The organism is Streptomyces sp. NPDC021212 (assembly GCF_044332925.1).
In the GTDB taxonomy this organism is placed as follows: domain Bacteria; phylum Actinomycetota; class Actinomycetes; order Streptomycetales; family Streptomycetaceae; genus Streptomyces.
This window is the reverse complement of record NZ_JBIRPZ010000030.1, coordinates 1-44,899: the sequence shown is the minus strand read 5'-3', so window position 1 is coordinate 44,899 and position 44,899 is coordinate 1. Positions and strand designations below refer to the sequence as shown.

39 protein-coding genes, 3 tRNA genes and 3 pseudogenes are annotated in these 44,899 nt (G+C 70.5%); 18 read left to right on the top strand and 27 right to left on the bottom strand.

Features of this window, described 5'->3' with window-relative positions:
• Window positions 1–8: 8 nt before the first annotated feature.
• The 3 genes from ACH4SI_RS41785 to ACH4SI_RS41775 all read right to left on the bottom strand — a co-directional run bounded on the left by ACH4SI_RS41785 (window position 9) and on the right by ACH4SI_RS41775 (window position 4,012).
• Window positions 9–311 carry a DUF6507 family protein gene (locus tag ACH4SI_RS41785; protein ID WP_398306225.1) on the bottom strand — a complete coding sequence of 101 codons (303 nt, stop codon included), beginning with the start codon at window positions 309–311 and terminating at the stop codon, window positions 9–11.
• Between the two features lie 170 nt (window positions 312–481).
• Window positions 482–1,903, bottom strand: a complete 1,422-nt coding sequence (locus ACH4SI_RS41780; protein ID WP_398306219.1) for a DUF6177 family protein — start codon at window positions 1,901–1,903, stop codon at window positions 482–484.
• A 906-nt stretch (window positions 1,904–2,809) separates the two neighbouring features.
• The gene (locus ACH4SI_RS41775) at window positions 2,810–4,012 is read right to left on the bottom strand and encodes a DUF418 domain-containing protein (RefSeq protein WP_398306216.1); all 1,203 of its coding nucleotides are present in this window, start codon (window positions 4,010–4,012) and stop codon (window positions 2,810–2,812) included.
• A gap of 202 nt (window positions 4,013–4,214) precedes the next feature.
• On the opposite strand from ACH4SI_RS41775, the gene ACH4SI_RS41770 reads away from it, so the two are divergent.
• The 5 genes from ACH4SI_RS41770 (at window position 4,215) to ACH4SI_RS41750 (ending at window position 8,515) form a co-directional block, all read left to right on the top strand.
• A complete protein-coding gene (locus tag ACH4SI_RS41770; protein ID WP_398306222.1) occupies window positions 4,215–4,871 on the top strand; it encodes a response regulator in 657 nt (218 codons plus the stop codon).
• On the top strand, window positions 4,868–5,986 hold the full coding sequence (locus ACH4SI_RS41765; RefSeq protein WP_398306213.1) for a sensor histidine kinase: 1,119 nt from the start codon (window positions 4,868–4,870) through the stop codon (window positions 5,984–5,986). Before ACH4SI_RS41770 ends, ACH4SI_RS41765 begins: the two co-directional genes overlap by 4 nt.
• Window positions 5,987–6,457: 471 nt before the next feature.
• Window positions 6,458–7,705, top strand: a complete 1,248-nt coding sequence (locus ACH4SI_RS41760; protein ID WP_398306210.1) for a DUF418 domain-containing protein — start codon at window positions 6,458–6,460, stop codon at window positions 7,703–7,705.
• 142 nt (window positions 7,706–7,847) lie between these two features.
• Window positions 7,848–8,105, top strand: a complete 258-nt coding sequence (locus tag ACH4SI_RS41755; RefSeq protein WP_398306207.1) for a type II toxin-antitoxin system VapB family antitoxin — start codon at window positions 7,848–7,850, stop codon at window positions 8,103–8,105.
• Window positions 8,102–8,515, top strand: coding sequence for a PIN domain nuclease (locus ACH4SI_RS41750; RefSeq protein WP_398306204.1), 414 nt, complete (start codon window positions 8,102–8,104; stop codon window positions 8,513–8,515). The genes ACH4SI_RS41755 and ACH4SI_RS41750 overlap by 4 nt, the downstream gene beginning before the upstream one ends.
• A 734-nt stretch (window positions 8,516–9,249) precedes the next feature.
• Here the strand turns inward: ACH4SI_RS41750 and ACH4SI_RS41745 are convergent.
• From ACH4SI_RS41745 to ACH4SI_RS41730, 4 genes are read right to left on the bottom strand one after another with little or no spacing between them, the layout of a single operon-like run.
• Window positions 9,250–10,113, bottom strand: a complete 864-nt coding sequence (locus ACH4SI_RS41745; RefSeq protein ID WP_398306201.1) for a hypothetical protein — start codon at window positions 10,111–10,113, stop codon at window positions 9,250–9,252.
• Window positions 10,114–10,154: 41 nt separating this feature from the next.
• Window positions 10,155–12,320 (bottom strand): hypothetical protein, encoded by a 2,166-nt coding sequence (locus tag ACH4SI_RS41740; protein ID WP_398306198.1) that lies wholly within the window; start codon window positions 12,318–12,320, stop codon window positions 10,155–10,157.
• Window positions 12,317–12,757, bottom strand: a complete 441-nt coding sequence (locus tag ACH4SI_RS41735) for a DUF6507 family protein (protein ID WP_398306195.1) — start codon at window positions 12,755–12,757, stop codon at window positions 12,317–12,319. The genes ACH4SI_RS41740 and ACH4SI_RS41735 overlap by 4 nt, the downstream gene beginning before the upstream one ends.
• Window positions 12,758–12,790: 33 nt before the next feature.
• Window positions 12,791–14,212: a DUF6177 family protein gene (locus ACH4SI_RS41730; protein WP_398306192.1), complete on the bottom strand. Its 1,422-nt coding sequence runs from the start codon at window positions 14,210–14,212 to the stop codon at window positions 12,791–12,793.
• A 196-nt stretch (window positions 14,213–14,408) separates the two neighbouring features.
• On the opposite strand from ACH4SI_RS41730, the gene ACH4SI_RS41725 reads away from it, so the two are divergent.
• Complete coding sequence (locus ACH4SI_RS41725) at window positions 14,409–14,561, top strand: hypothetical protein (protein WP_398306189.1); 153 nt, start codon at window positions 14,409–14,411, stop codon at window positions 14,559–14,561.
• A gap of 800 nt (window positions 14,562–15,361) precedes the next feature.
• Here ACH4SI_RS41725 and ACH4SI_RS41720 read toward each other — a convergent pair.
• The 3 genes from ACH4SI_RS41720 to ACH4SI_RS41710 all read right to left on the bottom strand — a co-directional run bounded on the left by ACH4SI_RS41720 (window position 15,362) and on the right by ACH4SI_RS41710 (window position 15,780).
• Window positions 15,362–15,438, bottom strand: a tRNA-Ile gene (locus tag ACH4SI_RS41720).
• Window positions 15,439–15,629: 191 nt separating this feature from the next.
• Window positions 15,630–15,702: transfer RNA gene (locus ACH4SI_RS41715), tRNA-Asn, on the bottom strand.
• A gap of 5 nt (window positions 15,703–15,707) precedes the next feature.
• Window positions 15,708–15,780, bottom strand: a tRNA-Asn gene (locus ACH4SI_RS41710).
• A 203-nt stretch (window positions 15,781–15,983) separates the two neighbouring features.
• Between ACH4SI_RS41710 and ACH4SI_RS41705 the strand changes: the two genes are divergently transcribed.
• Window positions 15,984–16,256: a YtxH domain-containing protein gene (locus ACH4SI_RS41705; protein WP_398306186.1), complete on the top strand. Its 273-nt coding sequence runs from the start codon at window positions 15,984–15,986 to the stop codon at window positions 16,254–16,256.
• A 25-nt stretch (window positions 16,257–16,281) separates the two neighbouring features.
• Window positions 16,282–17,733 (top strand): FGGY family carbohydrate kinase, encoded by a 1,452-nt coding sequence (locus tag ACH4SI_RS41700; protein WP_398306183.1) that lies wholly within the window; start codon window positions 16,282–16,284, stop codon window positions 17,731–17,733.
• A gap of 34 nt (window positions 17,734–17,767) precedes the next feature.
• Here ACH4SI_RS41700 and ACH4SI_RS41695 read toward each other — a convergent pair whose 3' ends face one another.
• From ACH4SI_RS41695 to ACH4SI_RS41665, 7 genes and pseudogenes are all read right to left on the bottom strand, one after another.
• Window positions 17,768–19,051, bottom strand: coding sequence for an RNA polymerase sigma factor (locus tag ACH4SI_RS41695; protein WP_398306180.1), 1,284 nt, complete (start codon window positions 19,049–19,051; stop codon window positions 17,768–17,770).
• 172 nt (window positions 19,052–19,223) lie between these two features.
• Window positions 19,224–21,170 (bottom strand): DNA primase, encoded by a 1,947-nt coding sequence (dnaG, locus tag ACH4SI_RS41690; protein ID WP_398306177.1) that lies wholly within the window; start codon window positions 21,168–21,170, stop codon window positions 19,224–19,226.
• A gap of 128 nt (window positions 21,171–21,298) precedes the next feature.
• Window positions 21,299–22,593: pseudogene (locus ACH4SI_RS41685) on the bottom strand (NAD(P)/FAD-dependent oxidoreductase).
• A gap of 416 nt (window positions 22,594–23,009) precedes the next feature.
• On the bottom strand, window positions 23,010–24,416 hold the full coding sequence (locus ACH4SI_RS41680; protein WP_398306174.1) for a deoxyguanosinetriphosphate triphosphohydrolase: 1,407 nt from the start codon (window positions 24,414–24,416) through the stop codon (window positions 23,010–23,012).
• Entirely contained in the window at window positions 24,413–25,216 is an 804-nt protein-coding gene (locus ACH4SI_RS41675) for a sirohydrochlorin chelatase (RefSeq protein WP_398306171.1), read from the bottom strand. The genes ACH4SI_RS41680 and ACH4SI_RS41675 overlap by 4 nt, the downstream gene beginning before the upstream one ends.
• Before the next feature lie 898 nt (window positions 25,217–26,114).
• Window positions 26,115–26,570 (bottom strand): MarR family winged helix-turn-helix transcriptional regulator, encoded by a 456-nt coding sequence (locus tag ACH4SI_RS41670; RefSeq protein ID WP_398306168.1) that lies wholly within the window; start codon window positions 26,568–26,570, stop codon window positions 26,115–26,117.
• Window positions 26,571–26,604: 34 nt separating this feature from the next.
• On the bottom strand, window positions 26,605–27,585 hold the full coding sequence (locus ACH4SI_RS41665; protein ID WP_398306165.1) for an adenosine deaminase: 981 nt from the start codon (window positions 27,583–27,585) through the stop codon (window positions 26,605–26,607).
• Window positions 27,586–27,738: 153 nt separating this feature from the next.
• Between ACH4SI_RS41665 and ACH4SI_RS41660 the strand changes: the two genes are divergently transcribed.
• Together ACH4SI_RS41660 and ACH4SI_RS41655 are read left to right on the top strand one after the other, a co-directional pair.
• Window positions 27,739–28,383: a Uma2 family endonuclease gene (locus ACH4SI_RS41660; RefSeq protein WP_398306162.1), complete on the top strand. Its 645-nt coding sequence runs from the start codon at window positions 27,739–27,741 to the stop codon at window positions 28,381–28,383.
• 75 nt (window positions 28,384–28,458) lie between these two features.
• Entirely contained in the window at window positions 28,459–29,142 is a 684-nt protein-coding gene (locus ACH4SI_RS41655; RefSeq protein ID WP_398306159.1) for a vancomycin high temperature exclusion protein, read from the top strand.
• A 23-nt stretch (window positions 29,143–29,165) separates the two neighbouring features.
• Here ACH4SI_RS41655 and cutA read toward each other — a convergent pair whose 3' ends face one another.
• A complete protein-coding gene (cutA, locus tag ACH4SI_RS41650) occupies window positions 29,166–29,489 on the bottom strand; it encodes a divalent-cation tolerance protein CutA (RefSeq protein WP_398306156.1) in 324 nt (107 codons plus the stop codon).
• Window positions 29,490–29,597: 108 nt separating this feature from the next.
• On the opposite strand from cutA, the gene ACH4SI_RS41645 reads away from it, so the two are divergent.
• Window positions 29,598–29,957, top strand: a complete 360-nt coding sequence (locus tag ACH4SI_RS41645) for a cupin (protein ID WP_398306153.1) — start codon at window positions 29,598–29,600, stop codon at window positions 29,955–29,957.
• Window positions 29,958–30,061: 104 nt separating this feature from the next.
• Here the strand turns inward: ACH4SI_RS41645 and ACH4SI_RS41640 are convergent, their stop codons facing one another.
• Window positions 30,062–32,617 (bottom strand): CBM35 domain-containing protein, encoded by a 2,556-nt coding sequence (locus ACH4SI_RS41640; RefSeq protein ID WP_398306150.1) that lies wholly within the window; start codon window positions 32,615–32,617, stop codon window positions 30,062–30,064.
• On the bottom strand, window positions 32,614–33,690 hold the full coding sequence (locus ACH4SI_RS41635; protein ID WP_398306147.1) for a LacI family DNA-binding transcriptional regulator: 1,077 nt from the start codon (window positions 33,688–33,690) through the stop codon (window positions 32,614–32,616). The genes ACH4SI_RS41640 and ACH4SI_RS41635 overlap by 4 nt, the downstream gene beginning before the upstream one ends.
• A 93-nt stretch (window positions 33,691–33,783) precedes the next feature.
• Between ACH4SI_RS41635 and ACH4SI_RS41630 the strand changes: the two genes are divergently transcribed.
• Entirely contained in the window at window positions 33,784–35,949 is a 2,166-nt protein-coding gene (locus ACH4SI_RS41630) for an alpha-galactosidase (protein ID WP_398306144.1), read from the top strand.
• A 45-nt stretch (window positions 35,950–35,994) separates the two neighbouring features.
• A complete protein-coding gene (locus ACH4SI_RS41625) occupies window positions 35,995–36,345 on the top strand; it encodes a hypothetical protein (RefSeq protein WP_398306140.1) in 351 nt (116 codons plus the stop codon).
• Window positions 36,346–36,356: 11 nt separating this feature from the next.
• On the opposite strand, the gene ACH4SI_RS41620 is transcribed toward ACH4SI_RS41625, so the two are convergent.
• Window positions 36,357–37,250, bottom strand: a complete 894-nt coding sequence (locus tag ACH4SI_RS41620; protein ID WP_398306137.1) for a hypothetical protein — start codon at window positions 37,248–37,250, stop codon at window positions 36,357–36,359.
• Window positions 37,251–37,304: 54 nt separating this feature from the next.
• On the bottom strand, window positions 37,305–37,931 hold the full coding sequence (locus ACH4SI_RS41615) for a TIGR04222 domain-containing membrane protein (RefSeq protein WP_398306134.1): 627 nt from the start codon (window positions 37,929–37,931) through the stop codon (window positions 37,305–37,307).
• A 154-nt stretch (window positions 37,932–38,085) separates the two neighbouring features.
• Between ACH4SI_RS41615 and ACH4SI_RS41610 the strand changes: the two genes are divergently transcribed.
• On the top strand, window positions 38,086–39,270 hold the full coding sequence (locus tag ACH4SI_RS41610; protein ID WP_398306131.1) for a GDSL-type esterase/lipase family protein: 1,185 nt from the start codon (window positions 38,086–38,088) through the stop codon (window positions 39,268–39,270).
• On the opposite strand, the gene ACH4SI_RS41605 is transcribed toward ACH4SI_RS41610, so the two are convergent.
• Together ACH4SI_RS41605 and ACH4SI_RS41600 are read right to left on the bottom strand one after the other, a co-directional pair.
• A complete protein-coding gene (locus ACH4SI_RS41605) occupies window positions 39,251–39,889 on the bottom strand; it encodes a 1,4-alpha-glucan branching protein (RefSeq protein ID WP_398306128.1) in 639 nt (212 codons plus the stop codon). The two genes, ACH4SI_RS41610 and ACH4SI_RS41605, sit on opposite strands and share 20 nt — an antisense overlap.
• A gap of 55 nt (window positions 39,890–39,944) precedes the next feature.
• A complete protein-coding gene (locus ACH4SI_RS41600) occupies window positions 39,945–40,607 on the bottom strand; it encodes a hypothetical protein (protein ID WP_398306125.1) in 663 nt (220 codons plus the stop codon).
• A 65-nt stretch (window positions 40,608–40,672) separates the two neighbouring features.
• Here ACH4SI_RS41600 and ACH4SI_RS41595 point away from each other — a divergent pair, with 65 nt between their 5' ends.
• A complete protein-coding gene (locus ACH4SI_RS41595) occupies window positions 40,673–40,948 on the top strand; it encodes a hypothetical protein (protein WP_398306122.1) in 276 nt (91 codons plus the stop codon).
• An 895-nt stretch (window positions 40,949–41,843) separates the two neighbouring features.
• On the opposite strand, the gene ACH4SI_RS41590 is transcribed toward ACH4SI_RS41595, so the two are convergent.
• The gene (locus ACH4SI_RS41590) at window positions 41,844–42,383 is read right to left on the bottom strand and encodes a GNAT family N-acetyltransferase (RefSeq protein ID WP_398306119.1); all 540 of its coding nucleotides are present in this window, start codon (window positions 42,381–42,383) and stop codon (window positions 41,844–41,846) included.
• Window positions 42,368–43,357, bottom strand: coding sequence for a hypothetical protein (locus ACH4SI_RS41585; protein ID WP_398306116.1), 990 nt, complete (start codon window positions 43,355–43,357; stop codon window positions 42,368–42,370). Before ACH4SI_RS41585 ends, ACH4SI_RS41590 begins: the two co-directional genes overlap by 16 nt.
• Before the next feature lie 481 nt (window positions 43,358–43,838).
• Here ACH4SI_RS41585 and ACH4SI_RS41580 point away from each other — a divergent pair, with 481 nt between their 5' ends.
• Window positions 43,839–44,207 (top strand): ATP-binding protein, encoded by a 369-nt coding sequence (locus tag ACH4SI_RS41580; protein WP_398306113.1) that lies wholly within the window; start codon window positions 43,839–43,841, stop codon window positions 44,205–44,207.
• On the top strand, window positions 44,204–44,413 hold the full coding sequence (locus tag ACH4SI_RS41575; RefSeq protein ID WP_398306110.1) for a hypothetical protein: 210 nt from the start codon (window positions 44,204–44,206) through the stop codon (window positions 44,411–44,413). Before ACH4SI_RS41580 ends, ACH4SI_RS41575 begins: the two co-directional genes overlap by 4 nt.
• Here ACH4SI_RS41575 and ACH4SI_RS41570 read toward each other — a convergent pair.
• Window positions 44,408–44,679, bottom strand: a pseudogene (locus tag ACH4SI_RS41570) (hypothetical protein); the annotation flags it as partial. The gene ACH4SI_RS41575 and the pseudogene ACH4SI_RS41570 overlap by 6 nt on opposite strands.
• Here ACH4SI_RS41570 and ACH4SI_RS41565 point away from each other — a divergent pair.
• Window positions 44,665–44,820 (top strand): annotated as a pseudogene (locus tag ACH4SI_RS41565) (transposase); the annotation flags it as partial. The pseudogenes ACH4SI_RS41570 and ACH4SI_RS41565 sit on opposite strands and share 15 nt — an antisense overlap.
• Between the last annotated feature and the right edge of the window lie 79 nt (window positions 44,821–44,899).

The following is a 44,899-nucleotide window of genomic DNA, read 5'->3' as shown; positions in this document are numbered from 1 at the left end:
GGGATCGATCACTTGGTGCCCTTCTTCCCCGGGCCGTCGAGATCGATGGAGGGCGCCTTGAGAGCCTCGCCCTGCGCGTTGGCCGCCATGTCCAAAGCCCCCTTGTTGTACTCCTCCGTCGCGTCCACCGCGCCCTGCAGCGACTTGTCCGCGCGAGCGACGATGAAGGCGAGGTCCGACTGCTGGGCCGTGGCGTACTGCCCCAGGGTCATGCCCACCAGACCGACCTCAGGCGTCTCGCTCTCGCCCCCGAAGTCCAGCGTCCCGGCCGCTTTCATCGCGCTCTCCAGATGAGAGCTGATGGACTTCAGCTCGCCTCGAAATGCCCAGCAGTGCGTCCGGCTTCCCCAACGATGCGGCCCACGCCGGCCACGTCAATGTTCCATTTCGCCATGATTCCCCCCGATTCCCCTCCGGAGCACGCCACGTCGAACGTGCTCTGCTTCATGCCCCTGATGTCTACGGTAAAAGGTCCTTCGCGCTATGTGTCCCGGCCGCGCAAGTGCTCCAGGAGCGAACGCAACCTCGCCCAGTTGGACGGGGAGTCGGCCTCCCCCAGCGAGTAGTACCTGCCCGGTCGGCGTCGCGCTCCGATGGCCTGCGGCGGCTGCGGAGTCGGCACCATGTCACTTCGGGCGCCGGCCCTTTGGGCTTCCTCCGCGCCGAGGGCCAAGGCGAGCGGGATGGGCGGCGTCTCGAAACTCGCCGGAGCGTTCACATCCCGCCGCCCGGTCCGCACATGAACGAGAGCCGAGCGAAGACCGTGATGGGAGGCCAGGTCATCGGCGAGACCGGCGAGCGCGTCAAAGGGCGGTTCCTCGTCCTTGCCGTAACCGATGCCGAGGTTGATGTCCTCTTCCACGCCATCCGCGGTGCGCAGGATGTTCAGGGCACCGATAGCCGGGCGATCGGGCGCGCCGACAACCACCAGTCTGGTCGGCCGTGGAGCGCGTTCCCGCGCGAAGTCGGTGAGGTTACGCCGGGACCACGGCAGACCGACCGGCTCGGCCGTGCCCCACGCGACCGGAGCGGCCCCCGCCAGGTGCTGCCAGCAGGCCTCCAGCGCTCCGCCGAGCACCAGGCGTTCAACGGCCCGGTGACAGGTACGGACGGACAGCAGCAGCTGACGCTCATCCGGGTTGGGCACCGGAGCGAAAGCCGCCGCCGTGCCTGTTCCACCGGTCTCGCGGGAACCGTCCGGGACGGGGACGAAGGAATCGCCCTGCCAACGCAGCACCGCTCCGGTCAGACCGTCGTAAAAGCCCCCGCTCTCCTCCCGCACCACCCAACGCCCCTCAACTTCCGCCAGCGCGAGGCGGGCGGGGAGCGTCAGCAGCGTATGGGGCGGGGTGACGACCTGCACGTGGCGCTCCTCCGCCACAGCGGAGAGCAGCGCGTTAACGAGCCACGAGGACAGCGCGAGAACCGGACGGTCCTGAAAAAGGACGGCCGCGGTATCGGTCAGGACATCCACCGCCGGCTGTTCGGGGTGCGGCGGGGGAGGGACCTGAGCGCCGCGGGTGTCGACGACACCGATCCCCTCCTCCGCGGCCTCCGGCGGCCACACCACGCCACCCGACATGGCCACCAGGCGCCCGGCCACCACCGAGGCAAGACGCTGTGCCTGGTCCGTGGCGGCCGTCGCACGGACCTCCGTCCACCACACCGACTCGCCCAGCTGATCGGCCCGCACGCCGAGAAGACGCTGCGCTTCGTGGGGCACGGCCAGCAGCATCGGGGACTCGATGGAGACCAGCGGATGCCCCTCGCCATCGGTCAGCTGCACCACAGCCCCCTCACCCAGGGTCTGCAACCGCAGATCAGGTCCACCCGAGAGCAGAGCGGCGGCAACGGTCCGCGGGTCCGGAAGCTGCTTGGTGAGGGCAATGACATCCTTCGTCATGATGCCGCCCCGTGACAGCCGGACCGTCCGGACGAAGGAACGTGGAAGCCGATGGCGCTGCGCTTCCCGCCTGCCATCCGCTGAGCCAGGCTGCCGTGCCCGATGACCAGCTCACCACAACGCACACGGCCTGCTCTCAGTGGCGTGGCCGAGTCGATACCGCTCGCGCCGACCTTCATGCGCCCGCCCCTCGGTCACGAAACCGCACCGCATGTACGCACGCTTCCTCCGGAGCGGTGCTTCCCCCGGAGCCCCGCCCCACCATAGATCACCGCCCGTCAAGGGGAGGAACCGTTAAGGCACATCCGCAGGTGAGGCCATGGATGGAGGTTTCGGCGCCCCCGATGCGGGGCCAAGATGCCACCGCACCGCCACTCGCCGCCCCCACAACCGCTGGGAGCCCAGACGACCCCGTATGACGGCTTGCCGGACGGTCTCGTCCCCAGCAGGGTCTTGATGTGACCGCACCACAAAGGGCGCTCACAAGGCGACGGTGAGGCAAAAACCCGGGCGAGACAGCGCCCGGGTTTCGTATGCGCAGGTCAGAAGGTTTCTGTTCCTATCCTTGTGTCCCCAACGCGTTCTCACCGGCCCCACCAGGACCGAGCCTGAGGCTCTGGCCGGACATCGCGGCAGCCCGGAAACGCAGCTCGAACTCGTACGCAGCGGATTTCCCTTCCCACGCGAATGCGCACGGTGCCGGAACCGGGGACGGAGGCTCTATGACCAGTGTGTTTGGCCAAGACGTTGCGAAGGCCAGGGTCCAGGCGAGCCGACCTTCAAGGATCCTGCCCTTGCGCCCGACCCACACCCCTGCCCGTGGCGGGCCAGCCGGAGTGATTCACGGTGAGGGGCGATGAGGAGACGCTGTCGGGATCTCACGGTCCGTGCCGCTTCGGATTGCTCTCATTGAATGCGCCGGGCGATCCCGGTCGCCCTGCCCATCAGCCATTCCAGTGGCCCCCGCTTGAAGAAGCGGGACCAGATGGTGGCGAGGACGGTGACGGACGCGATGAAGCCGAGCAGGATGTACAGGGGTGGGACGGTCGTTTCCTCGGTGTCCAGGAGCCAGATGGCGACGATGTGGTAGACGTACGCCGTCAATGACATCGAGCCGACCGCGATGACGGGCTTGCCGAGGCGGCGCAGCCGGGGGAGGGCGTCGATGGCGGCCAGGCACGCGGTGATCACCAGGATCGCCACGCCGGTGTTGCCGACGATGGACAGGGTCGCCTCGCTGTGCGGGGAGGCGACCAGCATCCCGGCGGGGGTGTCGCCGAAGATGCCCTCGCTGCCGGGCGGTGCGGACGACATGCCCTGTCCCCCTGCGGTTTTCCGGATGGCTTCGGCGGCACCGGGCACGAGACGCAGTGCCAGCCAGGAGCCGCCGTAGCCGGTGACGGCGAGGGCGACGCCGGTGAGGGCGAGGCGTGTCCGGATGGCCGTGGCGGCCAGGTCGAGGCGGGCGACCGCCATACCGGCGATGACGAACGGGACCCAGGTCAGGGCCGGATAGCCGCCGGTGAAGAGCAGCGAGACGATGCCGTCGGCCTGGCCGACGGTGGGGAACGCGCGGCCGCCGACCACCGGCTTCAGCAGGTACAGCAGCTGCGGGCCCACCAGGGCCCATCCTGCGGCGATCAGCGCCAGCGGTTTGGTGCCCAGCCGGTACAGCGGCAGCACGAGCAGGAAGAACAGTCCGTAGAAGGCGAGGATCGGCACGACCGGGGTGCCGGTCATGGTCAGGGCGGTGCCGAGGGCCAACAAAATCACGGCCCTGATGACGACCTTGGCGACGGCCTGACGGCCGGCCAGGCCGGTCTTCGGCGTACGGCGCCCGGTGATGAGGGCGACCGCGAAGCCGGCCAGCACGGCGAACAGGGCCGAGGAGCGGCCCTGCGCCAGCTCCATCAGGAAGCCGATGGCACCGCCCTGGCTCGGGGCCGGCCCCACGTGGACCGCGTACATGCCGAAGACGGCCAGGCCGCGGGCCAGGTCCAGCCCGATCAGCCGGCCAACGTCGGGCGCGCCGGTCGAGGGCTTGGTGCGCTCGCGTTCAGGGGACGGCGCGGCGGCCGGGAGCGGCGCGGAGTCCGGGTGATGTGTCATGCCGTCAGGCTGGAGACCTGGCCGATCATGGAGTATCCGGCAGATGGCTGTGGTGTCCCTGCCGACTGGTGGGTGCTACCCCTCCGTGTGGCTGGAGCCGCAGCCCGCCGGGCCGCCGGGGCTCTGCGTGGCTTTAGGGTCGAGGCGGCATGGGCCGGGACGGCATGGACGAGGGTGAGGCGGAGGGCACGTGATCCGGGTAGTGGTGGTGGACGACGAGGCACTGGTCCGCTCGGGCTTCGAACTCATTCTGGGCGCGTCCGTGGACATCGAGGTCGTCGCGACGGCGAGCGGCGGCGAGGCCGTGGAGACCGTCCGCCGGGAGCGGCCGGACGTGGTGCTGCTGGACATCCGGATGCCGGACGTCGACGGGCTCGCCGTCCTGGGCACACTGCGCACGATGCCGGATCCGCCGGTGGTGGCGATGCTGACCACGTTCGACACCGACGAGTACATACTGACCGCGCTGCACTCCGGCGCGGCCGGTTTCCTCCTCAAGGACACCGAGCCGGAACAGCTCGCCCACGTGGTGCGCACCCTGGCAGCGGGCGGTGTGGTGCTCTCCCCCAAGGCGTCGCGGACCCTGCTGCACAGCCACCCCGGCACCGAGGCGGCCGTCGACGAGGGTGCGGCACGGGTCCGGCTGCTCACCGCGCGGGAACGCGACGTCCTCGTCCTGGTGGCGGAGGGTCTGTCGAACGCCGACATCGGGACGCGTATCCACCTGGGTGCCGGCACGGTCAAGGACCACGTCAGCGCGATCTTCACGAAGCTACGGGTGACGAGCCGGGTGCGGGCCGCGCTGCTGGCGCAGCGGGCCGGACTGCTCGACGAGCGGTCACAGGAGGCCGGACGGTGAACCGCGCACGCCGGTTGTGGGAGCGTGTACCCGCGCCGGTCGTCGACATCGTCCTGGTGGCGGCGGCGGCCGTGGATATACGGGCGAACCTGTGGGACGACACAACGCTCGGCATCGCGCTGGCCACGCTGGGCTGCGCCGCGTTGGCCTTCCGGCGCAGGTTCCCGCTCGGCGTGTTCCTGCTCACCCTGCCCATTGCGCTGACGCAACCCGTCGCCGTCGCTCCGCTCGTGGCGCTGTTCACGCTGGCCGAACGCTCCCGCAATCGCACTCTCCTCGCGGTGTGCGTCGCCGTGACCGCCGTCGCGAACAGCATTCCGTGGCCACTGGCCGGCCTCACCGAGGTCGGCCGGACCATGACGCTGGTCGCCTTCGTGTACGGCCTGGCGACCGCCGCCGCACCGGTTCTCATTGCGCAACTTCTCCAGACGCACCGGGACTTGGCACGGCGGCTTTTCGAGATCGAGGAAGCCAGGGAGCACGAGCGGGCGCTGCACGCACAGGCCGCGCTCGCCCGCGAACGAGCCCAACTGGCCCGCGAGATGCACGACGTGGTCTCCCACCAGGTCAGCCTGATCGCCGTACGGGCCGGAGCCCTGCAGGTCGCCGCCAAGGACGCGGACGCCAAGGAGGCGGCCCACACGATCCGTTCGCTGAGCGTCACCACGCTCGACGAACTGCGCACCATGGTCACGCTGCTGCGCGCCTCCGGCGGCAACACCACCGGGCTGACCCCTCAGCCCACCCTGGCCGACCTGGCAAAACTGGTGGAATCAAGCGGCACTCACGTGGAGTTGTCGGGTGAGCTGCCGCCCGCCGTGGGCACACCCGCGCAGCGGGCCCTCTACCGTACGGTCCAGGAAGCGCTGACCAACGTCCGCAAGCACGCCCCCGGCGCCAGGGCGTGGGCCGAGCTGTGGCAGGACGGCGACGATGTCGGAGTGACCGTCACCAACACCGCGCCCACGCGTCCCTCCCTCTCCCTCCCGGGTTCGCAGCACGGCTTGGTCGGTCTGCGGGAACGGGCCGACATCCTGCACGGCACCCTGGAGGCGGGCCCGACCGAGGAGGGCGGCTACCGGGTGCGGCTGCGGATTCCCCTCAACGCGGACTGACCGACCAGGCAGCCGGGCGGTCCAGCCGCCGCGCGGCCGCCGGCCACGGCACGCCGCCTCGTGCTGTCCCGTTTCCCGTTGGGTGGTGCGGGCTCACGAGACGACGGGAGCCTGACGACGGGTCCCTCGGCGGCCATGACCACGTGCCGTGGTGGTGGCCCGGCACCTCGAAACCGACCTGCTGATGGACGTACGGCCGTGCCGGGCGGTAGCGGAAGGACACGTCCTCGTAGCGGACCGACGCCGGACCCGGGACCGGCCGCCAGTGTGTGAGCAGGAGTCGGCTCAGTGGACGAGTCCGGCTGTGCTCGTGGCGAGGGCGTGCACCAATGCCTCGCGGACCTCAGGCCGGACGACGCCCGGGGGAAGACGCGACTCCGCCGGTCGGCAGGGCGGCCCCCGCCAACCGGCGGGGGCGTTACCGAGGACTGCCGGATGGTCCGCCGCCTGCGTCCACGCGAGGTTCCCTGTATGACACGGACACAGCCGCCGCAGGAGACGTCAGCTCCGCAGGAGAACTCGCCTCCGCAGCCCCGAACCCCGCCCGAGTCCGCCGTGCCGACCTCGCCCGGTCCCTCGATGGGACGCCTTGTCGGGGTGGACCTGGCCCGCGCGCTGGCGGTGTTCGGCATGTACGTCGTGCACATCGGCCCCCCGCTGTCGGCCACGGACGGCGTCGCCAGCTGGATCCGGTATCTGGCGGACGGTCACTCGTCGGTCCTGTTCGCCACCCTCGCCGGGTTCTCACTGATGTTGCTCACCGGCCGCCGGGAACCGAAGACCGGCCTGGCCGGCCGGCAGGCGAAAGCCCGCATCGCGATCCGCGCCGTGGTCCTGCTGGCGCTGGGCACCGCGATGGCGAGGGAGTACGGGGGAGTGATCATCCTCGGCTTCTACGGAGTCTATTTCCTGCTGGCCCTGCCCCTGGTACGACTGCGCGTCAGGACACTCGCGATCATCGCGGTCGCGCTCGCGCTCGTCACACCGCAGCTGGTGTTCGTCCTGAACTCGCTGGTGACCGAGCCGATCCGTCAAAGCATCAACGCCTACGACCCGCTCTACCGGCTCAGTGACGTGGGAGTGCTCGATCTGCTGCTCAGCGGCTTCTACCCGGCGCTCACGTGGATGTCGTTCGTGATCGCGGGCATGGCACTGGGCCGCCTCGACCTGTCCTCCGGCGCTGTCCAGCGGCGCCTGGCCGCGCTCGGTGCGGCCCTCACCGTGACCGCGTACGGCATGTCCTTGCTGCTCGCCGGCAAGGACGCGTTGCGGAGCCTCGCGGAAGACGGGCCGTCGTCCAGCGGCTCCGGGTCGATGCCCCCCGATGGCGGGTCGTTCCCCGATATGCCGGCGTCGTTGCTCTTGACGGCCGGGCCGCACAGCGGCACCACGTTCGACATCATCGGCAGCGTGGGAGTCGCGATCCTCGTGATCGTCGGTGCGACGGTGGCGATGGACCGCCTGCCGCGACTGCGCCGCCTGGCGAAACCGGTCATCGCCGTGGGCACCATGTCCCTGACCGCTTACGTCGGCCACTTCATCGCACAGTCCACGCTGTCCGTGCCCGCCGGGACCGGCACCCGGCACTCATGGGTGCCGCTGCTCATGTTCGTCCTCGGGGCGATAGTGTTCGCCGCGATCTGGTCCCGCTTCTTCCGCCGCGGGCCCCTGGAGTACCTGCTCAACTACGCCACCAAGCCTGCGAAGTTCATCCGATGAGACGGGGCCGGGGGGACGTCTCCTCCCGGCCCGGACGGCTCACAGAGTCCAGTGGGCAGGACGCCTGCTACCTTCCACCCGACGATATACAAAAGATCTTATATCTTAGTATGCTCTGGTTGATACACAAAGGGGGGTGCCCGTGAGTCGTACCGTGATCGACCTCGATGACGAGGCCCTGGAAGAAGCGGCCAAGGAACTCGGCACCACCACCAAGCGCGAGACCATCAACACCGCCCTGCGGGAAGTCACGGCCCGTTACCGGCGCCCGCGTGCGCTCGACGAAGCCCGCGAGCTGGTGGCCGACGGCGCGCTGGACATGGACCTTCTCCTGGACAAGAGCAAGTACCGGCCCACGAACACAGCCGACACCGCCTCCGGCAACGGAGCGCATGAGTGACCGTCGCCGATTACCTCATCGACACCTCCGCGCTCGCCCGCGTCCTGCTCCGCCAGAACACGGCCGACTGGGATGACAGGATCAGCGCCGGCCTTGTGGCGATCTGCGACATCACCGAACTCGGGATCCTCCACTCAGCCCGTTCGGCCGCAGACCGTACGCGCTTGAAGGCGGCGCTCGATGCCCACTACGTCTGGTGCCCCATGCCGGACGGCGTCTACCGCCGTTCCCGCGTCGTCCAGGAACAGCTGACCGTCAAGGGTGAGCACCGCATCGCAGGCCCCGTCGATCTCCTAGTGGCCGCCGCTGCGGAGGAAGCGGGGCTCACACTGCTCCACTGCGACCACGACTTCGACACCATCGCCCGCACCACGGGACGGCCTGTCCGCACGATCGACCTCAGACAGTAGAGACTCCACAGCCGCACAGTCGGCGATGAGGAACGGGGTGGCCCTATGGCAACGGCCTGTCGAGGACTCAGTCAGGCACCCATGGCACTGGGCCCGCACCGTGCACCCTGCCCTGAGGTGACCTCGAAGGACAACGACCACGCCGTCCGGCAACTCGCCGCCGAACTCGCGAGCAGCGGATTCAGTCCGCTGAGCCCGAATTGGCGTTCGAACGCCTCAAGAGAGGCGTTACTGCAGGTTTCAGCCCTGCACAAGTGGGGCGGGTGGGACTCGAACCGAAACCGGTGACCCATCTCACCTGCGGTTTTGCCGGAGAACCGGATATCTCCATCCGATTCGATCCCGCTGCGTCCGCCTCGATCCCGCTCGATCCGGCTCGGTGAGGCAGTTGCCTCACCGGCCGTCGAGGCCCCGGCAAGTGGCAGCGCTCAGGTGGGGCCACGTCCCCGCGGCCTGGCAGTTGCCGATCAGTCCTGAGACACCGCACAGGCCAAAGCCGCGACAGGTAGGGAGACGCCCCCAGGAGCGCCGTCACATGCCAACCAGCGTCTCGACGTCCCTCGATATGCCACGTCGATGGATTCCCACCTCAGCCACGGCGACCAGACCCGCAGCCTGCGTACGGCTGGCTTGTTCGTTGTTCAGGCGCATCTCGAACGAGCCAGCAACGGAAGCTCGCCCGCGTCGAACTCGATCCGCTGCCCCGACAGCCCGAACTCCTCTCCACTCTTTGGTCACGATTCCCACGGCATGGGCTCGGGGCGGCGATACCACCACCAGGCCTTTTGCACCAAGCCAGCGGTGGACTCATCGCGGTCGTCAACGACAACATGTTCTTTGTCTTCGACGGTCAGCTCTTTATAGAGGCTGTCGACCTTGTCAAGGTACCGCTTATACAGCACAGCCACGCTTTCTGGGAGTTGGCGCAGGTATCCTTCGATATCATCGCGATAGCCGAGCGTTTCCCGGTAGAACTCCAAGGGAAACCAACCAGATGGTTCCCAATTGCCCTCAGCACGTCGAGCCAGTTTCTCCCATGCACCGAGGTAGGACCGAGCGACGCGCGCCATCTCGGCCACCTCAGCCGTAATAGCGGGGCACTCTGGTCCGCCACCTGAATCCGCCAGGGCCTTGAAGGCTTCCGTAAAAGAGTCAGAGAGCGGCGTTGCGATTTTCTGCTCGCGCACTACTTCTGGCAGATGCGTTACCGGAACGTCCGGCAAATTTTCGATGAATGTTTCAACTGCCACGACTGTAAACGAGGGCTCTTCATCCTCCGTCTCATCCAGTCGGGCTCGGGTCACCACCCCTTCCGGGGTGACCAGAGAGTGCGCACTGAGGGGGCTCTCCTGCGGCGGGTAAAGAACGGGCGTTCCGATCCGCCGAGCCAGGGCCGCGGAGAACTGAGCCTCCGTGGGCTGCTGTTTCACCGAGTCCTGAGCATAGATATCCAAGGAAATGGACACGTTACCGTGGACATGCGAATATTCGCAGGACACCAGTGCATCCCAGTACCGATCTTCCTGATCACCGTCGGCGTCGGCGACATCCACTTCCTTCACCGGGACCTGGAAAATTTCCGCGAGAGCTTCAGCCATGGCACCCGGGTCACAGCTATCGATGAGAAAGATATTGTATGTCATGGCGCGTAAGTCCCGTTGTAGATGGCAAGAGCCTTTTCGACGACTTCCGGGTTGTTGACGAAGCGTGGTGCTCGCGTGAGTTGCGGTGCCGCCGAGAGATCCCCCTTCGCCTTTGCGATCTCCGAGAGTGCAGCGTATTCGTTTCTGTCCATTGACACAAACCCCGGACCCGAACCAGGATATACGGTCCCGTTCTCGTGAACGCCGTACGTGCGGCCATTTATTTCGTAGCGATCAACTTCCGGGATGAAAGTGGCCCTCCCCTCCGCGATACCCGCAATGTCCTTTTCGATCTCGCCGCGGTATTCGGGGAGGATGATAGTGTTCTCTTCCTTAATGTTCTTTCCCGCTCGGCCAGCCCCGCCAATTGTATGGCGTTCATGGGGGAGCTTGAGTGTTCTGCCGGCGGCGGGGCCCTTTACATCGTCTGTCGCTTCCCAGCCGCCGGCCTTGGACGCGCCAGTGGATCCCCCACTGCTTTCCCCGGCGTGCGCAGGCGTGTCGGGACCGCTGCCAGGGTTGTCAGTTGACGGACCGTGGTGCCCATCTGCGCTGTGCCCGTCGCCGTGACCGCCGGAGGCGCCGTCACCGTGGCCACCGCTCGACGGACCGTGGTGCCCACCTGTGCTGTGCCTGTCGCCATGGCCACCGGAGGGGCCGTCACCGTGCCCCCCGGTCGACGGGCCGTCGTGCCCGCCTGCACCGGGGCCGCCACTGTGCCCGCCGGTGGAAGGCTCGTGGCGGGGGGAGGGGCCGTCGCCGGTGTGTGCGTGGGCGCGTGGTGGTTGATGGTCCGCGCCGCCCCCTACTGTGGCCTTCTCGCGCTCGGGTGCCCTTTCGTGTGCGGGGTGGTCCTCGGGCAAGGACTGCTGCGGGTGGTCGCCTTCCTTCCTGGCGTCCTCGATACGGTGGATGATCTCGCCGTTTTCCGCGTGGCGGATGTTTCCGTCGCTGTCCAGGACCGTCGGAGACTGGTCGGCCTGGTCCGGCAGGCGTACGCCCGCGTCGCGCGGATGGGCCAGGTCGTCCGCCGCGTCCACGGTGCGGTCCAGGTGAGATGCATCGCCCCAATGGGGGAGGCGTTTGACGGCCTGCAGCACGTCGGAGGCTTTCGGGAGTGCGGCGCGAGCGGCCCTGGTGCCGGCAGTGACGGAATCGACGACCTTGGTGACCTTCGTGACCTCGGCCAGGTGGGTGCCCTTGGCCATTTTTCCTAGCTTGGAGGCCAGGCCGAAGGGGGTCACGTTGTAGAGGACCTGGCCTCCCGCACGGACCGGGTCCTTGTCCCACTCATCCCACGCCACGAAGCCCTTGAGGGCCTCACGGAATGCCTTCTTCTCCTTGTTGTCGCCGTTGCCCCCACCGATGGTCTTGGACATCACCCAGTCATACGGCCAGGTCGTGTACTGCCCCAGGCCGCTGAAGGTGTCCCCCAGCGCGCTCCAAGCCTCGGAGGCTCTGTCGCCCCCGTGCCAGCCGACCAGGGTGGCGAGCCCGTCGACGTCGCCGCCGAGGCCGTCGATGCCGAACCCCTTGGCCGCGCTGGCACCCCAGTGGTCGAGCTCCCAGAAGCGGTGGGTCTCCTTCTCCGGGGTGCCCCAGGGCAGGTCCTTCGCCTTGTCCAAATCACCGGCCCGGTACCCGTACGCGCCCCGCTTACCTGAGCCGTCGTCGACGGTGTAGTGGGTGGAACCGAAGAAGCGTTCACCGATCTTGTTGGCCGCCCGACGCTCGGCCGCCTGGAACCCCGCCACCGCGACATTCACCTGGTGCAGCAGGCCGGAGTGCTCAGCTATCTTCTCCTCGTCATCCTTCCAATGCTCATCGTCCTTGACCTTCTCCACAAAGGCCGCCGCCTGGTACTTGAGCCGCCGCAACTTGTCCTTGACGGGGCGGACTTCGTCGGCATAGGCCGACAGCGCTGCCGCGATCTTCTCCAGATCGTCCGCGATGACATCGGACATGTCGCGCACAGGTGTGGTGGTGTCGAAGAGCTGCTGAGCCTCGGGGGCGTGGTAGACACCGGACAGGCTCTGGAATTTGGAGTGGACATCCGAGCCGGTCGTGCGGAACTTCCCCGCCTGCTTCTTCAGCGCAGTGGCATCCTTCTCCAACTGCTCCAAATCGCCCTTGAACTGCGGTATGGCATGAGGGTCGATCATTTGGCGCCCTTCTTCTCAGGGCTGTCCAGATCGATGGAGGGCGCTTTGAGTGCCTCACCCTGCGCGTTGGCCGCCATGTCCAAGGCCCCCTTATTGTATTCCTCCGTCGCGTCCACTGCGCCCTGCAGCGACTTGTCCGCACGGGCCACGATGAAGGCAAGGTCCGACTGCTGGGCCGTGGCGTACTGCCCCAGCGTCATGCCCACCAGACCGACCTCAGGCGTCTCACTCTCGCCCCCGAAGTCCAGCGTCCCGGCCGCCTTCATCGCGCTCTCCAGATGAGAGCTGATGGACTTGAGCTCGCCCTCGAAATGCGAGGCTGTGCGTCCGGCTTCCCCGACGATGCGACCCACGCCCGCCGGATCGATGTTCCACTTCGCCATGATCCCCGCGATTCCCCTCCCGGAGCACGCCGCGTCGAACGTGCTCTGCTTCATGCCCCTGATGTCTGCGGTAAAAGGTCCTTCCCGCTATGCGTCCCGGCCGCGCAAGTGCTCCAGGAGCGAACGCAACCTCGCCCAGTTGGACGGAGAGTCGGCCTCCCCCAGGCAGTAGTACCTGCCCGGTCGGCGTCGCGCTCCGATGGCCTGCGGCGGCTGCGGAGTCGGCACCATGTCACTTCGGGCACCGGCCCTTTGGGCTTCCTCCGCGCCGAGGGCCAAGGCGAGCGGGATGGGCGGCGTCTCGAAACTCGCCGGAACGTTCACATCCCGCCGCCCGGTCCGCACATGAACGAGAGCCGAGCGAAGACCGTGATGGGAGGCCAGGTCATCTGCGAGACCGGCGAGCGCGTCAAAGGGCGGTGCCTCGTCCTTGCCGTAACCGATGCCGAGGTTGATGTCCTCTTCCACGCCGTCCGCGGTGCGCAGGATGTTCAGGGCAGCGATGGCCGGACGGTCGGGCGCGCCGACGACCACCAGTCTGGTCGGCCGGGGGGCGCGTTCCCGCGCGAAGTCGGTGAGGTTGCGCCGGGACCACGGCAGGCCGGCCGGCTCGGCCGTGCCCCACGCGACCGGAGCGGCCCCCGCCAGGTGCTGCCAGGCAGCCTCCAGCGCCCCGCCCAGCAGCAGGTGTTCGTCAGCCCGGTGGCAGGTACGGATGGACAGCAGCAGCTGACGCTCATCCGGATTGGGCACCGGAGCGAAAGCCGCCGCCGTGCCCGTTCCACCGGTCTCGCGGGAACCGTCCGGGACGGGGACGAAGGAATCCCCCTGCCAGCCCAGCACCGCCCCGGTCAGACCGTCGTAATAGTCCCCGGACTCCTCCCGCACCACCCAGCGCCCCTCAACTTCCGCCAGGGCGAGGCGGGCGGGGAGCGTCAGCAGCGTATGAGGCGGGGTGACGACCTGCACGCGGCGCTCCTCAGCCACCGCGGAGAGCAGCGCATTACCCATCCAGGAGGACAGCGCGAGAACCGGACGGTCCTGAAAAAGGACGGCCGCGGCGTCGGTCAGGACATCCACCGCGGGCTGTTCAGGATGGGGCGAAGGAGGAACCTGGGCGCCGCGGGTGTCGACGACACCGATCCCCTCTCCCGCGGCCTCCCGCGGCCACAGCACACCGCCCAGCAGGGCGACCAGGCGCCCGGCCGCCACCGAGGCAAGGCGCCGCGCCTGGTCCGTGGCGGCCGTCGCACGGACCTCCGTCCACCACACCGACTCACCCAGCTGATCCGCCCGCACACCCAGAAGACGCTGCGCTTCGTACGGCACAGCCAGCAGCATCGGCGACTCGATGGAGACCAGCGGACGCCCCTCGTCATCAGCAAGCTGCACCACAGCCCCCTCGCCCAGGGCCTGCAACCGCAGATCAGGTCCTCCCGACAGCAGAGCAGCCGCGACTGTCCGCGGATCCGGCAACTGCTTGGTGAGGGCAATGACATCCTTGGTCATGACGCGCCCCCATGGCTGCCGGACTGTCCGGACCAAGGGACGCCGAAGCCAATACCGCTCGCGTCGAATTTCATGAGCCCGCCCCCAGGCACGAAACCGCACCGCATGCACTCAAGCATTTCCCCGGAGCGGTGCTTCCCCCGGAGCCCCACCCCACCATAGATCACAGCGCGTCAAGAAGCGGAACACTTAAGGCGTGTATGAAGGTGAGACCAAGGAGCGGACTCTCCGCGCCACCCCGCGCGGGGCCCAGTGTCCGCGCGGTGAGCCAGTCGCGGTCGACCAAGGCATCGACAAGCTCGACGGTGTCAGCCTTGAGGTGCGCACGGAGGAGCGCGTGCCCCGTTGACGTCGCGCAGCTGTCCGTAGAGGTTGGCGACGGTCTTCAACGCGTAGGCCCGTCGCACGGTACCGGGCTCGTCATGCGCTCCCGGATGCCTCTACTGTCCATGACCGTTCCCGGCAGTGACGGGCGAGGAGGGCTCTGCATCGGAGGACACGGTGGCAGGACCGCGGACAAGCTGTCGTCTGGCTTCGTTCACGTTCAGCAGCAGCGTTTGTTGATGGGTTTCGGCAGCAGTTGGCGACCCCAAGGCCGCATCCGCCACGTCGCTGGCCGCGCTGTAGGTCCATCGATGGGAGATCGAGAAACACCCTCGACGAGATCAAGACCCACCAGGGTGGGCCCCGGTCTCTGCCGCTGAGGAGATGGCGTACGACCTCCAGCAGCTCGGCCGCACCGCAGTCGCCGGCGAGCGCACCCGCGGCGGCGCACATCCGTGCAACGGCTGGACCGTGCACCCACACCTGGAAGCCACCGTCCCAGTCAGCCGCGCCATCAACCCCGTCTCCAGCACGAACTGGGAGGGCACCGGCGTACCGCCGGACATCCCCTGCGCCGCTGCCGACTCCCCCGACCACGCGCACGCTCACCGACAGCGCAAAACCGAAAGGGCTGGGTTCGCTTGCCGCGGCCGTGGGAGCATCAACCACGGCTCTCACCCAGGTATCGACCCAAAACCCCAGGTCACAAGGAGGACGGAAGATCGGCCGGGCCGCACAGGCACGCGTTTGCCTCACCGATCTGAGGCAAATACCTCACGCAATCCGCCTCTCCAATTGCGTTTGCGCAGGTCAGATCGATTTTCTTGGTGGGGCGGGTGGGACTCGAACCCACGGCCGACGGATTATGAGTCCGCTGCTCTAACCGGCTGAGCTACCGCCCCGTAACGGCGCGTCGTGCACATCTGTGCGCGCCGTCTGCCGCAGCATAGCCGCTCATACGATCTGTTGCTTCGGCGGGCCGATGTTGCGCGCCCGCATGCCGTGGATCAGCCCTGGGTCAGGGGGCGAGCACGGCGTGAACAGGGGATGAGGGCATGAAAAAGGACCCCGTGAGGGGTCCTCTTCCGTGCTGCTCCCCCGACTGGACTCGAACCAGTAACCCTCCGGTTAACAGCCGAATGCTCTGCCAATTGAGCTACAGGGGACCGAGCTCCCCCGACTGGACTCGAACCAGTAACCTGCCGGTTAACAGCCGGCTGCTCTGCCAATTGAGCTACAGGGGATTGCTCCGTGTGCCGCGACCGCGCCCCCGTCCGGGCTTGCCGGAGGGCGTGCGTTCGCTGCGACACATACATTAGCGCAAGCAGGGGGGTGCTCCGCCAATCGGTATGGCCGCGGTGATCGGAGGGTGATCTGCGGCGCGTGCGGGTAGACGTGCGGAACGACTCCGGGGTCCGATGCGAAGGACAACGAGAAGGGCAGGTCGATGCGCTACCGGCTGACGTTCATGACCGGTTTGGCTGTGGGTTACGTGTTCGGCACGCGGGCCGGCCGCGAGCGGTACGAGCAGTTGCGTGCGTGCGCGCAGCGGTTCGTACAGAACCCGGCCGTCCGCAACACCGCCGAGTCGGCCGCGCTGGGCGGCCGGGAGGCCGCCACGAAGGCGCTCGGCAAGGTGCGGCCGCTGCGGGACAAGATCGCGCAGCGGGAGTCGCGCTCCGCCGCGGAGGAGGACGACTGGGGCAGCAGCAACACCTAGCCGCCGCGGTGGCATGATCTGGTCCATGGGGATAGTCGCCGGGTTGGACAGTTCGTCCGAGAGCACACGGATCGTCGTCTGCGATACGGACACGGGTGCCGTACTCAAGCAGGGGTACGCGCCGCACCCGGCGCCGCCCTCCGAGGGATCGCCCCATGACGTGGATCCGCAGGCGTGGCTGCTCTCCCTCGGGGAGGCCGCCGAGGGCGGGCTGCTGGAGGGGGTGCAGGCCATCGGCGTGTCGGCGCAGCAGCACGGGCTGCTGGCGCTGGACGGGAGCGGGGCGCTGGTGCGGCCCGCTCAGATGGGCAACGACCGGCGGGTGCAGTCCGCGGCCGCCGATCTGATCGAGACGCTGGGCGGGCGGGCGGCGTGGTCGCAGGCCGTGGGCGCGGTGCCGACCGCCGCCCAGTCGGTGGCGAAGCTGCGCTGGATGGCGCGGTCGGAGCCGGACGCCGCGCGCCGGGTTGCCGAGGTGCTGCAGCCGCACGACTGGCTGGTGTGGCAGCTGCTCGGGCGGCCGCTGCGGCGTACGACGGACCGCGGTACGGCCTCCGGCACCGGCTACTGGTCGGCGGCGACCGGCGCCTGGCGGCCGGATCTGGTCGAGCTGGCGCTCGGGCACCAGGTGCGGCTGCCGGAGGTGATCGGACCGGCCCAGCCCGCCGGGCAGACGCCGGAAGGGCTGCTGATATCGGCCGGTACGGGCGAGACCATGGCCGCGGCCTTCGGTCTTGGCGTGGGGGTCGGCGACGCGGTGATCTCGCTGGGGGCCTCGGGTTCGGTCTTCTCCATCCATCAGGAGGCGCTGGCCGACCACACCGGCACGATCCTGTCGTACGCCGACGCCACCGGGATGCATCTGCCCGTCGTGCACACGCTCAACGCGGTGCGGGTGCTGCGCGGTACGGCGGAGCTGCTGGGCACGGACCTGGAGGGGTTGTCGGCGCTCGCGCTGAAGTCCACCCCGGGGTCGTACGGGATGGTGATGCTGCCGTACCTGGAGGGCGAGCGGACCCCGTACCTGCCGCACACCGCCGGGACACTGACCGGGCTGCGGCGCGAGTCCATGAAGCCGGAGCATCTGGCGCGGGCCGCGTTCGAGGGCATGCTGTGCGGGCTCGCCGACGCGCTCGACATCCTGCGGGGGCGCGGGGTCGGGGTGCGGCGGGTGTTTCTGCTGGGGCCGGCGGCCGATCTCCAGGCGGTACGGGCGATCGCGCCCGCGCTGCTGGGTGCGCAGATCGTGGTGCCGCAGCCGGCCGACTACGCCGCGCTGGGCGCCGCCCGGCAGGCCGCGTGGGCGCTGGGCGCCGCGCAGGGGGCGCTGTCCCCGCACGAGCCGCCGCGCTGGCCCGCGGCCGCCAGCCAGGTCTTCGAGCCGGGCGACGATCTGGCGGTGGGGCAGGCGGTGCGGCAGCAGTACGTGGCGGTACGGGAACAGACGCATCCTGGGGCGTTCGAGGCCGGGGGCTGACCGCCTCGGTTCAGTCGAGTGAGGCGAGGTCGAGTCAGTCGAGGTAGCCGCGGAGCTGGTCGGCGAAGGCGTGGTCGCGGAGCTTGTTGAGGGTCTTGGACTCGATCTGGCGGATGCGCTCCCGGGTCACGCCGAAGATCCGGCCAATCTCCTCCAGCGTCCGGGGACGTCCGTCGGCCAGTCCGTACCGCAGCTGGACGACCTTGCGCTCGCGCTCGCCGAGCGTCGACAGCACGGCCTCCAGATGCTCGCGGAGCAGCAGGAACGCCGCGGACTCGACCGGTGAGGCGGCGTCGCCGTCCTCGATGAGGTCGCCGAGCGCGACATCGTCCTCCTCCCCCACCGGCGCGTGCAGCGACACCGGTTCCTGGGCGAGGCGCAGCACTTCGCTCACCCGCTCCGGGGTGAGGTCGAGCTGGACCGCGACCTCCTCGGGGGTGGGTTCGTAGCCGCGCTCCTGGAGCATCCGGCGCTGCACCCGGACGACCCGGTTGATCAGCTCGACGACATGGACCGGGACCCGGATGGTCCGGGCCTGGTCGGCGAGGGCGCGGGACATGGCCTGGCGGATCCACCAGGTCGCGTACGTCGAGAACTTGTACCCGCGGGCGTAGTCGAACTTCTCGACCGCTCGGATCAGGCCAAGATTGCCCTCCTGGACGAGGTCGAGCATCGTCAGGCCGCGGCCCACGTAGCGCTTGGCGACGGAGACGACGAGGCGCAGGTTGGCCTCGATCAGCCGACGCTTGGCCATCCTGCCCAGGACCACCAACCGGTCCAGGTCGAGGGCGAGTTGGCTGTCGAGGTCGGGGGCGGAGGCGAGCTTCTCCTCGGCGAACAGGCCCGCCTCGACCCGGCGGGCCAGCTCGACCTCATCGGCGGCGGAGAGGAGCGGAATCCGGCCGATTTCGCGCAGATATTGGCGGAAGAGGTCGGAGGAGGGGCCGGTGGTCTCGGCGCGGGTGGGCTGCTGCTCGGCGGGGGCGTCTTCCAGTTCGGGGCCGGGGCCGGGGGCGGCTTCGGGTTCGGGGTCCGGGTCGGGGGCCTGCTCGGCCTCGGGATCGGGGGCGTGCTCGGTGTCCGGTTCGGGGGCCGGGGCGGAGTCCGGGGGCTCCGGAGCGAGGGCCGCGCCCGGCGGCGTGGGCGGTTCCGGTGGGCCCATGGCCGACGGTGCCGGGGACTGCGGCGGCACCGCGGGGGCCGCGTCGGTGAGGGTCTGGGTCTGCACGGGGGCGACCTCCAGGGTGATCGCTGCTGAGGCGGCAGAACGATCGGGTACGGATGCGCCGGCCATGCCGCCGTCCGTCCCGTACATCATGAGCGGATCTGCGGGGGATCCCGGCCTACCCGGCCAACACCGCCGCGCTCCGAGGACTCAGGCACCACAACCCAGTGTGGAGTACGACACACGCCCGCCACGAGGGGCGTGCGGGCACTTTTTACGCAGCGGCCGGTGACCGACCGGTTACGCGACGTCCGCTACAGCCTCACTAGAGCGCTGCGGCGCCCTGGGTCTGGAGGGACTGGGCGTACTGCTGGAGGACCCACAGCTCGTTCTGGACGGCGGCCAGATGGGCCGGGTCGGCGCGCTGGCCCAGGCGCTGAAGAGTGCCCTGGACCTCCCTGATGCGGTGGTTGACGGCCGCCTGGCGCACCCTCACCAGCTGCTCACCCGCGTACACCTCGTCCGCGTCGCGGCGGGTGTGGAGGGGCTCCACGGCCAGCTCGGTGACCATGGCGCGGACCGTGTCGTCGGGGGCGGCCTCGCGGACGCGGCGCAGATAGTCGGTGTCGGCGCCCTCCGCTCCGCCCGCGGCCTCGATGGCGCGGCGCACGGCGGCGTAGGGCGGGGCGGTGAACTCGTCCTCGCCGTAGGCGTCGAAGGCCGGGGAGACCAGCTCGGGGCGCTGGAGGGCCAGCTTCAGCAGCTCGCGCTCGACCCGGTGGGCCGGGCTGCGGAGGTTCAGGGCGGGGCCACGGGGCCCGGGCGGAGCCGAGCCCGCAGGACCCTGGGCCTGGCCGGGGCCATGGGGTCCGCCAGGGGCCGCGCCCCGGTGGTTCGGGCGGCCGCGCTGGTCGGGGCGCTGGTCACCGGCCCGACCGCGGTCCCGCGCCCACCGGGCGAGCTGGCTGACGCGCTGGACGACGAACTGGGTGTCGAGGATGCCCAGCAGGCCCGCGAGGTGGACGGCCGACTCGTGCTGGATGGAGCTGTTCTTGATGCCCGCGACGACCGGTGCGGCCTCGTCGAGGGCGGCGGCGCGGCCCACCGCCGTGTCGAGGTTGTGGCGGGCGACGATCTGCCGGATGGCGAACTCGAAGAGCTGGGTGCGGCTCTCGACCAGCGCCTTGACCGCGTCGTCGCCGTGCGCGAGCCGCAGGTCGCAGGGGTCCATACCGCCCGGGGTGATCGCGATGTAGGTCTCGGCGGCGAACTTCTGGTCGTCCTCGAAGGCGCGCAGGGCGGCCTTCTGGCCCGCCGCGTCGCCGTCGAAGGTGAAGACGACCTCGGCGCCGGAGTTGTCCATCAGCAGCCGCCGAAGGATCTTGATGTGGTCGCCGCCGAAGGAGGTGCCGCAGGTGGCGATGGCGGTCGTGACACCGGCCAGGTGGCAGGCCATGACGTCGGTGTATCCCTCGACGACCACGGCGCGGCTGGTCTTGGCGATGTCCTTCTTCGCGAGGTCGATCCCGTAGAGGACGTGGGACTTCTTGTAGAGCGGCGTCTCAGGGGTATTGAGGTACTTCGGGCCGTTGTCGTCGTCGCGCAGCTTGCGGGCACCGAAGCCGACGACCTCGCCTGTGATGTCGCGGATGGGCCACATCAGGCGGCCGCGGAAGCGGTCGATGGGGCCGCGGCGGCCGTCCTGGGCGATGCCGGAGAGGATCAGCTCGCGGTCGGTGAAGCCGCGGCCGCGCAGGAAGCGGACGAGGTGGTCCCACCCGGCCGGGCTGTAGCCGACGCCGAAGTGCTGGGCGGCGGCCTGGTCGAAGCCGCGCTCGGCGAGGAACTTGCGGCCGATCTCCGCCTCGGGGCTGTCCAGCTGCTCGACGTAGAACTGCGCGGCCGCCCGGTGCGCCTCGACCAGGCGGGTGCGCTCGCCCTGCTGACGGCCGGGGGTGGCGCTGCCCTGCTCGTACCGCAGGGTGATACCGGCCTGGGAGGCGAGCCGCTCGATCGTCTCGGCGAAGGAGAGGTGGTCGATCTTCATGACGAAGTCGACCGTGTCGCCGCCCTCCTGGCAGCCGAAGCAGTAGTACAGCCCCTTGCTGGGGCTGATCTGGAAGGACGGTGACTTTTCGTCGTGAAAGGGGCAGAGCCCCTTGAGATTGCCACCGCCCGCGTTCCGCAACTGGAGGTATTCGGATACGACGGCGTCGATCGGGACCGCGTCCCGCACCGCCTTTACGTCGTCATCGTTGATCCGGCCTGCCACGCGTGAATTCTACGGCCGGGGTCCGACAGCGATGTCCGGCACCGGTGGCCGGCGCGGATGTCCGGCACCGACGTCCGGCACCGACGTCCGGCATGGGCCGGGCCCCGGCGCGGCCCGCGCGGGGGCGGTTACGGCAGCAGGGAGCCGAGCGGGACGGACGGGTCGGCGAGGGCGCCCGGATCGGGTTGGGCGCCGCTGCGGATGAGCTGCTGGATGGGCCCGGTGACGTCCCACACGTTCACGTTCATGCCCGCCAGCAGCCGGCCGTCGCTCAGCCAGAAGGCGATGAACTGCCGCTTGCCGACGTCGCCGCGGATCAGGACCTGGTCGTACGGCCGGGCGGCGCGTAGCCGGAGTACTCAAGACCGACGTCGTACTGGTCGGAGAAGAAGTACGGCACCCGGTCGTACGAGACGTCCTGGCCGAGCATGCCGCGGGCGGCGGCCGGGCCGCCGTTCAGCGCGTTGGCCCAGTGCTCGACGCGCAGCCGGGCGCCGGGCGGGAGGGCGGCGCGCACCGGCGTGCCCTCGAGGAAGGCGAGCGGGGCGGAGGCGGCGTCGCCCGCCGCGAAGATGTCCGGGTCGTTGGTGCGCAGCGCGGCGTCGACGGCGATGCCGCCGCCGGACGCCCGGTCCACCACGTCCAGCCCGGCGGCCTCGGCGAGCGCGGTGCGCGGGGCGGCGCCGATGGCGGCCAGGACGCTGTGGCAGGGGTGTTCCTCGCCGTCGTCGGTGAGGGCGGCGAGCACCATGCCGTCCTGGCCTGTGATCTCGGTGAGCGTGGCACCGAAGTGGAAGCGGACGCCGTGCTCGCTGTGGAGGTCGGCGAAGAGGGCGCCCAGTTCGGGGCCGAGGACGGAGTGGAGCGGGGTCGGCTCGGGCTCGACGATCGTCACCTCGGCGCCGTAGCCGCGGGCGGCGGCCGCGACCTCCAGGCCGATCCAGCCCGCGCCCGCGATGACCAGCTGTCCGTTGTCGCGGCCGAGGGTGCTGAGGACGCCCTTCAGCCGCTCGGCGTGGGCGAGGCGGCGCAGGTGGTGGACCCCGGCCAGGCCGGTGCCCGGGATGTCGAGGCGGCGCGGCTCGGCGCCGGTGGCCAGCAGCAGCCGGTCGTAGTGGATCCGGGTGCCGTCGCCGAGGGTCACGGCCTTGGCGGCGCGGTCCAGGTGGGTGGCGGGCTGGCCGAGGTGGAGCTCGATGTCGGCCTGCGCGTACCAGGCGGGTTCGTGGACGAAGACGCTGTCCCGCTCCTGGCTGCCGGTGAGGAAGCCCTTGGACAGCGGCGGACGCTCATAGGGGTGGTCGCGCTCGTCACAGATCAGGATCACCCGGCCGGTGAAACCCTCCGAACGAAGGGTTTCCGCGGCTTTCGCCCCGGCCAGACCCCCTCCGACGATGACGAACGTCTGGTGTGCGTCGACCACTTGTTTTCCTCCTCGCTGCCGGGCGGTGCCTCTGCGTTTGCTTCTACCCCGGTCGCGTCGACCAGTCGCATCAGCCGGAGCTTTGGCCGGAGCTTTAGCCATGGGGAGCCTCGTGGGAGCCTCCCGCACCGAGCGGGGTGGGGGAAGGGGGCCGTGCGGAGTGGCGGGAACGGGTCGTGTGGGGGGGGCGATAGCGGAGCGCGGGTGATCGCAGTTGGTCATGGTTCGGTCGGCTTTGGTGGTGGGTGGCGAGCCGTGGCGGGTCGTGGCTTCGCGGATCGTGGCTTCGCGGGTCGTGGGTCGGTGGGGTGCGGGTGCGGGGTGCCGTGTTGTGCGGGTGCGGGGTGCGGGTGGTCTCGTGCGGTCGGTCGGGGTGGGCGGTCACGGTGGGCGGTCACGGTGGCGTGGGTACGCCGTCATACGTGGCGTGCCTTGCGCGGGGCCGTGAGGCGGGCGTGGAGGGAGCGGGCCGAGACGTCCGTCAAGGCGGCGATCTGGTCCACGATCGCGCGCAGCCGCCCCTTCTCGTCGCCCGCCGTGTCGGCCGCGTCGAAAAGCGCGCGGAACTGCGGGTCGAGCCCGTCGGGGGCGCGGGCGATCAGCGCCTCGCCCAGCTCGGCGATCACGACGCGCTGGTCGGCGCGGACCAGCTCCTGGTCGGCGCGCTGGATGACGTAACGGTCCGCGACCGCCTTCAGCACCGCGCACTCCAGCCGGGCCGTGCGCGGCACCACCAGCTCGGCCCGGTAGCGGGTGAACCGGCCCGTGCCGTACGCCGCCCGGGTGGCGGCCTCCGCGGCGAGGCAGAACCGGCCGATCAGCTGGCTCGTGGCGTCCTTGAGGCGGGCTTGGGCGACGGACGTGCCGTCGTAGCCGTGCGGCCACCACTCCTGGTCGAGCAGCCGGTCCAGCGCCTCGGCCAGCTCCTCCGCCTCGGCGCCCGGCGCGTAACGGGCGGCGGCCACCGCGAACACCTCGCGCCGCTCGGGCTCGGCGAGCAGGCTGTTCGGGTCGAGATGGCCCGCGTGCAGGCCGTCCTCGACGTCGTGCACCGAATACGCCACGTCGTCCGCCCAGTCCATGACCTGGGCCTCGAACGGAGTGCGCTCGTCGGGCGCGCCGCGCCGGAACCAGGCGAAGACCGGGAGATCGTCCTCGTACACCCCGAACTTCGGCGAGCCGGGGTCGCGGGGGTGGCCGCCGCGCGGCCAGGGGTATTTGGTCGCCGCGTCCAGGGCCGCCCGGGTGAGATTGAGGCCGACGCTCACCGGCTCGCCGGTCTCCACGTCGGGGACGAACCGCTTCGGTTCGAGCCGGGCCAGCAGGCGCAGCGACTGGGCGTTTCCCTCGAACCCGCCGCAGTCGCGGGCCACCTCGTTGAGGGCCTGTTCGCCGTTGTGGCCGAAGGGCGGATGGCCGAGGTCATGGGCGAGGCAGGCCATCTCCACCAGATCCGGATCGCAGCCGAGGGCGGCGCCCAGCTCCCGGCCCACCTGGGCACATTCGAGGGAGTGGGTCAGGCGCGTACGAGGCGTGGCGTCCCAGGCCGGGGTGCGGGCGGCGAGGCCGAGGTCCGCGTCGATGGCCGGTGCGGCGGGTACGACCTGCGTCTTTCCGGCGAGCCGGCGCAGCGCGGCGGAGTGCAGCACCCGGGCCCGATCCCGCTGGAACGCGGTCCGGCCCGGCCGCTTGTCGGGCTCCTGGACCCAGCGCTCCAGGTCCGCCGCGTCATAGCCGGGGGTCGGCGTGGGTTCGGCACGCGCCGGGCGATCTGCGGTGTGATCTGTGGTGCGATCTGTCGTACGACCTGCTCTGCGGCTCATACACCGACGGTAACCGCCCGGTACGACAGCGGAGCATCGGCGAGGGCCTGTTCGTAGCGGTGGAGCACCAGCCGGGCGACGGCCGGGTGGGCGCCGAGCGGGGCCGCCGCGATGCCGGGAGCGGCGTTCGCGCACTGGGTGGCGAAGCGGCCGGGGGCGGTGAAGTACGAGGCCACGGCGATGTCGCGGGGGTGGTTGCTGTGCGGGGCGAGGGCTCGTACGGCGTCGGCCACCGTCGGGGCGGCGGCGGAGGCGTACGCCGGGACGACCGGTACACCGCCGAGCCGGGCGCTGAGCAGGGTGGCGGTGGCGGCGGCGTCGACGGCCCCGTCGGGGTCGCGGGAACCGGCGGCGGCAAGGACGACGGCTCGGGGGTGGTGTGGGTTGGCCTCTTCGAGGCGGGCGCGTTCGAGGCGGGCGCGTTCGAGGCGGGCGCGCAGGGCCTCGGCGAGGAGGGGGTGGGGGCCGAGGGGGGCGGCGATGCGCGTGCTGAGGTGCGGGGCCTTCGCGGCTGCCGCCGGGAGGTCCTCCTTGACGTGATGGCCGCGGCCGAGGAGGAGCGGTACGAGGACGGCTTCGCCGCGGAGTGCCGTGAGGGTGTCCGCGAGCAGCGGCCGGTTCAGCTCGATGTGCCCGAGCCGTACGGGCACGTCGGGCCGCAGGGCCCGGACCGCGTTCACGAGCGCCGTCACGGTGCGCAGTGCCGCCGGGTCCCGGCTGCCGTGCGCCACCGCGACCAGCGTCGGGGGGCGGCGCTTGTCGGTGTGGCGGGGCGGGTGAAGGCGGAGCGACGCTGTCATGACGTGACTGTGGCAGGGGTGTGTTGCGGTGCCGTTGCGTGGCCATGACGGGTGATTGCGCCGACTTCACGGTGGGGGGTGGGGTGGGCTGAGGTGGGTGCGCTGCGGGTGCGGGGTGGGCTGCGGGTGCGGGGTGCGCTGCTGGTGCGGGGTGGGTGCGCCTGGGGTTGGTTTCGGGTGCCGGGTGCGGCGCCTCCGGGGCAGGGCCCTGGACCGTATATTTACGGCGCCGCTGGCGTAGAGCGTGGGGTGAACGTCGAACGATTGGCGCCACAAATACACGTCAGCGTCCAGGACCCCACCCCTGCGACCCCGCCCCCTCCCGTCGTACGGCGGCTCCCCGCCGGTTGGCCCCGAGCCACGGCCCGGCTCCGGTACGCCCGGAGGCCGGGTGCCGGGCGGGGGGCGGGCGCGGCCCCGCCCTCCCCTCGCGTCTCGTCGGCCGCTCCCGCCGGTTGGCACCACGGCCCGGCACCGATACGACCAGAGGCCGGGTGCCGGGCGGGGGTAGTCGCGGGCCCACCCCCAGCGCCGCGCAGCGGCTCCCCGCCCGTTGACCCCGAGCCCGGCCCGGCACCGGCACGCCCGGAGGCCAGATGCCGGGCGGGGGCGGGCGCGGGCCCCGCCCTCTCGCGTCGTACGGCGGCTCCCCGCCGGTTGGCCCCGGGCCACGGCCCGGCTCCGGTACGCCCGGAGGCCGGGTGCCGGGCGGGGGCGGGCGCGGCCCCGCCCCCCTCGCGTCTCGTCGGCCGCTCCCGCCCGTTGGCACCACGGCCCGGCACCGGTACGCCCAGAGGCCGGGTGGGGGTGGGGGCGGGCCCGCTTCCTCCCGTGTAGTCGCGGCCACCCATCGATTGGCCCCCCGGGCCCGGCCTTCGTCCCGTTCCGGTTCGGCCGGTCAGTGGTGCCAGGCCTTGCCGTTGGTGTTGTGGATCATGCGTTGGAGGACCTTGAGGGTGGCGATGTAGTCCTCGTCGGGGATGCCGTCGTGGATGCGCTCCCGCATCGTCAGCTGGTGTTCCGCCGCTCGGGCGTGTAGCTCGCGGCCCTCGGGGGTCAGGTGGAGGCGCCCAGCGGTGGTGGTCAGCAGGCCGCGGTCCAGGAGGGCGTCGATCTCGGGTTCCAGGGCGGCACCGACGTCCAGGTAGCCCTCGAGGACGGCCCGCACCTCGGTGCGGGTGCGGCCGTCCTCGCCGCCGTCGCGGACCTGGTTCAGGACCCACCACTGGGGCTGGCTGAGGCCGAATGCCGACAGCCCTTCGCGGATGTAGGTGACGACCGCCTTGGAGGCGGCCCAGCTCCAGTAGCCGATGGGCTGGCGGATCAGTTCGGTGTCGCTGTGTGAGTACTCCATGGCGACGAACGTAGAAGTTGAACCAAAGTTGAGGTCAAGACGCGTCGAGTTCCTCCAGGTACGCGGCCCGCGTCTCCTCGTCCAGGAAGGATGCCTGGAAGGAGTTGCGGGCCAGGGTGCGCAGCGTCGCCTGGTCGAGCCCGAGGGCGTCCCGTACGGCGGTGAAGTTGTCCTGCACGTAGCCGCCGAAGTAGGAGGGGTCGTCGGAGTTGACGGTCACCAGCAGGCCGGCGTCCAGCATCGCGGGGAGGGGGTGGTCGGCGAGCCGGTCGACGACGCGGAGGCGGACGTTGGAGAGGGGGCAGACGGTCAGCGGCACCTGGTCCGCGACCAGCCGCGCCACCAGGGTCTCGTCCTCGAGGCAGCGGACGCCGTGGTCGACGCGGTCCACGCCGAGGATGTCCAGCGCCTCCCAGACGTAGGCGGGCGGACCCTCCTCGCCCGCGTGCGCGACGCACTTCAGCCCGGCCTCCCGGGCCAGGGCGTACACCTCGCGGAACTTCGACGGGGGGTGGCCGACCTCGGCCGAGTCGAGCCCGACGGCGGTGATGCGGTCGAGGTAGGGGCGGGCGGATTCGAAGGTGGCCAGGGCCGATTCGGCGGTCTCGTCCCGCAGGAAGCACATGATGAGGCGGGTGGTGATGCCGTAGGTCCGGGGGGCGGCGTCGAGGGCGCGGGTGAGGCCGCGGATGACGGTGCCGATGTCGACGCCGCGGGCGGTGTGCGCCTGCGGGTCGAAGAAGATCTCGGCGTGCCGGACGCCCTGCTCACGGGCGCGGGCGAGGTAGGCGTTGGTGAGGTCGGCGAAGTCGTCCTCGGTGCGCAGGACCGCCATCAGCGCGTAGTAGAGGTTGAGGAAGTCCTGGAGGTCGGTGAAGGAGTACGCGGCGCGCAGCTCTTCCTGGGTGGCGTAGGGCAGCTCGATGCCGTTGCGCTCGGCGAGCGCGAAGGCGAGGTCGGGCTCCAGGGTGCCCTCGATGTGGAGGTGGAGTTCGGCTTTGGGGAGCGGCGGCACGGCTGGGATCACCTGCTGGTTTCGCTGGTACGGGACGACACCTCAAGGCTATGGGGGATGGGGCACATCGCTCGTTCGGGGTAATGCGAACGGATAACGGATACGGGTCACGGACCGTCGCTACGGTGAGGCCGAGAGTACGCTCCGTAGCAGATGGAGGATGCAGTGACCGCGATATTGGAGCGGCCGATGACCACAGACACGCCGGAAGCCGAGGAGCCCCAAAAGGGGTTCGATGGCCTGCTCCGGGCCACGGAGGAACTGGATACACCGGACGGCTTCAAGGCCGAGCTCATCAGGGGGAAGATCGTCGTGTCGCCGTGGTCGAGGCCGTTCTACAAGCTGCACATGAGGTCGCTGCGCCTCCAGCTTGCGGCCCATGTCCCCGAGGGGCATGACGCGGACACTTCGCCGTTCCTCTTCAGCTTCGCCTCCTCCGAGCGCGCCTACGGGCCGGACCTGCACGTCGCCGACTTGGCGGCCTTCCGCGGCACCGCGCGCCACGTGGACGGCGACGCGCTGTCCCTCGTGGCCGAGTTGACCTCGGTGTCCACTCGCGACGTCGACTGGCAGGAGAAGCTCGAGGTCTACGGCCGCCATGTGCCGGTGTATCTCGTGCTCGACATGCAGGCCGAGGAGATCACCGCCTTCTGGGATCCGTCGGACCACGGCTACCGGGCCCGGATGACCGTTCCCTTCGGCAAGCCGCTGCCCATCCCCGCTCCGTTCGATTTCGATCTCGACACCAGCGAATTCGTTGTGCCCGAGGAGCCCGAAGAGGACGACTCCGCCGAATAGCCCGGCGCAACCGCCGCGCCCGTTGGCCGCGTCACACAGCGCGATGATGCTGACGGGGCCAAGGGGGAAGCGGACATGCTCGAACGGGTACGGCGGCGGTTGCCGCGGACGCGGCGTGGGTGGCGGCGGGTGTTTCAGGTGGCCGTGGTCGTCAGCGTGCTGGCGCTGCTGCCCGCGACCTGGCTGCGGCTGAGTACCGACGGGCGGGTGCGGACGGCGGTCAGGAGCGTGCCCTCGGCGCCGGTCGGGGTGGTGTTCGGGGCCGGGCTGTGGGGCGGGGAGCCGTCGCCGTATCTGGCGCACCGGCTGGACGCGGCGGTCGCGCTGTACCGGGACGGGACGGTACGGGCGCTGCTGGTCACCGGGGACAACAGCCGCGACGACTACGACGAGCCGAACGCGATGCGTGCCTATCTGGTGAAGCAGGGCGTGCCGGACCGGCGGATCGTCAGTGACTTCGCGGGCTTCGACACCTGGGACTCGTGCAGCCGGGCCCGGCGCGTGTTCGGGGTGCACCGGGCGGTGCTGGTGAGCCAGGGGTTCCATATCCGCCGGGCAGTGGCGCTGTGCGGGGCGGCGGGGATCGACGCGTACGGGGTCGCGGTGGACGAGCCACACGACGCGACGTGGGGCTTCGGCGGGCTGCGGGAGACCGTGGCGGCGAGCAAGGCGGTGCTCGACGCCACGTTCCGGCCCGACCCGCACTTCCTGGGGCCGCGGGAGCGGGGTATCAGCGATGCGTTGGCGGATAGCAGATGACAGATATCAGATAGTGGTTTCTGTCAGCCGATTGTTGTTTCCGCCACGACCCACGCCAGATAGTCCTCGCTGCCCTGCGTGATCGGCGTCGCGATCACTTCCGGCGTCTCGTAGTCGTGCGCCTCGCGGAGGTGCGCCTCCAGCTCCTCGTACCGCGCGGCGGTCGTCTTGAACAGCACCTGCCACTCGGCGGCGGTCTCGATGACGTCCTGCCACCGGTAGACGGAGGTCACCGGCTGGCTGATCTGCGCGCAGGCCGCCAGCCGGGCCTCCACGGCGCCGCGCGCCAGCGCCTCCGCCTTCTCGGGGGTGTCGGTGGTCGTCAGGACGGTCAGGTAGTCGGCCACGGTTGCCTCTCTCGATGTCGCGAGGGTGCGGACTGGCGCGCATCACGCTAGCCGGTGACGATTGAGGGAACCCGGCGACGATCAGATCAGGCCGATCGAGGGGCACTCATGGATGACCTCACCGCGCTCGCCCGCCACCATCTGGACCAGGCGAAGGCCGATCCGCACGGGCGCAGCGCACATCTGTTCCTGCACGACGGGCCGCTGCGGCAGAGCGTGATCGCGATGGTCTCCGGTTGTGAGCTGGACGAGCACAACGCTCCCCCGGCGGCGAGTCTGCACGTGCTGCACGGTCATGTGCGGCTGACCGGGAGCGGGGTGCGTACGGATCTCATCGCCGGGCAGGTGGAGCGCATTCCGCACGAGCGGCACGGAATGCTCGCGCTGGAGGACTCGGTGGTGCTGCTGACCGCCGTGACCGCCACCGTGGGCTGCCCCACTCCCACCCAGGACGCGGCGACCGGCTGAGGATCCCAGAGCGCGCCGTTCCGGCGTCCGACCGCGCTGGAGCCGGAGGGGTGCGAACGCCCCGGTGCGCTGCACGTCGCACCGGGGCGCATCACGCGAAAGGATCAGCCGATGACCGGGGCCAGGTCGATCCGGTCGAGGTTGGGGGCGTACGCGCCCGGGTTGGCGAAGGTGACCGTGTTGGCGCCCTTGGCGAGGTCGACGGGGAGGGCCAGGGTCCAGTAGTCGTCCCAGCCCCAGGTGTTCTTGAACATCACGCGCCGGGGCTTCCCCTGGCCGACCGTGATGTCCGCGCCGCGCGAGACGATGTCGGTGTTGTACGCGTGGCCGTTGTCGCGCCGCTCGTTGTTGGCGTAGCGGACCGCCATCAGATAGCGGCCGGCGGAAGGGGCCTTGACCGTGAGGGTGGCGGTGTTCGACGCGCCGTTGCCGAGCCGGCCGACGTAGGCGCCGCCCGAGGCGTGCGCGCCGGACTCGGGCTTCGCGGTGCCGGACAGGGCGGCGCTCTCCGCCTCGTACCCGCGCACGCCCGCCGTGTCGTCGCCCGCGCCCGTGACGTTCAGGGAACGCAGTCGGACGGGCGCCGCTCCGGCCGGGGCGGCGGTGATGCGGTTGTTTCCGGCGGTCAGGTAGAGCCGCCGGGAGGTGGCCGTGGTCGCGCCGTGCGCGGTGAGCTTCAGCGGGCCGCCGGTCGCGCTCGGGGCCACCGTGTAGTAGCCCTCGCGCGGGGCGTAGACGTCGAAGACGGCGGTGTCCCGGGAGCCGAGAACGAGGGTGCCGGTGCCGGTGCCGCTCGCCGAGCCGTAGTCGTAGGAGGGGCTGCCGGTGGTGTCCGCGAGCGTCGCCTCGTAGGCGGTGGAGGGCTTCGTGGCGGCCGTGAGGTCGATGCGGTCGAGGGTGACCTCGGCGGTGTCATGGGCCAGGGCGATCACATGGCGGCCCGCGGAGAGCCGGACGGTGGTGTTCTCGAGGCCGCGGTAGGTCCAGTTCTCGGTGGAGGGGTAGGTGACCGTGCGGGCCGCGCCGCCGTCGACGGTGAGCCGCTGGGTGGCCGGGCCGCCGCTCTGGTTGCCGTAGAGGACCGACAGGTCGTAGTCCCCGGTGCGGGGCACGTCCACGGTGAAGGCCACCTTGCTGGTGTCCTGGCTGAGGGAACCGACGTCCTTGGTGCCGGAGGCGGCGTAGCCGTTGGCGTCGGAAACGGTGCCCTGGGTGTAGACCTTGCCCGCCGTGATCGCCGCGTCCTCCGCCTCGTACGCCGCGTGCCAGGGCACCTGCGCGGCCTGCGGGGTGCCGCTGCCCGCCGGGGTGAGCACGATCCGGTACGCGGACATCCGGTCCATCCGCGTGAGCGGCACCGTCACCGAGCCGTCGGGCGCGACGGTCAGCTTCGTCCGGGCCAGGGTGCGGGGTGCGGCGTGCGCGCCCTCGTAGCCGGACCAGGCGGCCTCCGAGACGGTGGCGGTGACCTGGCGGCCGAAGACCTTCGGGTCGACATGGCCGATCGTCACGTGTCCGTCGCCCGCCGCCCCGCCGACCAGCACCTGCGCCTGACGCTTGGCGGTGTCGTAGGACGCGAGGCCCTGGAGGGTGTCGACGGCGTTGGGGGTGGGCGGGGTGACCTTGACGGTCCGGCCGGTCATCGTCGCGTACCAGCGGAAGAACCACCACGCGCCGTTCGGGACGGAGGACTGGGCGACGCTGCCGGAGAGGTTGCCCGCGGCGTCCCAGTACGCCTGGTCGGCGTAGACCTTGTTGCGCTCGAACATGGAGACCCACTGGACCAGCTGGCCGGGGACGGACAGGTCGCGGCGGTTGGCGTACTCGTCGATGTTGACCGGCCGCGGCGAGATTGCCGCACGCTTCTCCAGGGCGCGGTAGTCGTCGTAGTGGCCCTGGAAGTCGCGCAGGGAGTCCGGGCCCAGCTCATGCCAGGTGGTGACCTCGGGCAGCACGTTCTCCTTCTTCGCCCAGGTCAGGAAGTCGCCCATCAGGCGGGAGTGGTACGAGGACTCATTGGGGCCCGCGATGCGGGCGTCCGGGTCGATGGCGCGGATGCGGTCGTGGACGGTCTTCCAGTCGCGGAAGAAGCGGTCGCGGTTCTTCTCGTACGTGGCCTGGTCGGCGACGCCGAGCTTGTACCAGATCTGGTCGGGCTCGTTGAACGGGACGTAGACGAAGCGCTCGCTGTGGGGGGCGTCGGCGATGTCGCGCACGACCTTGTCGACCTTGGTGAGGTAGTCGTCGATGCCCAGGTCCTCGTACGGCCACTTCGCATAGATGTCCTGCATCATCACCAGGATGTCGCCGCCGCCGTTGCGGAGATACGACTTCGAGACGGTGACGGCGTCGCCGTTCGGGTGCTGGGCGCCGCCCTCCGGCTTCTGGCTGACGGTGGTGAGCTTGAGCGGGGCGAGGGCTGCGTCGGTCGGCACGCCGTCGTCGCTCAGGCCGTACAGCGAGCCGTTGGCGCCGTGCAGGACGGGGCCCTCGGGGGCGGCGAGGTCGACGGAGAGAGGCTGGGCGGCCTTCGGGGCAGCCTGCGGGGCCGCGGGAGAGTCGGCGTCGGCGGGAACGGCCGCCGTGAGGAGTGCGGCGGCGAGGGCGGTCGCGGCGGCTGTTCGTATCCGGTGTCTGCTGTATGTGGCGGACCTGCTCATGCGCGGGGGACCTCCGAGGGTGGGTTCGGCGGTAACGGGGCCGGCGGTGGGCCGGAGCTTTCGCGGACGATCAGCAGCGGTACGGAGACGGGGCGCGGCGCGACCGGTTCGGCGTCCTCCAGCAGGCCGTACAACCGGCCGAAGGCGGACCGGCCCAGGCCCGTGAAGTCGAGCCGTACGGTCGTCAGGGAGGGCGTGAGGTACGCGGAGTGCGGGGCGTCGTCGAAACCGGCCACGCTCACCTCGTCCGGGATCGCCCGGCCCGCCTCGTGCAGCGCCCGGATCACGCCGAGCGCGAGGTCGTCGTTGCCGCACAGGATCGCGGTGACGGACGGGTCACGGGCCAGCCGCCGCCCCGCCAGGTAGCCGCCGGCCGGATCCCAGCTCCCGGCCAGCGGCCGCGGCTCCGGCGCCCCGGCCGCGCGCAGCGCGTCCCGCCAGCCCGCGGTGCGCCGGCCGGTGCGGCGGGTGCTGGAGGGGATGGCGACGTAGTGCACCGTCTCGTGGCCGAGGTCCAGCAGATGCCGGGTGGCGGTGCGGGCCGCCTCGCGGTCGTCGGTCCACACCCAGGGGCGGTTCCCGGCGGGCGGCCGGGACGGGGTCTCGACGACGCCCACGACCGGGAGTTCATCGGGTACGGCGGCCAGGGCGCGGACCCCGGCGGTGTCGTACGCCATCACGATCAGCCCGCCGCCGGTGTCGGCGGCCCGCCGCACCTCGGCCCGTACGTCGGCCACGGTGTCGGACTCCAGGACGCCGATGGCGACGGTGTAACCGGCGGCGCGGGCGGCCTCCTCGATGCCCTGGAGGGTGGCGGCGTAGCCGTAGTGCGTGGTGTTGGCGGTCAGCACGGTGACCGACCGGGTCCGCCCGCTGGCCAGGGCGAGCGCGGTGGCGCTGCGGCGGAAGCCGAGGGTCTGGATCGCGGCGAGGACGCGTTCGCGGGTGTCCGGTCTGACGCTCGGGTGATTGTTGATCACCCGGGAGACGGTCTGGTACGAGACGCCCGCGGCGGTGGCGACGTCGCGGATGCCGGGCCGCTTGGCCCCTCTTGTGTGACCGGTCACATGCACGTCAGGATTGTGACCGGTCACACAGCGGGCGTCAAGGGACGCGTCGCGTTCGCGGATACGCGGTCACGTGGCCACAGGTGGAAGGGGCGTGGCGTGCGGGAGACGTTCACATGGGGCCATTCGGCGCTGGCGGCCGCGTTCGCGACCGGGCCGGACGGGGTGGTCCGGCTGGTGCGGCTGGGCTCCCCCGACGGCACCCCGCCGGGCATCCCGGCGCCGGACGACGCCGCCCCGCTCCCGGTGGTGGAGGTGCTGGCGCTCGGCCACGGCAGCGACTGGTCGGGGCAGCGGGGCATCGAGACGGTGCTCGGCGCGCGGCTGCGGTACCGCGGCCACCGGGCCGCGACGGACGGACGCGGCTGCGATGGCGGCGACAACGGCGACGGCGACGGCCACTGGCATCGGCTGACGCTCGACCTCCACGACCCCGGCTCCGGCCTCGCCGCCGAGGTCCGCTTCTCCTCCCCCGACGGCCTGCCGGTGCTGCGCTCCGAGGTGCGGCTGACGAACGAGGGCACGGGCCCGCTCGTCGTCCAGGCCGTCACCGGCCTCGTCCTCGGCGGCCTCCCCTCCCCCGACGCGCTCGACGCGCATTGGGCGCACAACGAGTGGCTGGCCGAGTGCCGTTGGGCCGCCGTACCGCTGCGCGACCGGATCGTGGACGTGTCACGCGACGCCCACGGCCACGACAGCCGCGCCGCCCTCGTCCTCAGCAGCGTCGGCAGCTGGCCCACGGACGGCCATCTGCCGATGGGCGCCCTCACCGAGCGCGCCACCGGCCGGGCCTGGCTCTGGCAGGTGGAGTCGCCGGTGGGGTGGCGCTGGGAGGCCGGGGAGCGGGCCCACGGGACGTACGTCGCGCTCGGCGGCCCGACCGACTCCGAGCACCAGTGGCGCGAACGGCTCGAACCCGGCGCGTCGTTCACCACCGTCCCGGCCGCCCTCGCCCTCGCCGAACGGGGCGGTTTCGACGCGGCGATGGCCCATCTCACCGCGTACCGCCGGGCCGTCCGGCGCCCGCATCCCGACCACACCGCCCTGCCCGTCGTGTTCAACGACTACATGAACACCCTGATGGGCGACCCCACCACCGAGCGGCTGCTGCCCCTGATCGACGCCGCCGCCCGGGCCGGGGCCGAATACTTCTGCATCGACGCCGGCTGGTACGACGACACCGGTGAGTGGTGGGAGAGCGTCGGCGCCTGGCAGCCCTCCACCCGCCGCTTCCCCGGCGGACTTCAGCTCGTCCTCGACCGCATCCGCTCCCTCGGCATGGTCCCCGGGCTGTGGCTGGAGCCCGAAGTCGTCGGCGTCCGCAGCCCGGTGGCCGCCGAGCTGCCGGACGACGCCTTCTTCCAGCGCGACGGCGTACGCCTCACCGAGAACGGCCGCCACCACCTCGATCTGCGCCACCCCGCCGCACGCCGCCACCTCGACACGACCATCGACCGCCTCGTCGGCGACTGGGGCGTCGGCTACCTCAAGCTCGACTACAACATCAGCATCGCCCCGGGCACGGACCGGGACCCGGAACACGGCCACGCCGCCCCCGGCGCGGGCCTGCTCGCCCACGCCCGCGCCCATCAGCGCTGGCTGGCCGCCGTGCTCGACCGCCATCCGGCCCTCGTCATCGAGAACTGCGCCTCGGGCGGCATGCGCATGGACGGCTCCTCACTCGCCCTCACCCAGCTCCAGTCCACCAGCGACCAGCAGGACCCGCTCCGCTACCCACCCATCGCCGCCGCCGCGCCGACCGCGGTGCCGCCGGAGCAGGGCGCGGTGTGGGCGTACCCGCAGCCCGGCTTCACCGACGACGAGATCCGCTTCGCGCTGACCGGTGCGCTGCTGGGCCGCGTCCACCTCTCGGGCCACCTCGACCGGATGACACCGGCCCAGCTGGACCTCGTACGCGATGCTCTCGCGGTGTACCGGCAGGTGCGCCCCGACCTGCCCTCGGCCGTCCCCTTCTGGCCGCTGGGGCTGCCGGGCTGGACGGACGCGTGGGTGGCGCTGGGGCTGCGTACCGGTGGCGGCCGGACGTACGTGGCGGTCTGGCGCCGGGGCGGCGAGGCGCCCGAACGGACCGTGCCGCTGCCCCACTTGGCGGGTCGCACGCTCCGCGTCGAACACCTCCACCCGTCCGCCGCCACGGGAGCGACGTGGGCGCCGGACCGCGCCGAACTCACCGTCGCGCTGCCCCACACCCCCGCGGCGTTCCTGCTCCGCCTGACCGCCGTCGAGGCGGAGGAAAGTTCCTGACGTAGCATCAATTAGTCGTCAATGGCAGGGCATTAGGATCGCGACATGTCTTCGGTACTCCTTCTGGGCCTCGATCCGCGGCTGGCACCCGGCATGGACGCGGACGCCGTTCTCTCCCTCATCGACACGGACATGGCCCGCCTCCGCGAGCGCGGCCACGACACCGCCACGGTGCTGGTCCCGCTCGACGAGTCGACCGAGTCCACGCTCGTCGGCGCGCTGACCGAACGACCCTGGGATGTCGTCGTCATCGGAGGCGGCATCCGCAAGCCGGAGCAGCTTCTGACGCTGTTCGAGAAGGTCGTGAACCTGGTCCGGCAGCACGCGCCCCGGGCGGCGATCGCGTTCAACACCAACCCCGGCGACAGCTCCGAGGCCGCACAGCGCTGGCTGTGAGGGCCGCCGGGTCAGGCGGCGGGGCGGCGTAGGGCGCGCAGGATCTCGGCGTCGCTCGCCGGGCGTGCGGTGTGCAGCATGCGCCGCAGCTCGTCCCGGTCCGCCGGGCCCCTCGTGCCCTGTGCGGTCACCGTGAGCCGCATCCCGTCGCGGTGCTCCGAGAGGACGATCTCGACGGCCCCGCCGCCGAGGTGCCGGGTCGCCTCGGTGATGTCGCCGCCGTCCCGCGCGGCGTCGTGGCCCAGGCGGGTCACCATGAACGCCACGTCCGCCGCGCTGGCCATGTACGGGAGGTAGTGGACCCGGAAGCCGTCGGCCGTCAGGTCGCCGCTGCCCTCGTCCACGCGGTATCCGGCGGGCGGGTCGGGCAGCAGCAGCTCCTGGCGGGCCAGCGAGGTACCGGACATCAGCCCCCGCATCTCCTTCTCCTGCTGGGACTTGTGCGTGACGGCCGTGCCGTACGCCACCACCCCGAGCACCGCCACGCCGGAGATCAGACGGACCGCGACGCCCGCGATGAACAGCGCCGCCACCAGCGCGTACGGCACCCCGCACAGCGCGGCGCGCTGCGCGGGCCCGCCCACGTGCAGCGCACCGGAGCGCCAGGCCCCGATCCCGGCCGCGAGGCCGACCGTGCCGCCGAGGAACACCGTCACGGCCCAGCCGAGCCGCCCGCCGGGCGTACGGCACGGCCGCACCACATGGCCCACCGGGGCCACGCCGACCGCGAGCACGCTGACCATGGCCGCCGCGCCGATCGCGACCGCCGGCAGCCGGTCGACGTCGAGTCCGAGCCCGTGGCCGAAGCCGATGCGGTAGGCGCGCGGCACCACCAGTGCCCCGGCCGCCCACACCAGCCCCAGATACAGGGCGAGATGCGTCCATCGTTTCCCCGTGGCCTTCACGCCTCGATCATGTCAGGACGCATGGGCCCAGCACCTGAGCACCCCTACCTAACTTCAGTCACCGCCACCGCCACCGCCACAGGAATGGCCGCCACCGCAGGAGTGGTGGCCGCCGCCGGAGTCGTGGCCGTGATCCAGCTGCCCATCCTCGATGGCCTCACCGAGGCGGATCAGGCGACGTCCGAGGCCGGACGGCGGCGGAATCACCTCGCTGAAGTTGCGCCGCAGCGGGCCGTCCGGCAGTGCGGCGGGGCCCTCGAAGACGTACGCGGGGTACGCCCCGCTCCGCTCGGCCGCCTCCAGGTGCTGCCTGCCCGCGCGGGTGAGGCGCAGGCGCCGGGCGGTGAGCAGGCCGGAGGAGACCATGCGGCGTTCGGCCTCCTCCACCTCGGGCCCGACCTCCATGGCACCGTGGAGGGAGAGCATGCTCAGGGAACGGCGTCGGCACAGCGCGACGACCGCGCGCTCGACGGGGTGGGTGGCGGGGTGGTCGATCGGCTCGGCGTCCGTTTCCTTGACGGTACGCACCCGGGAGAGGCGGACCCGCACCATGCCGCGCTCGTGCAGCGCGACGAGGGCGACTTCCATCATGCGTTGCGGCCCACCGGCCAGATAGGCGATGTCGTAGAGATCGAGAGCCCGCGGTGCGGGCTCGGTGGTGCGCCGGAAAATGGCCCTCATCGGAATGCCCCCTTCCACCCCAACTGACTCCTTGTCGTCAGTTTTGTCCGGCCGATGACGTGACGAACCGTGATCACGCCAGTTCAGAGGGAGATTTGAGGTTCATCACCTCATCTCGTTTGCCTAAAGCGATTAGGCGAACTCATAATCGCTTATGCCTGAACGACAGACCGATATGACCATCCCCATCACCCCGGAACTCCTGCGCGGCGCTCTCGATCTGGAGCGCACCGAGCACGGATTGCTGCCGCACCGGCTGCCCGCCCGGGCCCGCGCGCAGTGCGCCGACGGGCAGTTGGCCATGGCGGAGGCCCAGCCCTCCGGCGTGCGGCTGGTGTTCCGTACCCGGGCCACCGCCGTCGAACTGGACGCGCTCCGCACCAAGAACGCCTACCGGGGCGCACCGCCCCGTCCCGACGGCGTGTACGACCTGCTCGTCGACGGCCACTTGGCGGCCCGGGGCGGCGTGACCGGCGGCAACGTCCGGACGATGGACATGACCACCGGGTCGGTGGAAACCGTGTCGGGTCCTGTCGGCACCGTGCGGTTCTCCGGGCTGCCCGACCGCGTGAAGGACGTCGAGATCTGGCTGCCGTACAACGAGATCACCGAGCTGGTCGCCCTGCGCACGGACGCCGCCGTGGAGCCCGTACCGGAAGGGCGCCGCAGGGTGTGGCTCCACCACGGCAGTTCCCTCAGCCATGGCTCCGACGCCGAGAGCCCCAGCACGACCTGGCCCGCGCTGGCCGCCTCGCTCGGCGGCGTGGAGCTGATCAACCTCGGCCTGGGCGGCGGCGCGCTACTCGACCCGTTCACCGCCCGCGCGATGCGGGACACTCCGGCGGATCTGCTCAGCGTCAAGATCGGCATCAATCTGGTCAACGCCGACCTGATGCGGCTGCGCGCCTTCGCTCCGGCGGTGCACGGCTTCCTGGACACCCTGCGCGAGGGGCATCCCACCACGCCGCTGCTGGTCGTGTCCCCCCTCTACTGCCCCATCCACGAGGACACCCCTGGCCCCTGCGCCCCGGACTTCTCCCGCATCAGCGAGGAGAGGTTCCAGTTCCGGGCCACGGGCGACCCCGCGGAGCGCGCGGCGGGCAAGCTGACGCTCACCGTCGTACGGGACGAACTGGCCCGCATCGTGCGGCAGCGGGCGGCCGACGACCCCCATCTGCACTACCTCGACGGACGCGACCTCTACGGCGAGGCCGACTTCGCCGAGCTGCCGCTGCCCGACCAACTGCACCCGGACGCGGCCACCCACCGCCGCATCGGCGAACGCTTCGCCGATGCGGCCTTCGGCAGCGGAGGACCGTTTACCGCGGAGTCCGGTTGAGCACGGCGAACACGCCGCGGCTCTCGCCGCCGTCCGGCAACCGCCAGGTGGCGGTGACGTGTCCCTCGGCCTCGGGCGCCCGCCCGGCCGGTTCGAGGACGCGCGTCACGTCGAGGGTCAGCTGCCCCAGCGCCAGGCGGGTGCCGTCCGGCCCGTTGGTGACCGACACGGTGCCGACCGCGTCCGGAACGTCGGCCGCCTGGACGGTGACGGACGGGTCGGGGGTGTCGGACACGCTCTGCATCTGCGGCTCGGCGCGGCCTTGGAGGAGTGCGAGCAGCTGGGCGACGAGGACGGGGTCATGGGACCCGTCGTACACCCACCGCTGCCCCAGCACGCCGTGCTCCGACGTGCCGACGAGGGCCTGTTCCGCCCCGGCGAGCGGGTCGGCGCGGTAGGTGAGCGGCAGATGGTAGTGGACGGGACGCTCCCCGGAATCGTCCCTGACGACCATGAACTCGATCCCCACCTCGCCCCGCGGGTCATCGAGCCGGAAGCCCCCGACCCTGGACAGCTCCGGCGCGCCGCCCGCGCCGAGGTACCACGGCTGGAGGGGAAGCCAGGGTGTCAGGAGCTCCAGCTTGGTGGGGTTCATGGTGGTTTTGTGGATGACAGCCATGCCTCATGAACCGCTCCCGTCGGCGTGGTGTTCCCCTCAGCGGAAAGACCGGCCGTCAGCCGGGGTCCGGCATCGCGATGCCCCGGCGGCGGCGGACGTGACCACGGCGACCCGCGAGGGCCGCCATCAGGGTCCACATGACCGTTCCCACGATCAGACTGCCCAGGCGCCCCGTGGCGTCCACATCGTCCGCCTGCTCCATCGGCAGCTCGCCCTCCGGGTCCCGCATGACGTCCAGCCGGTCGCCCACCTTCGGAACCCAGGCGTCACCGTCGTACTCCAGCTTCTCCTTCAGCTCTTTCCCGTCCGCGCCACGGAGAGTGAAGCGATGGTTGTCCCGGGACGTACCGGCCGCGCTGTCCGCCACGATCACCACGCTCTCGCGCACGCCACGCCCCTCCAGGGCCGCTTCGGGCGCGTACTGGACCGCCCCGACGAGGACGAACAGCCCGGGCACCACGGACAGCACGGCCAGCCAGAAGGCGCGGTGGAGCAGGCACAGCAGCACGACGAAGGCGAGGCCGAGGAGCAGCCCGACCGCGATGGGCACCGCCTCCGTTCCCACGGCCAGATAGGCGGCGCAGGTGGTGGCCGCCGCGGCGGCCCACGCGAACACCACCAGCGCGACCGTGCGCCACACCGATGTCCACGGGTTGACGGCCTGCCCTACCAGCCCGTTCCCGGGTGGGATCCTGTTGCTCCGTATCCCCGTTGTCATCCCCGCTCCTTGGTTCCGCCGCCTGGCCGAGTGAACAGTACGAGACCGATGGCTGGAGTTGCCACATGACCTGGAGCGAGGAGGAGTACGTCGCGTATCTGCACGATGAGCGGCGTCGCTACGCGTGGGTCATGGAGCGGTACGGCGGCCTCGCAGCGGCCCGAGCCCGGGAGGCCGCCGTGGAGCATTACCCTTACGAGCCGCGTGATGCCCCCTTTCGCGGGCTCGTCTTTCACGACGAAGCCTGGCACTGGGCGATGCGGGCGCTCCACGGGGACCGCTACCCGACAGAGCGCCCCGACCTGATCGATCCCTCAGCCGAGTACTTGGCCCTCGACTGACCTCCCATCAGGTCAGAGACGCCGTGCGGGCGCGGCAACTTCCGTTCGCCCGTCGGCTCGGCTACGCCGAACGCGCCAGCTCCACACGGTCTGTCCCATGAGAGCCACGGCGACGAAGCATGCTGCGACGCGAGTTACGTTCCAGGTCATGGCGAAAACTGGACCCTGCGAGTCCGCCTCTGTACTCGATCGCTGAGTGGCCTCGAAGAAGGCGATCAGTGGAACAAGCAGGCGGAACAGAAGGCCACCGACTCCGGGCGTCCGCGCTACGTTCCCCACGACTCCCACAGGCGCACCAAACACGAGAGCCGCTATTCCCCACACGCGAATTTGCCCCTCACTGGAGGCGTCAGGTTGCAGTCCGGCAGGAATGGAGTCGGTAGGTTCCATTCCGACAGGAATGGTGGGGTTCATACCCTTAAAGAGGTAGTACGTGACTACGCCGATAGCCAACCCCAAAAAAGACAGCAACGCCGACTCGATTTTCGATCGACGGAAATATCCCGCCAGGAATGCGTAACAGGCCCAAGGCCAACCACTGGAAAAAACAATACTCAGGGCGACACAAACGGGATTATCCCATTTCCCGGCAACGGGCCCCACTAGCCCAAGCAGCAAACCCGCCCCGAGAGACACAGTGACCGGCACAGCGCGAGCACACGTAAAGCGCATGTTTTATCTTCCCGCTTCAGCGAGTAAGTCCGAATGGGAAGTGGCGCCACTCCGAGGCTGTGCGGGCGACCGCACAGCCCTTGGAGACGTCGCCAGCCGGGTGGACGCATGCCTCCGGCAACGGGCCAACAGAGCCGCCGAAGCATCCATCTTGAACGTCATCACACCGCATTGAGAGGGCCGCGCCAACCACCAACCCGGGCGAACCTTCGCGGTCACAGCACTAGATCAGGGGAAGGCGGGCGAGCATGACGGCGAACACCGGCGAGTCCGGGAAGGGCCGTTGCTCCCCCACCTTCCGGAAGCCCCAGGACTCGTACAGGGCCTGCACCCGGGGGTGTTCGACGTCCACGAGCAGGACCACAAGATCCTCGGCGCGCTTTTCCACCAGCGCACGGGTCAATCGCTCGGCCACGCCCTGCTTCCGCCACTTCGGGATCACGGCCAGCTCGGAGTACGAGAAGGTCAAGTCCTTCTCCGGCGCCGGCTCGACGTGCTCGCGCCACCATTCGCGACCAGGGGCGGCCGGGGCACCATAGGCGAAGCCCACTGCCTCGTCGCCGTCGAACGCGATCACGCAGGAGAACTCGGGGTGGCCGCCCCAGTGGTCCACGAACCAGGGGAAGCGCTGATTGAACTCGTCCTCCATCGCGTCCCCCTCAGCGATGGCGTGCACGTCGATCAAGGTCTGACGGATGTCCGGGAGATCAGCGTGCGTGCAGTGGCGGACGTCCAGATCGGCGGCGCTCAAGCTCGGCTCCATTCGGTTCGGTAGCGGTCGCCCCACTCCCGGGCGACGCTCGCGTCCGGGGCAATGGTGATCAAGTCCCGGTAGTAGTCGCCCAGAAGAGAGCGCATACGACCGGGGATCGGATGCCCGGCCATCAGTGTGAAGACGGTGGAGGCGGTGGCGCACGCCTGGTCGATGTCGCGCTGGTGAAGCTGGGTCAGGGCGAGCCGTGCGGTGGCCAGGGCACGGTTGCGGCGGAACTCCTTGGGGATGCTCGCCAGTGCCTGGTGGGAAGCGGCTTCGGCCTCCGCGGATTCGCCGATCTTGTCCCGCACGATGGCGGTGATGGCCATCAGCTCGGCAGGGCCGTAGAAGGCGGTCCAGCTCGGCCGGGGATCAGCCAAGGACGCCTTGCCCAAGGCTTCCTGGGCACACCCGAGGGAGCGTAAGGCAGCCTGTCGTTCGCCCAGGTTGGAGTGGGCGAGGGCCGTCCGGGCGTGAGCCAGAGACCCATAGAACGGGTCTCGCCGGGCGATGGCCGTCGCCTGGGCCGCATGGCCGGAGTCGACGGCCTCTGTGTACGCACCACGGTGGTGGGCGAGAATGGAGTACATGTTCCAGGCATCCAGCTCGGCGATGGAATCCTTGGCCATCCCCGCCAAATAGAGCGCCCGGTCCAGAAGACTCCGGGCCCGCTCGGTCCGCTTGTCGTCGATGGCGGACCAAGCAGCCATGGACGTGTAGTCGGCGGCCACGCCGAACAGCCTCTGACGGATGCGCTGGGAGGCGCCCAGCTCCTGCTTCCCCAACGCCTCGGCCGCCCCGGCGAGGGCCGTGCGCTCCAACTCCTCGTGACCTCCGCGTGTGGCATCCAGCTCCACCAGGGTGCCCAAGCCGGAACGGAGCCTGATCACGTCGGAGGTGCCTACGGAGTGCTGTGCGACGAGAGGTACGACGACCGCGGCCGTCGTACCAGTGGTTGCGGTCAGGAAGTGCCTGCGCCTCACGGGCTCCTCCGGTTCTATCGCGGAACGTTTTCGGGCTGGTCGGACGAATCCCAGTTCTTCGGTGCCACATCCGAATACTGCCTCTAACGCCGCCCTCTGCCGAGAGTGCGGCCAGCGGGTTTTTCCGGTCAGCCAATGACGGACCGTCCGGTCGCTCACCGTGCCCTCGTAGCCGTTGCGGATCAGGTGAGTGTTCACCGCTTCGGCCAACTCGTTCTGCGTGAGCCCGCTCTCGTGCATGGCACTGATGAGGCGCCCGTTCCCCTCCATGTACCCACCGTAGCCACTCAAGCCCTCTCAGTGAGGCGAGTCGACCGAAAATTTCCGCTTGGGCGGTTTGCGTATCCGGGTGGCATTTCCTCCTCCCGCCTGGCGGACCGTCGTTCACTCGGGCAAGGCCGTTCACTTCGCACTCACCGAGGTCCTGATGTCCGTGACCGCCACACCTCGCCCCAAGGGGCACCCCGGATATTCACAAACGATGCGACGCGTCCCCGAGAGCGCGGACGCCGCCCGCAGGCTCGTGCGTACCGCACTGGTCGCATGGGGTCAGGAGGACCTGATCGAGGACGCCGCACTGGTGATCACCGAGCTGGTCTCCAACTCCGTCCACCACGCCCGCCTGGAGTCGATCCGGGTCCTCATCACCCGCCCGTCCGAGGAGTGCATCCGCCTCGGCGTCGCGGACCGGACCCGCTCCGTCCCCCTCCTGCGGATGGACCCGGACGGCGACGACACCAGGGGGCGCGGCCTCCTGATCGTCAACGCCCTCACCGAGCGATGGGGGACGGAGCTGTACCGCTGGGGCAAGCAGGTCTGGGCCGAGATGAAGTGCGAGGCGGCTGGGTGAAGAACGGGAAGGTGTGGGTGGGCGACCGGGTCCGCGACGAGGACACCGGCCGGGATGCGATCGTCTCGGACGTAAGAGGGGGCCGGACCTACGTCCTGCGAGCACTTGGCGGAGGCAGAGAATGGACGTCCGAGAACCCCGAACGGCTGACGGTGACCGTACCGCTCAAGGTCGAACCCGACGACCACAAGGCGCGCGGCTCATGACGGCCGCCCGCCGAACTGCCAACGGTGGACTCGATGCCCGCGTACCGGCCCGCAGTCAGGACAGTGCGCGCCGCTTCCGGGTCCGGCGCGCGGACCAGCGCCGCTGTGCCCAGCCACGTGTTTCCGTCGTCGGACAGCAGCGGCCCGTAGGCGATCAGCTCGTCCCGGTCGGGCGGCACGGCGTCGTCGGCGGCCTCACTTGAGCCGAGGCCGAGCACCAGGAATCGGTTGCCTCCGGTCCGGCCCCCGGGGAAGTCCCACATCGTGAGGAAGCCCGCCCCCGCGTCCCCGGACCACGGACAAGATCCGTGCCGCCCGGCAGCGGAGCGAATGCGGGCGACCAGCGTGCCCAACACCGTCCGGGGCGCGCGACTGAGCAACAGTCCTGGACACAGGACTCACAGTGATGATTGCGGTGGCACCGCCTGGAGACCTGACTCGAGGACTCACTGGCGCTTCGGCTGTCTTTCGGGAGAACCGTCGGTC

Excerpts from the sequence above, each read along its gene's own strand:
- ACH4SI_RS41740 (WP_398306198.1), bottom strand. The coding sequence starts at position 12,320 with ATGATCGACCCTCATGCCATACCGCAGTTCAAGGGCGATTTGGAGCAG.
- ACH4SI_RS41760 (WP_398306210.1), top strand. The coding sequence starts at position 6,458 with ATGACACGGACACAGCCGCCGCAGGAGACGTCAGCTCCGCAGGAGAAC.
- ACH4SI_RS41670 (WP_398306168.1), bottom strand. The coding sequence starts at position 26,570 with ATGGAGTACTCACACAGCGACACCGAACTGATCCGCCAGCCCATCGGC.
- ACH4SI_RS41655 (WP_398306159.1), top strand. The coding sequence starts at position 28,459 with ATGCTCGAACGGGTACGGCGGCGGTTGCCGCGGACGCGGCGTGGGTGG.
- ACH4SI_RS41775 (WP_398306216.1), bottom strand. The coding sequence starts at position 4,012 with ATGACACATCACCCGGACTCCGCGCCGCTCCCGGCCGCCGCGCCGTCC.
- ACH4SI_RS41660 (WP_398306162.1), top strand. The coding sequence starts at position 27,739 with ATGGAGGATGCAGTGACCGCGATATTGGAGCGGCCGATGACCACAGAC.
- ACH4SI_RS41745 (WP_398306201.1), bottom strand. The coding sequence starts at position 10,113 with ATGGCTGAAGCTCTCGCGGAAATTTTCCAGGTCCCGGTGAAGGAAGTG.
- ACH4SI_RS41780 (WP_398306219.1), bottom strand. The coding sequence starts at position 1,903 with ATGACGAAGGATGTCATTGCCCTCACCAAGCAGCTTCCGGACCCGCGG.
- ACH4SI_RS41590 (WP_398306119.1), bottom strand. The coding sequence starts at position 42,383 with ATGGAGCCGAGCTTGAGCGCCGCCGATCTGGACGTCCGCCACTGCACG.
- ACH4SI_RS41595 (WP_398306122.1), top strand. The coding sequence starts at position 40,673 with ATGACCTGGAGCGAGGAGGAGTACGTCGCGTATCTGCACGATGAGCGG.
- ACH4SI_RS41605 (WP_398306128.1), bottom strand. The coding sequence starts at position 39,889 with ATGGCTGTCATCCACAAAACCACCATGAACCCCACCAAGCTGGAGCTC.
- ACH4SI_RS41640 (WP_398306150.1), bottom strand. The coding sequence starts at position 32,617 with ATGAGCAGGTCCGCCACATACAGCAGACACCGGATACGAACAGCCGCC.
- ACH4SI_RS41615 (WP_398306134.1), bottom strand. The coding sequence starts at position 37,931 with ATGAGGGCCATTTTCCGGCGCACCACCGAGCCCGCACCGCGGGCTCTC.
- ACH4SI_RS41600 (WP_398306125.1), bottom strand. The coding sequence starts at position 40,607 with ATGACAACGGGGATACGGAGCAACAGGATCCCACCCGGGAACGGGCTG.
- ACH4SI_RS41730 (WP_398306192.1), bottom strand. The coding sequence starts at position 14,212 with ATGACCAAGGATGTCATTGCCCTCACCAAGCAGTTGCCGGATCCGCGG.
- ACH4SI_RS41625 (WP_398306140.1), top strand. The coding sequence starts at position 35,995 with ATGTCTTCGGTACTCCTTCTGGGCCTCGATCCGCGGCTGGCACCCGGC.
- ACH4SI_RS41705 (WP_398306186.1), top strand. The coding sequence starts at position 15,984 with ATGCGCTACCGGCTGACGTTCATGACCGGTTTGGCTGTGGGTTACGTG.
- ACH4SI_RS41735 (WP_398306195.1), bottom strand. The coding sequence starts at position 12,757 with ATGAAGCAGAGCACGTTCGACGCGGCGTGCTCCGGGAGGGGAATCGCG.
- ACH4SI_RS41610 (WP_398306131.1), top strand. The coding sequence starts at position 38,086 with ATGCCTGAACGACAGACCGATATGACCATCCCCATCACCCCGGAACTC.
- ACH4SI_RS41695 (WP_398306180.1), bottom strand. The coding sequence starts at position 19,051 with ATGATGTACGGGACGGACGGCGGCATGGCCGGCGCATCCGTACCCGAT.
- ACH4SI_RS41580 (WP_398306113.1), top strand. The coding sequence starts at position 43,839 with ATGCGACGCGTCCCCGAGAGCGCGGACGCCGCCCGCAGGCTCGTGCGT.
- ACH4SI_RS41680 (WP_398306174.1), bottom strand. The coding sequence starts at position 24,416 with ATGAGCCGCAGAGCAGGTCGTACGACAGATCGCACCACAGATCACACC.
- ACH4SI_RS41700 (WP_398306183.1), top strand. The coding sequence starts at position 16,282 with ATGGGGATAGTCGCCGGGTTGGACAGTTCGTCCGAGAGCACACGGATC.
- ACH4SI_RS41675 (WP_398306171.1), bottom strand. The coding sequence starts at position 25,216 with ATGACAGCGTCGCTCCGCCTTCACCCGCCCCGCCACACCGACAAGCGC.
- ACH4SI_RS41645 (WP_398306153.1), top strand. The coding sequence starts at position 29,598 with ATGGATGACCTCACCGCGCTCGCCCGCCACCATCTGGACCAGGCGAAG.